The sequence below is a fragment of the Mesosutterella porci genome, assembly GCF_022134585.1.
In the GTDB taxonomy this organism is placed as follows: domain Bacteria; phylum Pseudomonadota; class Gammaproteobacteria; order Burkholderiales; family Burkholderiaceae_F; genus Mesosutterella; species Mesosutterella porci.
The window spans coordinates 171,138-217,254 of the sequence record NZ_JAKNCT010000004.1 but is presented as its reverse complement, the minus strand read 5'-3'; the positions used below and the strand labels follow the sequence as shown (position 1 = coordinate 217,254).

The following is a 46,117-nucleotide window of genomic DNA, read 5'->3' as shown; positions in this document are numbered from 1 at the left end:
ATCAATTCTATATAGTTATAATTATACTGTGTTTTCTCCGAAAAATAAACCCTCTTTCGAGGGATTAATTGACTGAAATCAAAAATATTTTTGCTCTTAACTAGTTATAAATTTTGCGGAATTTACGTTTAAGGAGAGGCTTTCTTAATTTTGTTTTATTATCAGTGAGTTTTAATTAACTATCAAACAAGTATCCTATCTGTCGGCTAGAATCTGTTGCCGCTATAGCTATATTCGCTTTTGGATCTTTTTCTGTTCTTTTTATTACTGAAATTCCGTAAGGCTTTGCCAAGACTTGGAGTGTTTTTGAAACAGACAAATTTGAAAATTGTTTTACATCAGAAACAGCCAAATAGCATTCGGCCAAATCAACAGTTTTGCTTGCGCCTTCAATACTAAGCGAAATACTCTTGTCAGAATAAGAAAAAGTGGTCTTTGTAATATAGCCTGTTAATACTAAATCATCATCTATTTTTAACTGAACAAAATCCCCGATCTTAATATCTATTCCGGGTTGCCCAGCAGCATTGTTTTCTCGCGTAAACCCAACAGTAAACGTCCGGGCGTAGCTCAAAAGCTTGGCGGATATGCTGACAGACTGCCATGCACGGTATTCCTTTCCACCGACGATAAGCTTTACTACAGTCTGTTCCATAATAAAAAAGCGCCCTGTTTCCAGAGCGCTCCGCATCAGAATTAAATATTAATTACCTGCAGCCATTTCGGTCGCAATCATAGGTTTTGTAATTTCTATTGTTCCGTAAAGTTACTTTATCGCCATCTCGAGAAATAACAGTGTAATCCGCCGGGGAACTCTCCTCCGACTCGGGGGCTGAATCGTTGGAAATTGTCCACCCTCTTTCCGTCGGACCAACTTTAAAAACCCACCCCTCAGGCGAAACATAAACCCCATTTTTATCGAATTTGATCTGGTCAGCCGCTGTCGCCGGCACCGCTACGGCAAAGCACATCAGCAAAACAAGCAGCTTTTTCATGGCCATCTCCTTTCCCCTCAGAAATATATTAGCCCCGAGGGGCGGAAAAGACTGAAAAATTATGCGCTCAAAAGTTTCAGCGCCCTGGCCGGTACAAAGGCCGGACGCCTGATGTTATTGCGCTCCACGATCTCAGAGTCCCGGGTGGCGTCTCCGTAGTAGTCATAGGCCAGAACGAGGGCTGGCATGACTTCCGACGGACTGTAGTCAATCAGCCTCGCCCGGCTCTCAGCCCGGATCGTGAGATCGCCCCAGACGGCCGCCCTGGCATTGACCAGCGCCCGGTAGACGTCATCGTCCTCGGTCTTCAGCATCTCGGAGTCGGGCAACAACAAGGTATATTGTTTGATAGATATTCTTAATTAGATGAATTTAAAGTAAATATTCAATACTACATCGCCAAAATGGCTATGGAAATAACTTCATTTCTGGCCTGTTTTATGTTCTGGCAACTTGAATTGAATGTATGCCGATTGCAAATCGTTAAACATCAATTAGTTGCGCAAGATAATCTTTTCATTTCATCTGTTTTCCTGTACAAATGAGGGAAACAGAGTGGGAAATGAATTCATTTCCGGGATGTTTTAAGGAGAGGTTTTCTTAATTTTGTTTTATTATCAGTGAATTAGAATTAGCTATCAAGCAAGTATCCTATCTGTCGGCTGTTGCTGTCCGGTTAGCGTGCGAGGCATTTCGGTGATTGCCCCGGCCTGGAGTGCAGCAAAGGAGTGGACGTCATCCCTCCCGCATCCCGGGCAGGGGGCGGTTCATTTCTTCCTCTTCCTCCCGCCGCACTTGCTCGAGGAACCCGCGGATGTCCTCGGTGCGCCGCAGCCCGATCTTGCGGAGTGCGTTCTGGCGGTGGCGCTGGATCGTGCGCGAGCTGCCGCCAAGGTGCTCGGCGATCTGCTTGCTCGAGAGGTTTGACTGGAGGTCGCGCAGGATCACTTTTTCGCGCTCGGTGAGCGTGCGGTAGCGCGCGAGCGCCGACGCCTTCTCCCTTTCCTTGAGTGCCGCCTCGTGCTTGGCGACCGCCTTGCCGATCGCGGCGAGCAACTCCCCGGGGTCGACGGGTTTGAGCAGGAAGTCGTAGGCGCCGTTGCGGAACGCCCCGATAGCTATCCGCATGTCGCCGTGCCCGGTGAGGAAGATCACCGGTAGCGGGCAGCCGTCCGCGGCAAGGATCTCCTGGAGCTCGGTGCCCGATCGTCCGGGCATCCGTACGTCGAGCACGAGGCAGCCCGGGGCGTCGAAGTCGTCGCCCTCGAGGAAGGCGTCCGCCGACCCGTAGGTCTTCACCGACCAGCCGTCGATGCGGATCGCGAAGCCGAGCGCGTCAAGGAGCTCCTCGTCGTCGTCGACCAGCCGCACGACGTAGTGGGATTTTCCGTAGTCAAGCATGGGTGTCCTCCGCAGGGGCGGAAAGCGGCAGCAGGATCTCGACACCGAGGCTTCCCGCCTCGGTGCGGCTCACCGAGACCGTGCCGCCGTGTCCCTCGGCGATCCCCCGGACGATCGACAGCCCGAGCCCCAGCCCCTCGGGCTTGCTGGAGCTGAGCGGCCGGTTGATCTGTTCAAACAGTCCGTCGGACACGGCGGGGCCGTTGTCGAGCACGCGGATCCGCGCCTTTGTCCCAGGCGTCTTCTCAAGCTGGATGGAGACTTTCGGCCGCGGGACCTTGGAGGTTGCCTCCAGGCTGTTTTTCACCAGGTTGGCAAGCATGAGCTCGAGCTCGATCGCGACCCCGTCGACCCAGAGCTCCTCCCTAGGGAGCTCGAGCGAGATTGTGTCCGGAGCCGCCTGTCCGAGCCGCGCGAAGCTCTCCGCGGTCTTGCTCACGAGGGCGCAGAGCCCGAGCTTCGTGACGGGGCGCGCCTGGGACTTCGCATAGCCGCGGACCGCCTTCACGACGTCGCTGGCCTTCCTTGCCCGGGCCTCGATCTTGTCGAGCGTCTCGGTGAGCAGCTCCGGTGAAAAGCCGTGCGCCTCAGCCTTGCGGGCGATGAGCTCCCGCATCCCCCGGCAGTAGAGCAGGATCCCGGCAAGCGGCTGGCTGATCTCGTGGGCGACGAGGCTGGACATCTGGGAGACGGTGGCGATGCGCCGCGCGGTCTCGTAGCGCCGGGTCGCCTCGCCTGCCGCCTCGGAGAGCTCCTTCTCGCGCTCGAGCGCGAGTCGCAGCTGCCGCGTGCGGATCTCGACGAGGCGCTGCGTGCGCACATAGTGGAGCACGAGCCCCGCAAGCGCGAGCAGCGCGAAGGCGACGAGCGTCCCGTACTCGGCGAGGATCCGCTCGAGCGTCCAGGAGCGCAGGTACGCGTAAGGCCCCATCCTGAGCGTGCGGTAGAGGTCGTCGGCGCGGCTGAAGTCGCTCGCGATCGTCCACTGGTGGCCGTCCGCGCCGGGCGGCATCGTGTGCACGGCCGAGGCGATGCGCACGATCGTGCCGGCGTCGAGGTTCGGCGACACGAGCAGGCTCCAGTTCGGGTAGAGGCTTGTACTCGCGCGGCAGCGCGCCTCGGGGTTCTTGCGCTCCGCGACCGTCTTGAGCCCCTCGAGCACGTTGGCCCCGGCGCGCTCCATCCGCTCGGCGTAGCAGACGTTGATCGTCGCCGCGTCGACCAGCCCGTTTCTGACCGCGTTGAGCCGGGGCCCGGGCTCGAGCCCGTAATACTCGATCCGGGAAAAGAACTGCTCCGGGTTGTAGCCCGCGTCGGCGAGGTCCTTCTTGAGGACAAGGATCCCCTGGAAGCCGACCGGGTGGTTGACGGCGAGCGACTTGCCCCTGAGGTCGGCGAGCGTGCTGATGTCGGAGCGGTCGGCGCGGGTGACAATGAGCCCGCCCACGGCGTGGTCGGGGTCGGGCTGAAGCTCGGTGACGAGGGTCGCGATGTCGCGCATGCCGTTCTGGACGTGGCGCCTGTAGATTGCGGCGCCCGCGATCACGATGTCGGCCTTCCTCTGCCGCACCGCCTCGTCGAGTTCCTCGATCCCGACGACGACGGTCTTCAGGGGCCGGGGGGCGACCGCCCGCGCGATCGCCTCGACCGTGCGGTCGGCAGACTCCATCTTGAGGCCGGGCAGCAGGAACTCGTTGGCGTAGAGGGTGACGGGGGCGGGCTCCTCCGCTGCCGGGGGAGCCGCGTGCGCGGCCAGCGCGAGGAGCGCGGCGAGGGCGCAGGCTACCGCTCGGAGCATGGATTGTCTGGCGCGATGCATGGGAATAGATCCTGTTTTTCCCAAATGTTGGCACAAGTCGCCCGCCGGATGCGCCTTTTCGTCGCGCCCCGTTGACATGCGGCAAGGTGCGCGCGCACCCCGGTCATTACAAATCACAGTGGGCGCAGACAGCTTTTGTCCCGCCGCCAACCACTGTGGAGAGAATACAAATGATCAACCGCAGAAACTTCCTGAAGGCCGGCCTTGCAGCCGCCGCGTCCATGGGCGCCTCCGAGGCGTTCGCCGTCCCGACAAACGCGCCTGCCAAGTTTGACGAAACCTATGACTTCATCGCGATCGGCGCGGGCAACGCGGGGCTGTCGGCCGCGAGCCACGGCGCTGAGGCGGGCCTGAAGGTGCTTGTGCTCGAGAAGCTCGCCTTCGTGGGCGGGTCCTCCGCGATCTGCGGCGGCAGCTGGGCCGCCTCCGGCACCGCGATGCAGAAGGAAGCCGGGATCAAGGACAGCGAGGAGCTCTTCTTCGACGACATGATCAAGACCGGCAAGGGCGAGAATGACCCTGACGTCGTCCGCGCCTACATCAAGGCCGCCAACCGCGAGTATGACTGGCTGCTCGCCCACGGCGTCAAGGCGCACGACGTCCACGCCGCCGGCGGCATGAGCGTCCCGCGCGTCCACGCCTTCACCCCCGACAAGGTCGTGGAGTTCTACAGGGACTACGCCGAGAAGAAGGGTGCGAAGATCCTCACGAACGCCCCGGTCGAGCGGCTGCTCTGGAACGCGCAGAAGGAACGGGTCGAGGGCGTGCGCGCCAGGGTGAACGGCAAGGTGAGGACCTTCCGCGCCCGCTACGGGGTGCTGCTTGCCTGCGGCGGCTTCGCGAACAACCAGAAGCTGCTCGGGAAGTACGTGCCCGCGATGAAGAAGGCGCGCTCGGTGTCGGGCGTGGGCAACACGGGCGACGGTCTCATCATGGCGCTCTCCCTCGGCGCCGACGTGCTTGACACTAACTACGTGAAGGCGACCTACGGCTTCGTGCCGGGCGGCAACGCGAGCGAGAAGAGCTACATCTACTACAACGGCGGCATCATCGTGAACAAGGCGGGCAAGCGCTTCGTGAACGAGTCGCTCTCCTACAAGCTGATCGGCGACGCCGCCCTCGTGCAGCCCGAGGCGAAGACCTTCACCGTCTTTGACAACGCGGTGAGGAAGGAAGGCATGGCGAAGGACCGCCGCGAGATCAAGATGTGGAAGGACGTCGAGAGCAAGGGCACGACCCCCTACGGCTTCGTCGGCAAAACGATCGAGGAAGCCGCCGAGAAGGCCGGGATCCCGCCCGCGGCGCTCGCCCAGACGATCAAGGAATACAACGAGCTCGCCCCCAAGGGCGAGGACCCGCTCGGCCGCAAGCACCTCTCGGGCAGGGTCGGCACCCCGGTGAAGCTCACCGAGGGTCCCTGGGTCGTCATGCCCTGCACGGCGGCGATGATCGCCACCTACTGCGGCGTGCGCATTGACCCGACGGCGCGCGTGATCGACGTCTACGGCCAGCCGATCAAGGGGCTCTATGCCGCGGGCGAAATGCTGGGCGGCGTCCACGGCGCGGCCTACATGACTGGCACCGCGTTCAGCAAGGCGGCTGCCTTCGGCCACGTGGCTGCCGACCAGGCGGTCGCGGCGAAGAAGGCCGGGAAGTAACGGCAGGCCGGCCTCCCCGCGGCGTTCCTTTCATCGGGGGAGGCCGCAGGCCTGTTTCCCACTGAGCCGGGAGCTCCCCGCCCGGCGAAACGGCTTCACCGCGGGCTGCCGCCCGGCCGGGTTCCGCTCCGCCGTGTCGCTTGCCCGGCACCTCAAGCCGTTCCGTTTAGAAAGCAGTCTGTCAAATTTTTTCTTGGCCGGCGGATTGAAGCGAACCACAAGATTGGCCAGTTCGGTAAAAGCCCAGCTGAGATAAGCGTTACCGTTTTTAGCGTTCCCTTCTCCTTTGACTTTTCCATTCGACAAACGCTCTGTAGGAGCGAGTCTGCAGCAGGACACAAAATTTTTGGCATTACGAAATCGCCGGATATCATGAATTTCTGAAGCCACCACAGTGGAGATGACTTCTCCGCAGCCTTTGATGCTCTGAAGAATTTTCAGATACTGATGGCAGTGCTGCGGAGCCTTTCGGGCTGTTTCCACGATGGCCGCCCCGATGCGTTTGATTTCTTCGGAGCAGGAGGTAAACATTCTCAAATTCACCTCTACCTTCCTGAGGATGCAATTATTGTGTAAAGCAGCGGTCAGCTTCTCGGGAAGCTGACCGCTGCGTTGAAGTTCTTCAGCCCAATGGACGATAGCCGTACGATTGATACGCTCGCAGCACTGATTGTTGATCATGTTGATCAATATGACGGCGTACCGCGATCGATCCTGGATCAACGAGTTGCGAAGACGAACCAAATCCTTGAAAGACCGGGCGTTTCGAGGAATGATTTCAGTTGTTTTCAAGTCATTCAGCCGCAGACGGTCTGCCAAAAATTCAGCATCAGATCTGTCATCCGAAAATTTAGCCTTGAATTTTTTGACTGTAGTGGGGTCAGCCAATTTCAATATCCATCCGCGGGATTCAAACAAATCGGCCAATCCATACCAGTTGTAGGTTGACTCAACTGTCGCAACGTGAGGAACCGAACAGTAAGGCTCCAGGGCCTCAGCAACATGCTGCGGCCCTGGCTCCAACGGGATTTTCCTCTCTCTTATAGATGGCACGGCAACCCAGCTGACCCGATTGGGGATCGATTGTGTTGACCAGGACGCAGACGAAGATATTGTTGGAATGAAGATCGATGCCATGAAATTGGTGCGGTCGATGGTGGGACAGGAATCTGTGGTAGTCTTAGTCATGACGAAACTCCCTTTTTAAGCTATTGAGAAAACTTAAAATTTAACGGAGCTTTTCGTCGCTGACAATGCTTCAGAACTTATCTTCTGAGGCGTTGTCTTTTTTGACTTTTCTCTCGTTAGCCCTGCAAAGGACTATATGAGTATCGGGGACTTTGGATTTTCTCCGGCAGGACCTGCCCTTATGCAGGGACGGCCCGTTCAATCGGATAATATGGTCAGAAGCCGGCTTGGGGGCATTCCGGAACAGGAGCGCAGAGTTTATGTTCAAGATCCATCTCACCTACGAGCTCAGCAGCGGCGAGCGGCCCGATGACGTGGTGTCTTCTGAGCTTCCCGACCTCCTGTCTGCGATCGAGCGCATCGGCTCGATTACCGCGACATCCAAGGCGCTGGGGGTGAGCTACCGCTTCCTCTGGGGGCGGGTGAGGCTCTGGGAGGAGCGGATCGGAAGCCGCCTCGGCAATCTTCCCGTGCAAGGATTTGTTCGGAAGGAGAATCCCATGAAAACCTCAGCCAAGCTTCTTTGGATCGCCGCGGCCTCGCTTGCGCTCGCCGCCCCGGGCGCCTACGCGCAGTTCACGGGCCCGGGCGCCCACCGCCCGGCTCCGCCGCCCGCCGTGCAGGGCGCACACCGCCACCATCACCACGGGGCCCTCACGACCGTTCGCGAAGTGATCGGCCACGGGCGTGAAGACCAGCGGGTGGAGCTCGAGGGGTATGTCGTCAGGCGGCTGCGCCACGAGCACTACGTTTTTCGTGACCGGACGGGCGAAGTGGTCGCAGAGATTGACGATGACCTCTTCCGCGGGCACCAGGTCGACGAGCGCACCCGGGTACGCGTCTGGGGCGAGGTGGACGCAAGGCACGGCAGGCAAAACGAGATCGAGGTGAAGGGGCTGCAGGTGCTGCACGGCTTCACGCCGCCCCCGCCTCCCCACAGTCTGTAGCGCGGGAAGCGCACGAAGGCCGCCCGGGCCGACAGATAGGATACTGGCTTGATAGTTAATTCTAATTCACTGATAATAAAACAAAATTAAGAAAACCTCTCCTTAAAACATCGCGGAAATGAATTCATTTCCCGCTCTGTTTCCCTCATTTGTACAGGAAAACAGATGAAATGAAAAGATTATCTTGCGCAACTAATTGATTTTTAACGATTTGAAATCGGCATACATTCAATTCAAGCTGCCAGATACATAAAACAGGCCGGAAATGAAGTTATTTCCATAGCCATTTTGGCGATGTAATATCGAATATTTACTTTAAATTCATCTAATTAATAATATCTATCAAACAATATACCTAGTTGTTGCCTAACTGTTACACCTCCGGAAGTGCAGCCGGCCCTCGTGATTGCCTATAATTTTTATGAGGATGCCGCCAGGGAGAAAGAGATTATCGACCGCAACGGCATCCGGCACGGCGGGTTTGTTCCCGCCAGAGAGCTGAAGCTTTTGAGCAGGTGACTGCCATGAAAAAGATTCTTGCTGTTGCTGCGGTGCTGGGGGTGTTCTTAAGCGCGACCGCGTTTGCCGACTATACAATCCCAACAGAATGGGTTGATATGGAAGGTATTAAGCATCAAGAACTTATTTATGTCCAGAATCCTCCAAGCAAAGAGGTAAAACACATCGTTATTAACTCTAAGTCACTGGAAAAAATAAAAGCAGATGAAGCAGCAAGGAAGGCAAAGGACGAACAGGATCGCCTGGCAAGAGAAAATCATTTTCACGATAACGGATGGTCCGGAAGATACAAGGAATATGTGAATCCCGTTACGAAGCAACGTATTCTTGTAGATCCGAAAACGCGAAATATCAAACTTCCCGAATAATCTTATTTCTGTGAATTCTTAAGGGCGCTCTGAGAAATCGGGGCGTTTTTTTATGGCCCCAGAAAATGAAGTAACCCTGTATGTCAACGGGAAAAAGTACCTTGGTTGGACATCGGTTCAGATAGAAGTGAGCGTTAATTCCTTGGTGCGAGTGTGTCAGTTAGGAGTTGCTAGAACATCTAATAGGGCCAGTCTTTGCGAAGGCATAGAAGAGGGGTTGGAGGCGGTTGTAAAAATAGGATCAGATACGTTATTGGCTGGCTTTATTGCCGACAGATAGGATACTTACTTGATAGTTAATTCTAATTCACTGATAATAAAACAAAATTAAGAAAACCTCTCCTTAAAACATCCCGGAAATGAATTCATTTCCCACTCTGTTTCCCTCATTTGTACAGGAAAACACATGAAACGAAAAGATTATCTTGTGCAACTAATTGATTTTTAATATTTTGCAATCGGCATACATTCAATTCAAGCTGCCAGATACATAAAACAGGCCGGAAATGAAGTTATTTCCATAGCCATTTTGGCGATGTAATATCTAATATTTACTTTAAATTCATCTAATTAAGAATATCTATCAAACAATATACCTAGTTGTTGCCAGGGCGGCCGTCTGGGGCGATCTCACGACCCGGGCCGAGAGCCGGGCAAGGCTGATTGACTATACTCCGTCGGAAGTCATACCGGCCCTCGTGCTGGCCTACGACTACTACGGGGACGCCACCCGGGACTCTGAGATCGTGGAGCGCAATAACATCCGGCGTCCGGCCTTTGTACCGGCCAGGACGCTGAAACTTTTGCGCACATAATTTTTCAGTCTTTTCCGCCCCTCGGGACTAATATATTTCTGAGGGGAAAGGAGATGGCCATGAAAAAGCTGCTTGTTTTGCTGATGTGCTTTGCCGCATCGGTGCCTGCGTTAGCGGCTGACCAGATCAAATTCGATAAAAACGGCATTTATGTTTCTCCGAGCGGTTGGGTTGTACGGGCCTTAAAGCCAGAAAAAATCAAATTAACTGAGCTCGATAAAGAAACGTCAGCGCCGCAGGAAAAAGAATCGAGTCCAACGGATTACACGGTTCTTAACCGGGATGGGGATCGGTACAGACTTTGGGATTCTCGCCGCGGCATAATATATGATTGCGACAAAAACGGCTGCAGGTGAAATAAAAATTTAGCTTACGGAGCGCTCTGGAAACAGGGCGCTTTTTTATTATGCCGACAGATAGGATACTTGCTTGATAGTTAATTCTAATTAACTGATAATAAAACAAAATTAAGAAAACCTCTCCTTAAAACATCCCGGAAATAAATTCTTTTCCCACTCTGCTTCCCTCATTTGTACAGGAAAACACATGAAACGAAAAGATTATCTTGCACAACTGATTGATTTTTAAAGATTTGCAATCGGCATACGTTCAATTCAAGCTGCCAGATACATAAAACAGGCCGGAAATGAAGTTATTTCCATAGCCATTTTGGCGATGTAATATCGAATATTTACTTTAAATTCATCTAATTAAGAATATCTATCAAACAATATACCTAGTTGTTGCCCTCATCTTGTAATCCCGGTCCCGCCCGAAAGTATAAAGACTGTGAATCGGAGGACGGACGACATCTTCGACGACCCCGTCGCACAACGCGCATTTGGACAGGAACGACTCCACTTCCCGCAGCCGTTCAAGCCGTATGGAAAGTTCCTTTATTTTCTTCTCGATGTCCTTTCCGCACTCCTTGAGTGCTTCAAGCTGTCCGCGGTACGAAACTCCCTTTAAGGCCTTGATGTGGGAAAGTGAAAAGCCGAGGCTGCGCATCACCCGGGCATCTGCCACCCTGAGGGCATCGTGCGGGCCATAGCAACATGAAGCGGGATAAATCAGTAGAAAAGCTAAGCTTCACATTTTCGGGCATTTCGCCACCGAGGGTCAAAGAAAGCTCCGAAACAAACTGCCTCGTCCAGCCGTCCAGTCACAAATGATGTTAACGAGGATGAGCCAGCCGGTTTTTTAAGGCCAGGCCTACGGCTTTTTACCTCCCGTCCGAAACTTCCCCCTGAGGATAAAAACTGCCGCTTTGCAAGCGGCGGTATGAAACCCCGGGCCTGAGTCTTCGGGAGGCTAGGGGTCGTCTTTTTTCCTTAAGCCCGAGCTACCCAGGCAGTCAGCGCTCTTTCAAAAATGACCGTTTGTAATATCAGTCAGAAATCACCGTTTTCTTCAGAAGCTGGGAAGCGCAGGAAAAGTGCCGGCCGAAGCGGAGAGAGTACTCCGACCGGCAGATCCCGACTCTCTCCTCTCCTGTTCCGGGATTTAGGCCTTAGTGGCGGCTGAGCGGCCGGCGATTCTCCCGAAGGTGAAAATGTCGGCGATAGCGTTGCCGCCCACGCGGTTCGTCCCGTGGATACCTCCGGTCGTCTCGCCTGCTGCATAAAGACCCGGAATCACCCGAAGACGGCGGTCAATCACGCGGGCCTTCACGTCTATCAAAATGCCGCCCATCGTATGATGAACCGCCATGCTCGCGCGTCCCGCATAAAAAGGAGCCTTTTCGAGCTTCGTCATCACGGTTGGGCTCCGCCCCAGAGCGTCCTTCTTTTCATCGACTCCACGGTTATACTCTGCCACCGTCTTCTTGAAGACGTCGACCGGCACGCCCATCTTCTGCGCGAGTTCATCGAGCGTCTGGCACTTCCAGGCCTCGCCCGCTTTGATCGAAGCCTCGCAGCGCAACTTCGGACCGCCGGGCATTTCATCCCAACCCTGCGAGTCAATCACAACAAAGGAGACGGGGTCAGGCTGTGCAAGGAAAGCGTCGCGAAGCACGTCCCGGCGGCGGTCCTCCGCCACAAAGCGCTTGCCGGCCTTGTTCACGAATATGAACCGTTTCACCACATTGAAGAAGGCCGAACGGGTCTTGTCGCCCAGCGGGGCGCCCGGGATGCACTGGATGTAGTCCATCCCCACGGTCTGAGCCCCGACATCCTCGGCATAGTCGATCATCTCGCCTGTGGCCCCAGGCTGATTGGTGGTCGTGAGGTTACGCATCCTGGGATCGTAGATGGAGCGCTTTGCGACATTTGCGCCAAAGCCTCCGGAGGCGATCACGACTCCGCAGCGGGCTTCAATGCGCTCTGGCCGCCCGTTGACCTTCGCCTCGACGCCAAGCACCCGGCCCGAAAGCTCCTTTTCACGCACGATCCCGGTCACCGGGGCGTTGGTGATAATTTTGACGCCCAGCTTCTCGGCGCGGGCCGAAAGAGCCTCGATATAGGCCATTCCGGCAGCTTTTTCCGGCACATGAGCCCGAGGATAAAGGCCACCATAGATCTGGTAGACATAGGGCTTGAACTTCACGCCGAGGCTCTCGAGCCAGTGCAGGCTCTCCAAAGCATGGCTCGTTAGCTCATTCACCAGTTGCGGATTGGCTCGACCGTCGCCTGCGGCCAGTGTTTGCTGCGCGTGTTTTGCGGGGCTGTCCTCGACGCCCAGTTTCTTCTGCAGAACCGGATCGGCTGCGTTGTAACCGCCGCCAGAAATAATAGTGTTTCCGCCAATAATGCCGAGTTTTTCAAGCACGAGAACCTTTTTGCCGGCTTCGGCAGCCGTGACAGCCGCCGCAAGGCCCGCTCCTCCTGCTCCAACCACCACGACATCACAGCTTTGCGTCCAGCGCGAGGACTTTCTCTGCGCGGCGTTTGCCGCACCGCTTCCCAAGGCCGCCATTGCAGCTGCTGCTGCACCAAGGAAATCTCTTCTTTGTATTCCACTCATTTCTTTTCCTTTAATCCTTTGAAGCCACAGGCCAAATCCCCTGCATGGATTGATTTTATCCGCCGAAAGTATTAAATTCAATTAACATTTTTCTATCTATTAATAAATAATATTTAACTATTTATTCCATGGCCTCCGATCTCCCTCATCTCAATCTCGAACAGCTTCGAATTTTCCAATGCCTCGCCACGGCGGGAAGCGTTTCCGGGGCCGCTCGGAATCTCTGCGTGACCGGGCCTGCCGTTTCCTACGGCATCCGGCGGCTCGAAGAGCGTCTTGGCGTACGGCTTTTCCGCAGGGAGGGACGCTGCAATGTCCTGACGGAGGAAGGAAAAATCCTTTTACAGACCACCCGTGCCATGTTCTCCGAACTTGCTGCAGGACAAGCCCGACTCGATGCGTATCGGTCCGTTCAAAGCGGCACCGTGCGATTCGGAGTACCTGAGATGCTTATGCACCGGCTGATGCAGCCGGTGCTGCAGGAATTCCATGCGGACCATCCCGATGTAGGAATAGAGGTAAAAGCGGAAAACCATTTCAACCGTCTGCTCGACGACCTCCGGAAGGGCTTAACGGAGTTCATGCTGGTCACGCTTCCCGACGGCTACAGCCCGGGCGAGGAATTCGAAGTCACCGAACTAGGTCGGTTTAGCTACAGCTTTGCCGCGAGCCGCAGTTTATTTCCTGAGCTTCAGCATCCGAATGTCCTTCTAGAGGAAATCGCAGCCTGCCCGCTCATCACGCTAAACCAAGGGCACATCGCTCGTGAAGCACTGCACCGGGCATTTGAGGGAAAAGGAATCGCTTTTCAGCCTCCGTTTGAATGCGAGTCCATGTCGTTGATTGAGGACTTTACCCGAGCCGGGCTGGGGTTGGGCTTTGTGATCACCGGTTGCGTGGAAAGTCTGCCGGAAGATGAGGACGTGTTCGTGCTTCGAATGGACCGGCCGCTAGTCGAGGGCTCACTCGTTCTCGTGCGCCTCAAAGGCCGCGGATTGTCCCTAGCGTCTAAAGTGTTCCTGAGCGTTCTGGAAGCGTTCAGGTCCAGCCGTTCAGATTCTGGCACCTAAAAATTAAATGTGCTTAAAATACCTTATTTTCTAATTAATTTCTCTCAACATCCCCCCTTTTTGAATCTATTGTTATTGGTTCAAATTAAATACAACTCAATCTGCAACCATTTTGCATAGGATTACCAGTTCGTTCACAACCTCTAACCCGGTTTTTTTATGAACGATAAGAAATTAATGAGATCTTTTAAAATAAATTCAATGAGGTATAAGCAAAAAAAGGTTCTTCATGGTATACCGGGAAAAGTTGGTACCCACAGCCCTGATTCCAACACAGCGGTATAGTCTGGAAGGCTTCTCCATGGAGACAGGTTCCTTCCGGGGAAAATTGACTTGATTTTCAGTACAAAATACTCAAAGTCTCTGAAGCCGTATGCCATTCGCTTGAGCACTTTGATCGCATTGTTCGCTCCTTCAAGGGAGCCGGTACCCCGTTTGAACTTCCCGGCATTGACAATGCCTTCTGCGCGGCGGCGCCCCGTCTGTTTTCGACCGGTCCGGTAACAATGCCCTGCGGCTCGCCGCTCGCGCCCAGCTTATCTCCACGGCGATAAGCCGCTTCTAAAAAGGCTCACAGAGCTTGGCTAAAGCATGTCTTCGAGTTGCTGGCTCAACTGCAGGAGACACGCAGCGAAGCCACCCTTTCAGAACTATTGATCAACCTCTGAGGAACATGGAAAAGGCGCCTTCCAGGTCAAAATGCAGAAGGCCCGGCGCGGCTTCCTTCCCCTGATGAAACGGAGTCCGACCGGAAGCAACCGCCCGGTCAACAGGAACCTTTTCTGCCCCTTTCAGAGCAGGCAGGGATCCTGTCGTCGGCCAGTTTTGAGAAGCTGTCAGAAAAAACGGTACACGATGTTCATATTACCGCCCGCACCGCGATGCTGCCCTGCGTACGCATGAGCGGCGAGATCCAGAACCCACGGGCCTTTCGTCCATTTTCCTCCCACCTCGAAGCGTGCACTGCTGCCTCGTATGTCAGCATTCCGGATGGGGACTTCGTCAGCCAGACCCGAAGCCTTTCCGTCGAATTCGTACTCATAGGCCAAACCGGCGAAATACAGACTGTCGCGGCCGGCATGATTCCATTGTCCGCCGAGGCGCAGCAGGCTGCTGTTTGCTCCATCCAGCCGATAAGTGCCTGCGGCACGGAAAACATCGCTGCCAAGATGAGTATAAAAATAGCGCCCGTATAGGTCGACGCTGTCGTCTCGGGCCACCTCCAGAGTTTTGCCCAAGCCGAAGTGAAAAGCCCAGTAACGGCTGTGCGTATTGTAGTCATAGCCGTTTCCTTCCCCATCCACAAGAGCATGACGGGACTTGTTCTTCAGCCGGCCTGTGCGCAGAGAACCCTCTGTGAAAATCTGGTTCTCCCACCGGTGCTGGCCGAAGAGACCCGCACCGCTGTAGTCGATTTTTCCGTGCCCGCTGCGACCCGCGTCGTAACTGTGATAGTTTCCATGGCCGTAATCAAAAAACAACGCGCAGATGCCCTCGCCGCCTCGGGCAGTCGCAAAACGAGCCCCCAGGCCGGCATGCCCGTTGTACAAGTCGGTTCTTAAATGGCTACCGGTGTCATAGCGGTTCGCGCCGCCCATGGAAGAAACAAAGCCATACAAAGCGTTCTTCTCGTCCCTGGCAGCTCTGAGGTCCCGGACCACCAGGTCGCTGCCCTCGATCAGTGCAGTCAGACCCGCCTCGTGCCCCATCACGGTCATGTGAGTCTGCTTCTGGGGCTGGGGCTTGGAGAATGTATCCTTCAGGTCGATCGAATACTGAATATTCCCATTCTGAAGATAGGCCCTGCCGCTGCCCTCAAGCGTCGTTCCGACAGTGTATTTTAGGGACTCTCCGCTCAGGCTTTTTTCCGTCAGGTTCTCAGCCCGGCCGTTGGCATCGAGCAACGTCATAGTGTTCGTACCTTCCTTCAGATCCGAGAGGGATTTAAACGTAAGGCCGGAGGTTTCAATTCTTGCCTCTGCGAAGTCGTAAGTCACATCCCGTTCCAGAGTGAGAGGAGTCTTTCCCCACTCGATGTTGCCAAACGAAACGGAGCTCACCTTCACGTCGCCAGTTTTAAGGACGATGTTGCCGTTTAAAGTGGTTCCCTTTCCGAGGAAGCTGCCGGACAAAACGGCTCCCTCCTTTCCCAGACTGTAGGCGAAAGCCACGCCCCGTCCGCCGTTTCCGTCCTCGAGAGTAACGTTTTTGTCAGGACCCGCGTCGCTGTACTGCGTTACGGCGTCATCGACCAGGATGGTTTCGCTGTCAGGTCTGGCCGGCGAGGCCTGATCAAACGACAGACGGCTGATATCCACCGTTGTCTGGGTCAGATCCATAGCCTGCTTTACCTGAAGCATGGTTTTGCCCCACTGTCCTTCATAGAGCTCCATGCGGTCAAAGAAAGCTACGCTGTTGACCATATTGCCTTCCGGATTGTCCCATACTGCCGCCGCGGAACCGTTGTACCCGATGCGCAGGGTATTACCGGACCCCCGGGGCTTTGTCCCTCCGGCAGACAAGGCGCCATAGATATCAGCGTCACTCAGATCGGCTGTGCCCGTGATGTTGATGGAGTTATCGTTTGCCGAGCCGCTCGAACTGTACGCGGCAATCACAACAGAACGATTCTTCAGTTCGGGCACCGGCACCAAATTCTCAGATTCCGTGATATTGCGAGCTTCAAGCGCTTCCCGGGCAGCGTCAAAGCGGACTGCGGACTGGCCTCCGATAGTGACCGTATTGCCGGAAGCGTCTCCCTCGGCCAGCCCGCCAACCACGATACCGGCCGTGCTGTCTGTGACGTCGACGGAATTGCCCCGGGCATTCCCCGTGCTGAGGGCTGCGCTGCCGAAGAGAGCGACGGAGCCTCCCAGCAGATGCAGAGAATTGGCAAAAGCCGAAGCCTCAGAGGAACTCCCGCTCATGGTCACTGTGAGAGCTGCCCCGGCAAAGCCTGATTCCAGGCTCACCTGATTTCCGGAAAGTTCGACTGCCGACAGCCCCTGATCGCTTAGCTCCACGCCCACGGCAAAAGCTGCCTGACTGCCTCCGGAAAGTGAAAGCTGGTTGTCCTCGGCACGGATGGCGGTCTTTTGTGCAGAGCGATTATTCTGAATTACGACCGCCGTGACGCCCGCTTCTGCGCGACTTGCGCCAGAAAGAAAGACCGCATTTTGTTTCGCGTTGAGCTCTGAGGCCGAGTCAGACCCGTAAAGGTATTCGCCGATCGCCGAGCCCTTGGCAACCGAACCTTGATCCAGGATCAGGGTATTTTTATTGAAATTTTCCTTTGCGCCGTATACATAGTCTTGAATCAGATAGCTCCCAACGGTGCTGCCGGCAAAGGACAGCCGGTTTCCTTCTGAAACGGCCGAATCCGCCTCATAGATGTTCGAGCCGAACACAGTGCTCTGGATTTCCGCGCTGGAAAATTCCGCCGTATTTTGCGACAGGACGAGGCTACTGGATTTCCCGTACCTCTGATAAGTTCCGGAATAGGAACCCACCGTACTTGAGCTGACGGCGGCCGTATTGGCAGAGATTACATTCTCGCTTTCTTCATGGGGCGAGTACAAATGAATATGAGTGAGCTCGCCGATCCTGCTGGAGTCCACAACCAAAGCGTTTTTCTTGGCAGTAAATGAAGAACGGTCACGTCCGTTGCTGTTGTCCGTAATGTCGTAAACCGACACGACCTCCCCTGCCTGGGTGTTGCGGATGGTCAGGACATTGTCCCCCGCAGTCACACGGCCCATGGAGCCTGCGTCCTCCGCTGCGCCAAAAGATGGCTCGACATAAACGCCAAAAACCGTCCCGACCCGACTCGTCTTCTCCTCCCTGGTCCCGATTTCCAGAGCATTGCGGAGCAGAGACACGCTGCCTGAAGGACTTTTGCTCTGGGTCTCCACCCGAACGCCCTCCACCAGCGATGTGCTGTCATGGTCATAAACGTAAAACCGGTTGTCAGCGGCCTGCACCCCCCAAGTCGGGTCCACCGGATCGCGGGAGGTCACCCCGATCAGCGTCTCGCCTTCCCGTTCGCCCTGAGATACCGTGCTTGTGTTGCCGCTGAGGCTACTGCCGGCCGTAGCGGTCCCGGACAAGGCTGCGAACACCATTAAGAGCCCAATGCGGATTTTCCGTTTTTCCCCGATTTTTTTCATAATCATTTCAGACCTTCAAAAAAGCATGCGTACGGCTCAGTAAAGACCGGATACATGCCCGCATGGCTCGAACGCGATCCTCGGCAACGAAGCGCTCAAGGAAATGCATGTTTAGATATCAGCTGTCTTGAAAAAAATTTTAGTAAGTTAAATAAAATTGACAAATGAACGTTGCTTTCCTTGAAAAGGGAGGCACATTTAGCCCCCTATGTCAATTTGTTTATTTTCGGCAACAAAAATCCATGGCTGTTTTAAACCAGCCATTGTGATTCTCAATAACCAGAAGCTCCCTAAGCCGCTTTTTGAATTCGAGGTTCGATCGGGAAGTGAAACAATTTACGTTGTGTATTCGGACAGGCACACATCCGGATTCGGGGACTTCTGTTGCCCTCCCCTACGCCGATTAAAAGGTCTGGGCCATTCACTTCAATCTGGTCCGATTCCAGTCCCAAGTATTTTTTCAGGAATCACAGCATAGCCTCCGCAGAAGCTGCCGCCCGTCGAAGGGTTTAAGGAATCGGCCGAATTCACGAATTCAGTCTTGCAACCTATGTTGGGCTTACCGAGTAAGCTCTTCCCAATCGGGGTCAAATGGGTTCATTCACAGAAAGTCTCATCCCCCGATACTCATATAGCCCTTTGCAGGGCTATATGAGTATCGGGGGAGTCTCGAGAGCGGGAGGCTCCTTCCGAGGCTTTTTGGGACAAAGGCCTCGGAACGGAGACGCCCGCTGGCGGCATGATCCGGCGCTTTCAGCGAAGGTTCAGATGCGCCTTGATCTTGTTAAGCTCGGCCTTGAGGGACTCGTAGCCGGCCCTAAGGGCCTTCACTTCTTTGTCGGCGGCCTCAAGTCTCATGTTGGAGCTCTGAAGCTTCGCCTGCAGATCGCGGTTCTCGTTGGTGAGGGTGCTCACGCGCTCGGCCACATTGAGTTTCGTCTTGTAGCGAGCGGTCGAGTTATCGCCGAACCGGTAGGAGACCCCGAGGTTCCCCATCACGTCGTTTCCCGAGGCGATGGAGCCGCCGAGCGAGAAGAGCAGGTTCGGAGTCGGCCTCACGAAAAACCCGAAGGCGGTTGCAGCCGCTCCATGATAACCGCCCACGCCCGCGGAGACCGTCACCAGGTGGTCCTCGTCATATTCCAGAGGATGAAGCGCTGCCAGCGCCGCGGCGTTCGCGCCTGCCTTCTTCACCTTGCGGTCGAGCTCCTGGGTCGCACGGTTGAGCTGCGTGATGGAGTTCGAGTTCGCCTCGACCGCCTGGTTCGTTGCATAGAGTTGCGATCCGTTCACCGCGTCGGTGCTTGTGGTGGAAACCTCGCCCGGAGCCACGTTCGTGATCCGAAGGCCCTGGGCGTTGATTCCGTTTTCGCTCAGGTAGGCGTTGGCGTTTACGACTGCCCGAGCGGCCGCTGCGTCAAGCGATACCGTGTAGTCCTTGGTGCCGATCTCATTGTCGGAGGAGGTTACGACAACGTTCTGACCCGCCGCCACGCGCGACTGGGTATCCTTGAGTCCCGTGACGCTCGCGGTTGTTCCATCGTTCATTGTGAGGGTCGCCGTACCGCTACCCTTGTCGTCATAAGATGCGGTTCCTGACGCGACATAGGTGTTCTTCAGACCAGTGACATCTGCCTTCGATCCGTCGTTCATCGTGAGAGTCGCCGTGCCGCTGCCCTTGTTGTCATAAGACGCAGTTCCGGACGTGACATATGTGTCTTTGAGGCCTGTGACCGTGGCTGTTGTCCCGTCCTGGTGCGTGAGCGTGAGGGTTCCCGCGCCGTTGCTGGTGTAGGAGGCGCTGCCCTCCTTGACATGCATGTCTTTGACATCGACGGTATAGACCGTGTGGTTGTCTGTTTTATCGGCGGACGGAGTGACCTTCACCAGATCGCTACCGGCCTTCACCTCGGTTTTCGCTGCCGCGACTGCAACGGTCGATGCGATGCCGGAAACCGAGTAGGTGCTTCCGTCGTTGCGTGTGAACACAAGCGAGCTGCTGCCGGAGTCATAGGAGGCGCTTTTCGTGTAGGTGTCCTTCAGGCCCTCAATGGTGACGGTGGAGCCGTCGTTCTGGGTGAGGGTGATCTTGCCCGTGCCGTTGCCCGAGGCATCGTACGAAACCGATCCGGAAGCAACGTAGGTGTTCTTCAGGCCCGTGACGCGTGCCGTCGACCCGTCGTTCAGCGCCAGGGTCGCCGTGCCGTTACCGTTGCCCGAGGCATCGTACGAAACCGTTCCGGAAGCAACTGCCCGGTCCTGGATCTCGTACTTCGTGCCGTTGATGGAAAGCGAGGTGAGCTTGTCAGGCGAAGTCGTGGTCGCGCTCGCGGGATTGGCAGCGACCAGGGAGCCCGCATTGACCGAGAAGGAAGAGGTTGTTCCGTCTGAGGTCGAACCGGAAATCACGATCTTCAGATCGTCTCCGCTGCCCCCGGTCCCGCCGCTGTTCGCAATCGAGATCGTTCCCGGGACATCGGCCCCGCCGTTCGTGGTAAGGCTGATCACGCCGCTCGAGACCCCGCTCGAAGAGTCCGTCGCCGTGGAAAAATTCAGGTGAGCGATATTGTCCTTGTGGACTTTTTCGATATTGTTTTCAAGAATCGAAACCGCTTCGTTGAAATCCGCCACCGTCATCGAGGACATGCTGACCGGCAGCGTCTCATCGTAAAGATCGCCGCCCCAGTATGAATAAATGGTCCCCGAGGAATCCGTGGAGGTGAGCAGGATTTCGTTGTTCTGGCCGTAGACGTTGCCTTGATAGATTTCCTTCCCGCCGTTGATGACGAAAATCCCGGTTTCCGCAGTTTGAGTCGATGCATTGAGTATGGAATAGAGCTTCCTCGGGTTCACAGAAGAAAGCTCCCCGTCCGTGCTGTAATACTTGTAGAGTCCGTCGCTCTGGTCGTAATACAGGGTCCCCGCCGTGGGAGAGGGCGGCATGGAGGAAACGGTCGTGGCGGTCTTGAAATAGGTACTGTAATTGGTTTTCCCCGCGTTAACGACGCTGTTCCCTTCATAAATAATCATGTCCCAGTCGGAGCGCGCGTGGATGCCCGCGTTCGTCGAGGCCGTGAAATTGGTTTCCGAAGCGCTGAACAGGTGGTCGCTGTTAAGCGTCGTGATTCCGTTGTCCGCGGAAGCGAGCTGCGTGCTGTAGAGAATGCCGGCCTTCTGGGCGTCGGTCGCGTCAGCGTTGGCGATGACGACGATTTTGGTGTTCGAAGAGGGCGTAACAGCCGCGCCGCTGCTGTTCGTTCCCTCCCAGCGGTAGCCTTCCTCAACTTTCATGGTGAAGCCGTCGCGAACCCAGTAAGTGCTCGAACCTACCGTCTGCTTGTGGTAGGAGTAAGTCGTCGTCGCTTTTGTCGTCGGATCCGTGGAAGCATAAGTCAGTGTTGTACCATCTTTTGAAAAAGTATAAGAAGCGTTTGAGAGTGTCTTACTGAGAGCTTCGATCTGTTTTTGCAAATCCGTGCTGTCCATAAGGACCGCGTACTGATAGTAGGTCGCCGCAGCAGCATTGGCCGCTGAGGCGCTGGGCATTTCACCGAAACAGACGCCGAGAATCAGAGCGGCGGCGAGGGCTTTATACGTCATTGCCGGTCGGATAAGTGAAGACGAAGAAAACCGATGCTGTTCAGAAGCATAACTTTTTTCTTTTGACATTAGAGCAGGGAAATTAATAACTGTTAAATTAAAAAGATAGAAGCAATTATATCGGCAAAGGCCCGATGTCGAGAGAGTCGTTCTGATTAAGGAAAAAACGTTAGAAAGCCCGGAGTACCTGCAAAAAATCCCGCATTTCCGACCCGAAGACCTGCCGGAACCCACCGATCCCGAGTCAGCCGGGCAAGATCAGGAAATGCAGTTATAAACAAAAAGATAAGAATTCCGCAGTATCCGGTGCAGGGCGCAGCGGGACAGGGAGAAAGAAGACCCCGGCAAGGCCTGAAAAGAAGCGGCGCCGGCCGCTCGGAGTTCGTCAAGAGAATTAACTGACTTTGCAGGAAAGCCTGCCTCGGGCAGGTCTCAGACTGCGGAAGCACGCCGCGGACTCAAACGGTCTTCCGGAAAAAAAGCGGCAGGCCAGGACGGCCTGCCACTTTAAAGCCGCTCCATTTTGGAAATTTTAAGGAATCAGAGCTTCTTTTCCTGAGAAAGGATGTTCTTCACTGCGATGCGGGCCGAGTTAATCGCGAAGGACGAGGCCGTGCCTTCCCCCACTCGCAGGTCGTAGCTGTCGCCGTAGACGCCGCCTGCGTCATGGCCCAGAGCATAGAGTCCCGGGATCACCTTCTCATTCTTGTCGACGACCTGGAGGTTCTCGGTTACCTTGACGCCGTTGAGAGACGTGAGCGTGTGCAGTTTCCCTTTAAGGATGTAATACGGACCCTGGGAAACCGCGCGGATATAGTAGCGGTCCTTGCCAAACTGCGTGTCTTTTCCGGATTTGGCGAACTTCGTCATATCGGCAGCGGCGCGCTTCACGTTGCTGGGATTGAGCCCCGCCTTCTTTGCCACTTCCTCGAGCGTCGCGCCCTCGAACACGTCGCCGCGCTTCACGCCGTTTTGGATCATCCGCGGCAGCTCCTTTGCCACCTGATGGCGCTGGATGAAGTTACCGCAGGGGTTGAGATAGCCCTTGCCCTTGGTGCCGAGCTCCTTCACGAAGGCGTTGTCAAAGAGGATGTAGGTCCACTCGCCCGCGCGCAGGATGGCGTTCGAGGCGACCGGCCAGTCGAGCGTGAGCTGCTCGTTGAAGAAGCGGTTGCCGGCGCCATCGAGATAGAGCTGGCTCTGGCGGAAGATCGCGCGCAGCTCCTTGTTCGGACCGTTGCAGATCGCCTCGCCAGGCAGCGGATTGAAGGCCCCGTTGATCATCATCGGGCCCATGTTGTCGCCCACGGCGCCCGCCGAGAACGCCATTTCAATGCCGTCGCCGGTCCGGCCCGGCGCTCCGGACGGCACCAGATCCTGGCCGGTGAATTCCTTGACCAGCTTCGGATTGAAGTTGTACCCGCCGGTCGCAAGCAGCACGTACTTCGCATTCACCGTCACCTTCTCGTGGGTTTTCAGGTCTTCGGCCTCGACTCCGGAGGCGCGGCCGTCCTTCATCAGGAGCTTTTTGCCGGGGGTCTGCAGCAGCAGCCTGCCGCCGTGCTTTTCAAAGGTCTGCACCATAGCGGCGGGCAGCGATCCCGCCTTCGGGTAAATGTGCCAGGTGAGGTTCTTGTTGCCGGCCCACACGGACTTCACTTCCTTCCAGTGCACGCCGTGATCCCACACCCACTGGATCGTTTCCGGGGATTCATCGATGAAGCGCTTCACAAGAGGCGCGTTGATGCGCCAGTGGTGGTATTCGCCCATGCGGTTGAACTCTTCGAGCTTGGTGAGCTTCACTCCGGCCTTCTTCTGCATGAAGGACTCGACGGCAAAGGAGCCCTCCATGAAGTTACCTGCGCCGCCGGCGAAAGCGTTCTTTTCAAGCAGCACGGTCTTCAGGCCGGCCTCCTGGGCGCTCGCCGCGGCCACGGTGCCGGAAGCGCCGGCACCGACCACGACGACGTCGGCGTTGATGACCCGGTCGGCGACCGCCGGGAAGGCAAAGGCCATGGCGACCGTCATGACTGAAAGCGTGCGAAGCAGTTTCATCTCTTCTCTCCTTTGAATGGAAGAGAGGGGCCCCCATCCTCTTGTTTTCAATGGGTAAGCTCATCTCTTCCTTTTATCCTAGGAGAAAAGATAGTTAAGATAAATAGCCATAAACAAAACACTTTGTTTCTTTAAACAGAATAATAGCCATGGATCTCCTGTCCCTTCTTCCGGTTTTCATCCGGGTCGCCCAGACCGGAAGCTTCACGCGCACGGCGGACAGCCTGGGGCTATCGAGGCCCGTTGTGACCCGCTCGATCCAGAGTTTGGAAAAGGAGCTGGGGGTGCGGCTTTTTTACCGCTCGACGCGCTCGGTCACCCTCACCGCCGAAGGCAGGGAGCTGCTCGATCAGGCCGAGGACCTGATGCTGCGGACGAGGCGCCTCGTCGAAAGCCTCCACCGCAGCCCCGGCGAGCCGCTCAAGGGCCGCATCCGCATTTCCTCTTCCGGCATCATCGCCTGGGCCTTCCTGCAGCAGATCGTGACGGATTTTCTCGCTGAAAATCCGGGCGTCTCGATCGAGCTCATCACGGCCGACCGCGACATGAACATCCCCGGGGAAGGGATCGACCTCGCCTTCAAGGTGGGAGACCGCCTGAAGGCGGACGTGATCGCCCGCAGGATCGGCGTCGTGAGAAACATCCTCTGCGCATCTCCCTCTTACTTCAGGGGCCGCCCCGTCCCCGGCGAACCGGACGATCTCCGGGACCACGTCGCGCTCGTGAACCTCTACCTCGGAGAGCGCTTTCGGCTCACAAACTCGAAGGGGGAGACGAGGATCATAGAAATGAAGGGGCGGTACCTCAGCAGCAACTCCCTTCTGATCTTCAACGCGTGCCTGCACGGCGCGGGCATCGCCATGCTGCCTTACGAATTCGCCCTGCCCTACATGGCGCGCGGTGAGCTGCTCCAGGTGCTGCCCGACTGGGAAGCGGACAAATACGGCTTTTACGCCCTTTACTACGATACGTCCCTTTCGCGGCCCGCCCGGCGTTTTCTGGAAAAGGTCACGGGCGTCCTCCAGACCGTGGGCGGCCGCGTCTACGACATCCGCGTGCGAGCGAAGGACAGGCTGGTCGGCTCCGGAAAAATCGAGTAGGAGGCGGGCGGTTCGCCCTACATCAGTCCGACCTCCGGCCGGATCACCTCCGCGCCCGTGTCTATGCCCGACTTAAGCATCCGGTGGATCAGCGATATGACCCGCCTGTCCTTGATCCGCGCTGACAGCTTCCTGATGAGTCGGCTGTGGTCCACGGTGTCGAAGAACTTGGCGAGGTCGATGTCCACCGCTCACTTGAACCCGGCATCGGCATGGCCGATGCACCGGAGGATCGCGTCAGACGCGCCCCAGTTCGGCCTGAAGCCGCAGCTCGAGTCCGAGCACCTGCGCCACAGCCTGCTGGGCAAGCCGGTCGAGGGCTGTAGGGATTCCAAGATCTCTCCCTTTTTTTGGTTTAGGAATGGTCACCCGCTTCACGGGGGAGGGGCGGTAACGCCCCTCGCGCACCGCGCTCGTGAGTTCGCCCGGGTGGCTGACGATGTAGTCCCGAAGCTCTTCGATCCTCATCCCGTTCACGCCGGAAGCCCCTTTGTTCGACTCGACCTGCTTCAGGGCGAGCAGAAGGTTGGAGGGGCTCAGTATCCTCTCGCGCGTGATGCCCGAAAAGTCGGGCTCAGCATGTGTCGTCTCTTCCTTCGCTATGACGGTCTTTGCGCCCTCCCGGCATTTTTCCCCGTTCCGCGGGTATCCGGTGCCGGGCAGATGCTGGTTTTCTGCACCATAAGACTTTGCATCTCCGGGATGACACTCCGTTGGATTCGGGCCTTCGCCGGCTGCTGCTCCGGCTACTATGCCCTCTGCTGACTTCTCGCGGCAGGCTTTACTCCATGAGCCGAAAGGCTTCACGTTCGCGAGATCTCCTCGGGTAAGAACACGTTCTTTCCCGCCATGCATCCGCCGCATTGACACCTCGGAATCCGGACAGCTGGGGACTTCGCCTTGTCTAGCAGGCTCATCCTTCCTCGTATGCCTTATGCGGTTCCTGTTCGTCGGATCGGCGGTTTGCCTCGGGCTTCCTTCAGATTCCGCCTCGCGGCGGACACCCTTGCCTCCGGCTATGTGCTTGGTGCTGTCTCCTGCACTCGGGACTTTCACCCGTTAGAACGCGCTCATGCCGAGCGCACCCCGAGAAAAAAGGACGGCTTCGCATGAAGCCGTCCTTTTCCGGCGGTTCCGGCCCCGCGGGACCGGTTCTTTATTTTTCAGCCCGCGGCCGCTCTTGACGGCCCGGCAGCCCTCTCCGTCTTTTCCCGTCCTGTGAGCCGCGACTCCAGCCCGGTGACAACGGTGTACCGGCCAAGAATTTCACGCAGGAACTGCAGGAAATTCATGTACAGCTCCGCGCCGCGCAGCGACAGCCCGAAATGCTCGCGGTCTCCAAGCACCGTTTCCTGAATCCGGTCGATGCGCTCATTGAGCGCATGCAGCTTCAATTGAAACTCGCTCTTGTCACCGTGCCGCACGGCCTTTTCGAGCGGCTGCTTCAGCGCCACGAGATCATGGGCAACAGCCTGAAGCTCCGTGGCGAGATCTCCGGAAAAAATCCTGTGCCGGTTCGCGACATGATCCCGGGCTAGCGAGACCGTGCGGATCAGCGACGAAGCCGCCTCCTTCATGCCGGTGCAGGACCTGTAATAAAAGTACTTGGAGTCCGCACTGTCATAGCCTTCCGTATCGGCCGGCATGGCATAGTAAAGAGCACGGTCATCGGAAATGCGGTCGCGCTGCTCGGAGGCGAGATTCACCGCTTTTTTCAGCCCGGGCAGATTGTCCGAAAGGAAGGAGTCCACAGTCAGTGCAAAAAGATCCGCAGACCGTCCGAAATTGGCCGGAATCGATTTTTCGAGCTTTGTGCGGATACCGTCCGGGCCGCTGAGCGCCACAACCTCGCGGTCCATTTCCTTTTCCCGAGAACTCTTTACGTTCGTCTTGAAGATGATGAACAGAACGAGCGCCATTAGGACCAGATACGCAGCAAAACCGCCCAGGTTCACGATAGAAACCATCACGGCAGCGGCGATGAAGGCGCTGAAGGCAGTCACGAACCAGCCGGAAATCACCGTGATGACACCCGAAACCCGGTAGACCGCAGTTTCCCGATCCCAGGCCCGGTCGGCAAAGGACGAGCCCATCGCCACCATAAAGGTGACGTAAGTGGTCGACAGAGGCAGCTTGAGCGAGGTCGCCGAAGCAATCAGAATCGCTGAGACAATCAGATTGAGCGAGGCGCGGATGTAATCAAAAGGCAGAGCCTCCTCGCCCTTCTCAAACACTTTCGGCTCAAACCTGCGGTTGATTCCGCGCTGAATACCCGCCGGCACGAACGCGTGGATCAAATCCCCCAGAGCCATGCTCCCGCGAACGACGGCCCGCCCCAGAGGAGTGGCTCCAAATTTTTCTCGAGTTCCGTTCGAACTCGCCGACAGGTTCACGGAAGTTTCGATCACCTTGCGGGCGCTCTTTGACAGAAAGAGCGTAGCCACCATGACAACGCCCGAGAGCAGCAGAAGCAGCCCCGGGGCCGGAATGGCTTCAGCCAGCCCTCCCATCATAAAGCCGGAAGGATCTGCTCCGCCCGCAGCCTCAAAAATATGCGCCGCGTCGAGCGCCGCAATCGGAACGCCTACGAAATTAACAAGGTCATTGCCTGCAAAGGCAAAGGCCAGGGCGAACGTTCCTGCGAGGATGACAAGGCGAAAAACGTTGAGATGGAACAGCATCATGCCGATCTGCAGCAAAATTGAGCAGACCACGAAGATGCCAAGCACGACCATTGATCCGTTGACGCGGAAAAATTCCAATACCTCCGGCGTCATGAAGGACGCGCCTTTTGCTCCCTTCATCACGAGGAAATAAAAAATCATCGCGAGCGAAAAGCCGCCGTATATGCCTCCCAGCTTTCGGAAGATGAGGTCATAACGGAAGGAAAATACGAGGCGCGTCACCCACTGAACGAGAGCTCCGGCTACAAAGGCGACGACGACAGACACCAGAATGGCGGAGATCATCCCGAACGCCTTGCCGCTGTTGAGATAGTCGCCCAGCGCGGAGAGCCCCTCGCCCATGCCGATCAGGCGATTTGCAGCCATGCCGGCTCCGGCTCCCAGCAGCTCAAAGACAATCGAGACAGTGGTCGAGGTCGGCAGTCCCATGCGGTTGAAAGCGTTGAGCAGGATAACGTCGGTCACCATGACGGCGAAGTAGATCGCGATCACGTCCGAGAAGGAGAACATCGCGGGATGGAAGACGCCGCTGCGGGCAATCCCCATCATGCCGCCGGAGAATGTGGCGCCCAGCAGGACGCCCACGCCCGCCACAGTGAGGATCACCTTGAATGGGGCGATCCGGGACCCCACCGCTGAATTCAGAAAGTTGACGGCGTCATTGCTGACGCCCACGAAAAGGTCTATCACGGCCAGCAGTGCCAAAAAGCCGAGAACGACCCAGAAGAAGATGTCCATTTGTCACCAGCTGCAGGATTGTTGAAATAGGGAAGAGGGCCTGAGAGTGTGAAGCCGCTCGTCCACGCTGTAAGTATGGAAAAAACCTGTGTCGGGATTGTTGCTGGAAGATGACAGAAAGATGACGAAAATATGTCAATTTGATGACAAGGGGAAAAAAGCCTTCGAAAGAGCAGCCATCCACTTCCCGGGACTCGCCGCAGCCGGGCGCTCCGGCCCACTGCTCTCCCGCACCCTCCCTTCCGGCCCTGTGAATTTCAGGGAGAACGACGGGAAAAACTACGTCATCTTAATGTTCGGAATGTGAGCCCCTTCAACATTCACTCTGCAGAGAGTCATATGCAAAAGAGAGCCCTTTCCTCCTAAAACACCTGCGGTCCCGAAGCAAAGAAAATTTTCAACTTGCAGCGGTTGTACGTTGTGCGTTGCTCCTCGCAACGGGAGTCGGACTCCTCGCGGGTCCGAGGCAGGCTTTTGCGGACGCGGACAAAGCCTACGCAGCTGGCGACGGCGCGGCGGCGAACAGCTCCAAATCGACCGCCCTCGGCTCCGATTCGAGCGCCACGGGAACTTCGTCGCTGGCAATCGGCGGCGCCACGGCCAATGGCAACTACACCATCGTGATCGGCGATTCCGCCCAGGCTTTGGAAACCGGCAGCCCCCTACGACAGCTCGGCTGCCATCGGCTACAAGGCGTACGCTGACGGCGAGTGCGCCATCGCACTCGGCAGCTCTTCTAAAGCCGCGGGAATGGATTCCATCGGCATCGGTTTTGGCAACCAAGGCCAGGGCGCCACGGGATCAAATTCCATCTCGATCGGCGTCCGGTCAACCGCAAGCGGCGAATACAGCGTCACCCTCGGCCAGGACAGCACGGCCTCAGGCACACTCAGCATTGCGATGGGAGACGCTGCAAATGCAACCGGCAGTTATGTCCACGCCGTGGGCTGCTTGTCAAAGACGAGCGCTAATTCAGCCATCGCCATGGATAATCAGGCGGAAGCCGCCAGCAACAATGCTGTATCGCTGGGCGAGCGGGCGAAAGCTGCCGGAGGAAACAGCACCGCTTTGGGCGCCGAGGAGAATGCTGGCGGATTTAGCAGCATCGCAGCCGGCTATCAGTCGGCTGCATCCGGAAACTACTCCATGGCACTGGGCCAGCAGTCCGTGGCAAGCGGCGCTTCCTCCCAGATGTTCGGCTACAACGCGACCGCAAGCAGCGAGGGAAGCCTCGCAAAACATACCGCTCGGCATGAAAGCGAACTCAATGCCGTCAAGGCATAGCTGAGCGAACTGAGAGCGATAGTTATGAAAAACACCAGTAGAACCTGAGGCTTCCCCAGATACCCGGTCAGCCACTTAGGGCGGAGAAGCGGCGCCGGCAGAAGCAGTGGGAACAATCCCGCTGCTTCTTTTTTTGCTGGAGCCCCTGCCGGCTTTTTAATAGAAAGGCAGTCCTGCTGGCGCGGCCTCTGCCCGCCGCGCCCCGGAAAGAGCCTGGCGGTACTCAGACAGTGCTCTGGAGTTTCTCTCCGGTCCCTTTTCTCTTGGGAAGCAGGGTCTGCGCTCGAAGCGGCTTTGACCGCGCTGTTTCAGGCCGATGCCCGCGCGCTACGCTTCGGTAAAATGGCCTTTAACGGTTTAAAAACTGAAGCTTGAGAAACGATTTCTACCTCTCGCTGTTTGCGGACCTCCTTCATCCTTTTTTCAGTCAGACCCATTATTCCTGAATAAAAACATCGAGATGGAACAGAACTTTACCCTGATCTCCACCCTTGCCGCAGGCTTTGTCTTCGCGCTCGTCTTCGGCGTGATCGCCCAGCGCTTCCGCGTTCCTCCGCTGGTCGGCTACCTGCTTGCCGGCATCATCATCTCACCTGCGACCCCGGGTTACGTCGCCGATGTCGAGCTCGCCCACCAGCTCTCTGAAATCGGCATCATGCTGCTGATGTTCGGCGTCGGGCTGCATTTTTCGCTCAAGGACCTGCTTCGCGTGAAGGCGATCGCGATCCCCGGAGCCGTAGCCCAGATGGCGCTCGCGACGCTGCTGGGCATGGTCGTCTCGCACCTCTGGGGCTGGAGCTGGGGGCAATGCTTCGTCTTCGGGCTGTCTCTGTCGTGCGCCTCCACCGTGGTGCTTCTCAAGGCGTTGGATTCAAAAGGGATCCTGAAGACCATGGACGGCCAGATTGCCGTGGGCTGGCTCGTGGTCGAGGACATTATGACGGTGGTGCTGCTCGTGCTGCTGCCGCCGCTTGCCGCAGTGCTGGGCGGCAGCATCGGGACGAGTACCGCAATGACCGCGGAAGGTTCACAGCCCTTGTGGCTCATCTTTCTCTCGACGCTCGGGCGCGTCGCAGCCTTCATCGCCTTCATGCTGGTTTTCGGCAAGCGAGTGCTGCCGTGGCTGCTCTGGCAGGTCGCAAAGACAGGGTCGCGAGAGCTTTTCACGCTGTGCGTTCTTGCTTCGGCAATCGGCATCGCCTACGGCGCTTCGCTTGTTTTTGACGTCTCCTTCGCCCTCGGCGCCTTCTTCGCCGGCATGGTGATGCAGGAGTCGAAATACGCGCACGCGGCCGCGATCGAGTCGCTGCCGCTGCAGGACGCTTTCTCCGTCATTTTCTTCGTGGGCGTGGGCATGATGTTCGAACCCTCGATCCTCGTCTCCCAGCCTCTGCAGCTGCTGCTCACGCTTGCGATCATCATGCTCGGGAAATCGGCCGGCGCCTTCTTTCTCGTGCTGCTGTTCCGCAGGCCGCTGCACACTGCGCTCACGGTCGCCGCGGCGCTCGCCCAGATCGGCGAGTTCTCCTTCATTCTCGCAGGGCTTGGCGTCTCGCTGGGGCTGCTGCCCCGCGAGGGGATGAGCCTCATCCTCGCCGCGGCCATTCTCTCGATCGCTCTCAACCCTGTCGCCTTTGCGCTCGTGCCGAGCATCAAGGAAGGCATGAAGAAGCGCTGGAGCTTCGCGCTGGCGGCCGACCGACGGGCTGCCCGGGACTTCCGGCAGGAGCATGTAAAGGACGAAGAAAAGCGCAAGGTCATCATCGTGGGAGGCGCCGCGGCCGGGGCGGAGGTCGCCCGGGCGCTCAAGGCCGAAGGCGTCCCTTTCACGATCGTGGAGGACGACCCGGCGCTGATCCGGGAGCTTGAGCGCGAGGGGCTCAGCGTCACTCCGGGCCCGGCCGAGAGCCTCGGTACGCTCGCTCAGGCGGGCGTGCAGGACGCCTCGCTGCTGCTGGTCGCGATGCCAAACAGCATCCGCGCCATCCGGGCAGTCGGGGCCGCGAGGGAGCTCAACCCGGACCTGAAGAGCGCCGTCTTCGCGAAAAACGCGGCCGAGGCCGAGCGGTTCAGGGAAAACATCGGCATCAGCGAGGCCTTCTACGCTGAAAAGGAACTCGCGCGCGCGGCCGCGCGGTTCGCGCTCGAGCAGGCCGGACGCGCGAACCCGGAGGGAGCCGCCGCCCCGGGCGGGAAGCTCGCCCTGAGCTGAGGGCGCCGCGGGCCGCGCCGGACGCATCCCCCGCGGGGCAAGGGCCCCGGGCTCCCATAAAAAAATATCCTCCCCACCGGGGCCGGAGTGACCGTAGCCCCGAGGGGAGGATGCTGATTTTTACTTCTGCCTGGGGAAAAGAGCGGGCGGAACCCGCGCCGCTCTTTCGCACTTTCCCGGAAAAAGGGGAATCAGGCGGCCTTCTTCATCGCGTTCAGGGCCGAGCCCGCGCGGAACCAGGACAGCTGTTTCTCGTTGTAGGAGTGCGCAGCCTGGAAGCGGTCCTCGGTGCCGTCCTCGTGCTTGCAGACCACGGTGACCGTCTTGCCCGGGGCGAGCTCTTTCAGGCCCAGCACGGAGATCCGGTCCTTTTCACGGATCTTGTCGTAGTCCTTCGGGTTTACGAAAGTCAGCGCGAGAATGCCCTGCTTCTTGAGGTTCGATTCATGGATTCGGGCCAGGCTCTTGGCCAGGACCACAGAGACGTTGAGATAGCGCGGCTCCATGGCGGCGTGTTCGCGGGAAGAGCCCTCGCCGTAATTGTCGTCGCCGACAATCACGGAGTGAATGCCCTTGTTCTTATAGAGCCGGGCCGTCTTCGCCGGGGTCTCGTAGTCCTTGTTCACGACGTTCCAGACGCTCTGGCTGCGGCCGTTGAAGGCGTTCACGGCGCGCTCGAGCAGGTTGTCGGAAATGCGGTCGATGTTGCCGCGGTAAGGCAGCCACTTTCCCCCCGGGGAGATGTGGTCGGTCGTGCACTTGCCCTTCGCCTTGATGAGCAGCGGCAGATCCACGAAGTCCTTGCCGTCCCAGGCCGCGAACGGGGTGAGCAGGCGAATGCGCTCGGCGTTCGGGCTCACTTTGATTTCAATCTTCTTGAAATCCGGGATGACGCAGCCCTTCACGTTGGTGGCGAAGCCCTTCTTCGGCAGCTCCTCCCCGGTCGGGGCGGCCAGCTTGAAGCTCGCTCCGTTTGCGCCGGTGACGGTGTTCTTCAGGGGGTTGAAGCCCATATCGCCTTCGATGGCCATCGCGACTACCATTTCAGGGGAGGCGAGGAACGCCTGCGTCTTCTTGTTGCCGTCGTTGCGGCCGGCGAAGTTGCGGTTGAACGACTCGATGATGGTGTTCTTCTGCGAAGGATCGCCGATGTGGCGCTTCCACTGCCCGATGCAGGGGCCGCAGGCGGTGGTCATCACGGTGGCGTTGAGCTTCTCGAAGGTCTGCAGGATGCCGTCGCGCTTGAGGGTCTCGCGGATGCGCACGGAGCCGGGCACGACGATGAGCGGGGTCTTGATCTTCACGCCCTTGTCGAGGCACTGGCGTGCGATCGAAGCCGCGCGGGTGAAGTCCTCGTAGGAGGAATTGGTGCAGGAGCCGACGAGCGCCACCTCGATGTTCTGAGGCAGGCCCTTCGACTTCACCGTCTCGCCCACCTTGTCGATCGGCATCGCGGCGTCGGGAGAGAGCGGCCCGTTGATGTAGGGGGTGAGTTCGGAGAGGTTGATCTCGACCACGCGGTCGAAGAACTTTTCGGGGTGCGCGAGCACCTCGGGATCGGCGTGCAGGTCCTTGGCGACGCCGTCGGCCAGCGAAGCCACGGCCGCGCGGCCGGTCGCCTGGAGATAGGACTTCATGTGGGAATCGTAGGGGAAGACCGAGGAAGTCGAGCCCACTTCAGCGCCCATGTTGCCGATCGTGGCCTTGCCGGTCGCGGAGAGCGTGTCGGCGCCGTCGCCGAAGTACTCGATCACGCAGTTCGTACCGCCTTTGGTGGAGAGGATGCCGGCCAGCTTCAGGATCACGTCCTTAGGCGAAGCCCATCCCTGGAGGTGCCCGGTGAGCTTCACGCCGATCAGTTTCGGCATCTTGAGTTCCCACTCGGTGCCCATCAGGGCATCGACTAGGTCGGCGCCGCCCACGCCGATCGCAAGCATCCCCAGGCCGCAGGCGGTCGGGGTGTGCGAGTCGGTAACGAGCATCATGCCGCCCGGAAAGTCGTAGTTCTCGAGGAAGACCTGATGGCAGATGCCCGAGCCCGCGGGCCAGAAGTCAAAGCCGTAGCGGCGCGAAACGTCGCGCAGGAAGTCGTAGGTCTCCTTGTTGAACTGATCGGCGAAGAGGATGTCCTTGCGGGCGCCGGCGTTCGCGGTGACAAGGTGGTCGCAGACCATCGCGGCGGGCAGCGCGATGCGGTCGCGCCCCGAGGTCATGAACTGCAGGATGGCCATGGGGCCGCCGATGTCGTGGGTCCCGGCGCGGTCAGGCCTGAACTCCGCGTAGGAGGCGCCGCGCTTGTATTCCTGAATGTTCTTCGGATCGTAAAGATGGGTGTAGAGAATCTTCTCGGAGAGCGTGAGGGGGCGGTTGAGCTTCGCGCGGACCGCGGCGAGACTGGACGGATAATTGCGGTAGAACGCCTTGATCATCGCGAAATCGCGGATGTTGGCCGTGGAGGCCTGCGCGGCCTTCTTGCCGGCGGCGGACGACGCCTTGGCCGAAGCGAGGCCCGGCAGCGACATCGCGCTTACACCGGCCGCACCGATCGCTGTATCCTTGAGCAGGGTGCGGCGCGACAACTGGAAATTCTTCTTGCCTTCCATCTGATGTTCTCCTGAAAGCGGGCGGATCGCCTTTTGTCCGGGCTCCTGGCCACGCTCTTTTTCTGTGAAAATCTGGATCATCTCCGGCGCTGTTCGGCCATAGGTCTTCCTATGGGGGCGGCTCCTGATGGCTTACATTGTTCTGCCGATCAACCACTACGTAGTCTGACGGACGTCAAATGCCGTTTGATCTACCACTTTTGAAATAGATGCCTATACGAGCCTTCTGTCTTGCCGCCATCGCCCTGCTGCCGTTCGCAGTCCGGGCCGCTGAAGCCGCCTGGCCGGCGCTGCCCGTGCGGCCCGACGTGACAGTGGGCATCGTCGACTACACGAGCCCCTCGCACAACGAGCTCATCATCCCCGACACGCTTGAGGCGCTTCGAAAGAACCTCGAGCCCGAGCACGTCCTCGTGAAGCGCTACAGCCTCTCGGAGCTCGCCTCCGCGATTCAGAAAAGTGAGGTGGACGTCTTCCTCGCGTCCTCGGGCTTCTGCCGCACGATGGTGCCCTTCGGGGCAAGCGCGCTTGCCACGGTCGCCTCGATCGAGAACCCCGACCCCAACCAGAACGACGGGTCGGCCTTCGTGGTGCGTTCGGACTCCTCGGTTCGCACCCTCATGGATGCCTCGGGAAAGAGGCTCGGCGCCTCCTCTCCCACCGCCTTTCTGGGCTACCTCGTGGGTTTGGGCGAAGTGGCGCGCCAGGGCGGCAACCCGGATCGCTTCTTCTCCGAAACCCGCTTCTACGGCGGAGGCCTCGGTGCAGGCTCCATCCTCGAGGCGCTGCGCCGTGGCGAAGTGGACATCGGCATCTTCAGGCAGTGCTGGCTTGAAGACCACGTGCGGGCGAACCCCGCGGACCGCGGTCTCTTCCGCGTGGTCGACCCGAGGCCGGACTCCGGGAGGTGCCTGCGCTCAAGCAACCTCTACCCCACCTGGACCATCTCGACCGCACCCGGGATCCGGCCCGACACCTCGAAGCTCGTCGCCTCGGCGGTGCTCGACATGCCGCCCACCCGAAGCGGCCTCTACTGGAGCATCGCGACCGATTTCCGGCAGGTCGACGAGCTCTACCGGACGCTGCGGCGCGGTCCCTACGCGTACCTCCGCGAATGGTCCGTAAAGCGGTTCCTCGCTGCCTTCTGGCCCGGGATCGTGATCGCGCTGATGCTCGTTGCGGGGCTGGCCGCCCATGCGCTTCGCACCGAGGTACTCGTGAAGCGGCGCACCGCACAGCTGCAAGAGGCGCTGCGAGTCCAGAAGAACTACCAGGCCCGCGCCCGCGCGGCGAACGAAAAGATCCGCACGATGGAAAAGATCGGGATCGTGGGCGAACTCTGCTCTATTTTCGCGCACGAGATACGTCAGCCCCTCGGGGCGATCGCCCTTTACGCGCAGGGTCTGCGCTCGCTCGTGCGGCGGGGCTCGGCCTCCCCCGAGCAGCTCTCGCTCGCGCTCGACCGTATCGAGACCCAGACCCAGCGGGCGAGCGACATCGTGGAGCGGGTACGCGCCTACGCGAGGTCGCGCAGCTCCCGGCGCGAGTCCTTCCTCCTCAACGACGCGGTGAGCCGCGCACAGGCCAATTTCGAGGCCTCGAGCACCCTGCACCCTAGGATCTCCCGCACGGACACCGGCCGCATCGCCTTCACGGGCGACCCCTTGGAGATGGAACTGGTCGCCTACAACCTCATCAAAAACGCGGCGGAGGCGGTTCGCAGCCAGTCCGACGCAGCTGTCGAGATTCTCCTCAGCCAGAACGCGACCCACGCGCTGCTCTCGGTCTCGGACAACGGGCCGGCGCTTTCCCGCGAAGAGCTCGAGCTACTCGCGGACCCCGGGGCGAGCTTCAGGAGCAGCAAGGCCGAAGGCCTGGGGCTGGGACTCCTCATCGTGAAAGCGATCATCGAAAAAAACGGTGGGCGGCTCTCCTATGAATCCTCCGGGAGCCGGGGCGTCACCGCCTGGGTGTTCCTGCCGCTTGAAAAGGCGGAGCGAGGACTAGGAAATGCCAGTCAGGACAAGGAGCTCACATGACAAACGTCCCTGAAGAACTGAAGAAAGGCAGCCTCATCCGGGCCGTGGATGACGACCCAGCGATCCGCGAGGCGCTCCAGTTCATGCTGGAGGCCGAGGGCTGGAGGATAAGGACTTACGCGGGAGGGCAGGAATTCCTCACCGAAGACGCACCCTCGGTGCCGGGCTGCGCCATCATCGACGTGCGCATGCCCGGAATGTCGGGGCTCGAGCTGCAGCGCGAGATGAACGTGCGCGGCTACCGCCTCCCGGTCATCTTCCTCACGGGCCACGGCGACATTGACATGGCGGTGAGCGCGATGCGCGAAGGCGCGGTCGATTTCGTCCAGAAGCCGGTCGAGCAGGAGCGCATCCTCGAGGCGATCGCGAGGGCCGTTGACCGGGGCCGGCTCGGAGAGGGCGGCAGCCTGCTGCTGGGCGACATCCGCGCGCGGGTCTCGACGCTCACCGACCGTGAGCGCGAGGTGGCGGCCCTGATCGGAGCGGGACTCACCAACCGGCAGGTGGGCGAGAGGATCGGCATCACGGTGCGCACGGCCGAGGGGCACCGCGCCGCGATCATACGCAAGCTAGGCGTGCGCGAGCCGCAGGCGATCGCCCGGTTCCTGAAAAACCTCGAGGAACGGGAAGGCTGAGCGCTGCGCTCCTGCGCCGCTGCCGACCTGGCCGAAGCGCTCGTCCTTAAGCGGCCTGGGCTCGTCCTCGCACCAGCGGTAGGCGGTGAGCGCGCCGCCGCTGCCCGCTCCGTAGTCCACGCAGGCGGCGAATTCAGACACGGGCCGGGGCTCGAGTCCGCAAAGGTTGTAGTGACCGAAGAAGGTGGGCTTTTCGGGCTTGAAGACGCACACGCTCTTTTCAAGCGGCAGGGGCGGTACGCGCTCGGGCGCCTCCATGAAAGCCGCGGCGCGATAGCTCGCGGCCCGGTCGTCCCACCAGCGGATGCGCACGCGCCGCAGGAGCTTGCCGCGGCGGCTTCGGTAGGTGACCCCGGGCGGCAGCGCGAGCATGATGCCTGAAAGCACCCGCTCGAGCGCGTCATGCACCCTCCGGGCCCCGCGCTGCGTCTCGCCCCCGCGCGGGGGATTGAAGCGCCGGAACAGCGCTTCGCTCATGCGGCAGCCGCCCAGGGCCTGAGAGACCGTGCGCATCGCCTCCGGATCCCAGCAGGCGTGCACGGCCCGCAGGGGCCCAAGGTCGAGCCAGAGCGGCAGCGACATCATCCAGTCCAGAACCTCCTCGAAGTCCGGAGCGTTCTGGATGCGCCGCAGAAACGAGACGTGGCGCTCGCCGCGGTGGAAATTCTCGAGCCCCAGCCAGTCGCAGAGGTCGTTGTACTCGTGATTGCCCATGAGGGCGAGGGCCGAACCCGAGCGCGTCATCGCCATCACGGTGCGCACCGTGGTGAGCTCGAAGTCGCCCCGATCGATCATGTCGCCCAGAAAGAGCGGTCTGCGGCCCGAAGGATGGCGCCAGACGTAGGGAGAGGACCGCTCGTAGCCCATCGAGTCGAAAAGCCGCTCGAGCAGCTCAAAGTGTCCGTGCACGTCCCCGATGATGTCCCAGCCCGGGCCCAGCGTCATTGTCTTATTTCCCCCTGCCTTTTCAAGGCTTACCGACTGCGGCCGAATTTTAGCAACATTCCGTGATGCTCTGATGACAGCCTGGGCGGACCGCGGGCCCTGCGATTAGAATAGGAAGCCGCCTTGTCGTATATAATCAATTATCATTCTCATTTAATTCAAGCCGAACCATGCCGCGCAGGCTTCTCTATCTCGTGCTTCCGGCGCTGCTTTTCGCCCTCTGGGAGGGGGCTTCGCACAGCGGCCGCATCCCCGCGATCCTGCTACCCACGCCCGAATCGGTCTTCGCGGCCTTCTGCGCGCTCGCCTCTGACGGGACGCTTGCCGCGCACATCGCCTCCTCGGCCCGGCGCGCCTTCACCGGATTCGTACTTTCGGCGCTGCTCGGCGTCGGGCTCGGGGTCTTCCTCGCGGGCCACGAGAACGCGCGCCACGCGGGCAGCCTCCTGCTCGAGGCACTGCGGGTGACCCCGCCGCTCTCGCTTGTGCCGCTGCTCATCCTGTGGCTCGGGATCGACGAGGCCCCGAAGATTGCGATTGTTTTCCTCGCAAGCTTCTTTCCCGTCTATATGAACGCGCTCTCCGCTGTGCGGAGCGTGGATCCAGGACTTAAGGAAGTGGCGCAGCTGCTGCATTTCTCACCCTTCGAGCGCTTCCGCTGCCTCACGCTGCCCGCGTCGCTGCCGGGAATCCTCACGGGCCTGCGGCTCGGCTTCGGCTACAGCTGGAGGGCTCTGGTGGGCGCGGAGCTCATCGCCTCGTCCTCGGGGCTGGGCTTTCTCATCAGCGAATCAGCGGAGCTCTCGAAGACTGATGCGGTCTTCGTGGGCATCATTACGATCGCGGTCCTCGGCGTGGCGGCCGACGCAGCGCTTCAGGCGCTTCTGAGCCTCGCTTCGGCCAGAATCAGGAGCGGCGGACGATGAAGGCGGCCCTCATCTGCGAAAGCCTGTGCAAAACCTTCGAGACCCCGCGGGGCGCCGTGCGGCCGCTTCAGAACCTCTCGCTCCGGGCCGAGCCCGGGGAAATCGCTGCCGTGGTGGGCGAAAGCGGCTGCGGAAAGACCACGCTTCTGCGGATCATCGCCGGACTCGAGAGGGCCGAGACCGGCCGGGTGCGGTTCGAGGGGGCGTCGGGCGAGCCCGCCTCGCCCCGGATCGGGGTCGTCTTCCAGGAGCACCGGCTCTTTCCCTGGATGACGGTGCGGGAGAACATCGAGCTCGCGGTGCGCCGGCTGCCGGCCCCGGAGCGGCGCCGCCGGTGCGGCGAAATCCTGGAGCTTGTGCGGCTTTCCGGATTTGAAGAGGCCTATCCCAGAGAGCTCTCCGGAGGGATGGCGCAGCGCGTGGGGCTCGCCCGGGCCTTGGTCGGCTCGCCCGATGTGCTTCTCATGGACGAGCCCTTCGGGGCGCTTGACGCGCTCACGCGCCACAGCCTCTATCGGGAGTTCGTCCGGGTGCACGCCGAGCGGCCCGCGACGACGCTGCTCATCACCCACGACGTCACCGAGGCGGTGCTGCTCGCGCGGCACGTCCACGAAATCGGCGGGGGGAGGCTGCTGCGGACCTTCGACGTCCCCTTCCCCTACCCGAGGACCCTGTCCACGCCGGGACTGGGCGGACTGAGCGACCGGATCCTCGCAACTTTTCTTCAACCAAGCCTCAGCGGCATTCAACCCAAGGAGTGAATTTTTATGAACCTCAAGCACTGGGCCGCGGCCTTTGCCGCCGCGGCAATCTTCACCGCCTCCGGCGCCGCGCTCGCCGCTATGCCCAAGGAACTCAACATCGTCTATGTGAAGGCTCCCTTCAATCTTCAGAACATGGTGATGAAGCAGCAGGGGCTGCTCGAGAAGGCCTTCGCGAAGGACGGAGTCAAAGTGAACTGGAAGACCATCACCTCCGGCTCCCAGCAGAGCCAGGCGATGGCAGCCGGCGCCGTGGACATCTCGGCCGTCATGAACACCGCCTCCCTTCTCATGGCCAACGGCGCGGGCAACCCGGTACTTATCGCCAGCGGCGTCGCGCACCCGTCGGAGAATTTCGCGATCGTCGCGAAAAAGGGCGGTCCGGACTCGATCCGCGCACTCAAGGGCAAAAAGGTAGTGGGGCCCCGCGGCACGGTGCTGCACCAGACGCTCGTGGCCGCGCTCGTTAAAAACGGCATGAAGGCCTCCGACGTCGAATTCATCTCGATGAGCATCCCCGCCGCGCTCTCGGCGGTCTCAAGCGGCCGGGCGGACGCGGCTCTGCTTGCGGCCTCCGCCATTGTGAAGGCCGAGGAGTCGGGCTGCCGGGTGATCACCCGCGCCACGGGCCTGGTGAACGTGAATCTGGTGATGACGGTGAGGAAGGGCTTTGCCGACCAGAGCCCGGAGGCCGTCGAGAAGGTCGTGCAGGTGCAGCGGGAAACCCTGAAGTGGATCCGCACGCACTGGAAGGAGGCGGTTGAAATCGGCGCGAAGGAGCACGGCATCAGCTTTGCCCAGGCCGAGGCCCTCGCGAAGCGCTCGAATTACTACGACAACCTCACGGAAAAGGATCTGAAGGGGCTCGAAGAGGACCAGAAGTTCCTCGTCGACAACGGCATGATGGCCAGAAAGGTGAACGTGCGCTCGCTCGTGCTGCCGTCGGCGCTACATTAAGATAAGCCGCAGGGGCGGGGCCGGGAAGAGCCGCCCTCCTTCTACCCCCGGCTCCGCCGGAAACGCTTCCTTTTTCCCCGCGAGGAGAACCGCCGCCATGGAGCTCACGGCACCAGCCACCCTTCGGATCCGAGACCACGGGATCGAGCTCGCCATCCCCTTTGAAGCCTGCCGCCTCTACCACGGCGAGGACAGCATCGGGGGGCTCGCCTTCGGGTACCGGCGCGTGTGCTTTGCACTCTCGAAGCTCTCGCCCGGGCGGACCGCGGACCGCAGGGATTTCCGCTTCAAAACCGCCTTCCCCGGCCCGGGCGTGATCGACGCGCTCGAGATGACGACCCGCGCGGTCTCGCGGGGCGCGCTCGAGGTGATCCCGCCGGAGAGCGCCCCCCGCTGCGCCCCGGAGGCCGTCTACGGGCGGCTTTACTTTGAGGCTTCGCTCGGGGGCCCGGGGCTTTGCCTCTGCGCGCGAGAGGGAATCATGAGCGAAGACTTCATCCGCACGGGCCGCTCCGTGAAGGCCGGAGGCCGCGATCCGGCGCTTCTTGCACACTGGACGGAGTTGAAGCGAGCTCTCGCGCGGGCCGCGATGGCCGCGCGCGACGAGGAGCTCTTTGCCATCGTTCCCGAGGGCGGGGAGACGCGCAATGCCTGAGAGCGTCATCACGCGCTGCAGCCAGAAAGGCGTCCGGGTTCTGGTCTACGGGCGCAGCAAAAGCCGCCCCGGCGAACCCGAGCGGCTCCTCTTTGAAGTGAAGGGCGCGCTTGAGAGCTGGAGCCCGGAGCGGGTGACCGTGACGGACTTTTCGGGGCTCGAGGCCGACTACGGCCCTGACGGGCGAGAGGACGACGACACCGATCTGATCGAACGGCTGCGCGCGGGAGACTCGAAGGCGATCTGGAGCGTCTTTTTCCTCGCGGCGGTGCTTCTTGTGGCCTGGGCGACGGGCAGCCTTTAGGCGGCAGCCCGGCCCCTGCCTTCAAGCGGCCTTACTGGATGTGCCCCCACATGAAGTAAATGGCGCTGTCGCCCCCAAAGGTGCGTCCCCCCACCAGGTAGATCGGCCCCACCCAGGTGTCGGCACCGAGGAAGACTCCCGCCGCGCTCTTCCAGCCCGGGTGCTCGCCGTCCAACTTGTTGTAGGCCCGGCCGCCTTCCACCGTCACCCCGGCCCAGACTGGAGCGCCGATCTGCGCGAGCCGCGAGCTCAGGTTCCTGTAGGCCATGAGGCGCGCGAATTCCATGTGGTCGCCCGAATAACGCCCGTAGCTCGAGCCCGACAGGTTGAAGGCGCCGCCCAGCTTGAATGTGCCCTCAAGCGGCGAGCGGCCCGCCTTCACGGTCCCGGCGAAGGTCCAGGGGCCGGCCGTCGTCGCCCCGGTCGCGCTTAGCTCGTAGCCGGTCTTCATGCCGCTTCTTCCCATCTCGTCCCAGAAACGCACCCCGAGCGCGTCGATCTTGTAACCTGCGGTGGGGAAGCTCGTGCTATTCAGGCGGTCGAGCTTGAAGCGCACGAAGTTTCCGAAGCCGCGGGTGTCCCTCACGTCGCGCTCGCCCGTGCCCACGACGCGGTTGGGCTTGAGAAGCGTGTAGCCCAGCCCTGCGGTGGCCACGCCATAGCGGCCGAGCTCGTAGCCGAGCTCCACCGAGCCGATGAGCTGCTTGTTCTGCCAGGTGCCGGCCCGGATGTCGCCCTCGTAGACGTCATAGTCCTCGCGCCCAATGGAAAAGCGCGGATTGAGGAACACGGGGCTTGCAACGCCCAAGGGCTGGTAGTAGCTCAGCTGCAGGCCCTCGTCCTCGCCGATCTGCACGGCGGTCTTCAGCTCCCCGCCCCAGGCGTTGATCCAGCCGAGCGTGTGCTCGAGCATGAAGCTGAAGGTGTGGTCATCGCGGAAATTGGTCTGCAAGCGACCGCCCACGCGGAAGGCCGAATACCCCCAGGTCTTCTCCTGCGGCTCGAAGACGAGCATCTCGGTGCCATCGGGGCCGGGCTCGAAATGGTAGGGCACGGACAGGAAATCGTCGTCCTGCCAGATGCGCTGCGCCGCCCGCTCAACCTGCGCCGTGGTGACGACGTCGCCCCTCTTCAGCTTGATCTCGCGCTCGACGTTGGCAGGGTTGACCACCTTGAGTCCCTCGACCCGCACGCCCGCGAGCACGTGCCGCCCGGTGATCTCGATCGCGCTGCGGCGCTGCTCGCTCCAGGCGAGAAACTCGCTGCGGGGAACGGCGAGGCTGCGCAGCCTCGGCAGCACCTTTCTCGCCGCCTCCTCGCCCGCGCGGATGATCTCGTCGGCCTTGTCGAAGTCGCCCGAAGAGTACTGCTCGAGGTCGGGCACGATGAAGATGTCGCGCGGCGTGAGCTCGCTGATGCTCTTCTGCACGTTCTGCTCGGTGAGGATGTTGATCATCTGCCCCATGACGCCCGCGAGCGTGTTGAGCTTCGAGCGCGGGGAAAGCGGCGTGCCCACGTTCACCGCGATCACGATGTCGGCGCCCTGCTTCCTCGCCTCCTCGACCGGGAGGTTCTGCACGAGACCGCCGTCGGAGATGAGATGTCCCTTCCACTCGGCCGGCGCGAAGGCCCCCGGAATCGACATCGAGGCGCGCATCGCCTGTGAGAGCAGGATGTCCTTCTGCAGCACGAGGGCACGGCCCGTCTCAAGGTCGGTGCCGAAGGCCGCAAACGGGATCGGCAGCCGCGAGAGATCCGTGATGCGGCTTGCCGGCTCGTTCACGCGCGACAGGAACAGATCGAGCTCCTGGGTCGTAATGATGCCGTAGGGCAGCGCGAAGCCCTGCGGCCCGATGCCGAGCTCCGTGTCGGAAAGCCCGTGCTCCTTGTCTTCTTTGCGCCGCCAGTTCATCTCGGCGCGGTCAGGCTTCGGCGCGAACATCTTCTGCCAGTTGACGCCTTTGATGATTTTCTCAATCTCCTCGGGGCTGTATCCCTCGGCGTAGCCCCCGCCCACCATGGAGCCCATGGAGGTGGCGGTGATGAGGTCGACCTTCACGCCCGCTTCCTCGAGCACCTTGAGCACCCCCACGTGCGCGAACCCGCGGGCGCCGCCGCCCGAGAGCACGAGCCCGATCCTCGGACGCCGGGCGGCCTCGGGTCGCCTCTGGCCTGGCGAGGAGGCCGGAGCGGACTGAACCGCGGCGGGCTGCGTCTGCGGGGCAGGCGCGGGGGAGGAGAATCCGTCGGCCCAGACGCCGGAGGCGGCAAAGGAAAAAAGGACGAGAAAGGCGGCGAATTTCATGGAACGCGGAAAACAAAATCTAAAACAAAAGAAAAACACCTTTAGGATAGCGTATCTGGGTTCGTCTTCCTATTAGCCTCCGGGGCAATCTCAGACGGCTTTCCTTATAAAAAGAAGAAGATCGGGGCAAAGCCCGCGCTGGAAAAGAGCATGCGCGGGCGACCGAGGCTTTCCATCAGCTCGCAGCCGCAGCGCAGCACCCACTCGTCGCAACCCGCGGGCCCGAGGAGAGTGAGGCCGACCGGCGCGCCCTGCAGAGTGCCCAGCGGCAGCGACAGCGAGGGCAGCCCCGCGAGTCCCGCCGGAGAAAGCAGCGCAAAGGCGCTCGAACGGAAATGCTCCATGTCCGCGTCGCTGCCCGAGCGAAGCGGCCCGGGGCCGGGCAGCGTCGGAAACACGAGGAGGCCGCCCCCGGCGAGCTCTTCGTCAAGAAAGGCTTTGATCCGGGAGCGCTCTTCGCGCCAGGGCCGCAGGTCCTCCGAAGCCGCCTCGCGCGCGAAGGCGAAGCGCTCGCGCACGCCGGGTCCAAGCGCGGGGTGCACCTGCTCGATGAAGGAGCCCCAGCTGCGCCAGGCTTCGGCCGCCTGAAGGTGGCGGAAGGCTTCTGCGAAGCGCCCGAGGGTACAGGGCGCAAGACGCGCCTCCTCCTCTCCGCCCCAGAGCGCGCGGGCCTCGGAAAGCGGCCTCGAGAAGGCCTCGTGCAGCTCCTTCGGGACCGCCGCCCAGGCGTCCGCGGGCAGCAGCAGCCGAGGCCTTGCGGGGAAGGCCTTTTCGTCGGGCCCGCAGAGCACGGCAAAAGCGCGCTTCCTCCTTCAGACACGGGCTCTGTACTCACCGTCACGGCCGCAGCCGCTGGCTTTCTCCGGATGCAGAAAGCCCGCACCGAGGCCTGGGTCTTAAGGCGGGCACCGCCTTTGAAAGGAGGGAGGGCCTCCGGCGCCGTCTGTCCCTTTTAGTCCTGGCGGTAGTCCGCGAAGAAGTTTTTCAGCCTCGTGAGCGCCTCGGTGAGCTGCGGCACCTCCGAGAGGTAGACGATGCGGAAATGATCCGGGTGAATCCAGTGGAAGCCCGCCCCGTGCGTGATGAGAATCTTCTCACGCTTCAGGAGGTCTAGCGCGAAGCGCTCGTCGTCCGTGATCCCGAAGCGCTTCGTGTCCATCTTCGGGAAGATGTAGAAGGCGGCGTCAGGCCGCTCGAAGGTGATGCCGGGAATTTCGGAGAGGAGCCTGCAGACGCAGTCGCGCTGCTCGTAGACGCGGCCTCCGGGCACGAGCATCTTCTCGGTTTCCTCGGGCATTGCGAGCGCCGGCGCGATGAGCGACTGCGCGGGCACGTTCGAGCAGAGCCGCATCGCGGAGAGCAGGTTCAGGCCCTCGATGTAGCCCTTCTTGCGCTCCTTGTTGCCCGCGAGGCACATCCAGCCGCAGCGGTAGCCCGCCATGAGGTGGGACTTCGAGAGTCCGTTCAGGCTCACGGTGAGAAGGTCCGGCGCGAGCGAGGCAAGCGCCGTGTGCTTCTTGCCGTCCATCACGAGCCGGTCGTAGATCTCGTCGGCAAAAAGGATCAGATCGTGCTCGCGGGCGATCTTCACGATGCCCTCAAGGATTTCCTTCGGATAGAGCACGCCGGTCGGATTGTTCGGGTTGATGACCACGATGCCCTTGGTGCGGTCCGTCACCTTCGAGGCCATGTCCTTCAGGTCCGGGTACCAGTGCGACTTCTCGTCGCAGATGTAGTGCACGGCCTTACCGCCCGCGAGAGTCACCGAGGCGGTCCACAGCGGATAGTCCGGTGCGGGCACGAGCACCTCGTCGCCGTTGTCGAGCAGCCCCTGCATCGACATCGTGATCAGCTCGCTTACGCCGTTGCCGGTGTAGATGTCGCCCACCCCCACGTTCGGGATGTCCTTCTTCCTGCAGTACTCGGCGATCGCCTCGCGGGCCGACAGCAGTCCGTGGGAATCCGAGTACCCCTCGGTGTCGGGCAGGTTCTCGCGCAGCTTCTCGACCAGAGACTCGGGCGTCTTGAAGTTGAAGTAGGCGGGGTTACCGATGTTGAGCTTCAGGACGTCTTCTCCCGCCCGGCACATGCGGTTCGCCTCATCCATGATGGGGCCGCGGATGTCGTAGCAGACATGATCGAGTTTATGCGACTTGAGGTAGGTCTTCTGCATGATCAGAACCTTTGGCGCCGGATTTCGGGCGCAGGAATTTTTAGAAATTACTGAGGGATATTAGCGCAGGGAAGGCGCCCGGGCGGCCGGCCACCCCAAAACAGCGGGACGCCAAAAACAAAGTCCTGCCTTTCGGGGTGACGAGGATCCCCGCGAAAGGCAGGACTGGAGGAAAACGACAGGAAACTGCCCCGGGCCGCGTGCGGCCCGGGAGCTCAGGCCCTTTTACCA

Annotated in this window: 37 protein-coding genes and 1 pseudogene (1 of these 38 running past the window's edge); 17 read left to right on the top strand and 21 right to left on the bottom strand. The window is 59.7% G+C overall.

All coding sequences use genetic code 11. The annotated features are described in order from the left end of the window. Window positions 1-175 precede the first annotated feature (175 nt). From MAF45_RS04715 to MAF45_RS04695, 5 genes are all read right to left on the bottom strand, one after another. Window positions 176-655 (bottom strand): phage baseplate assembly protein, encoded by a 480-nt coding sequence (locus MAF45_RS04715; protein WP_237978400.1) that lies wholly within the window; start codon window positions 653-655, stop codon window positions 176-178. 52 nt (window positions 656-707) lie between these two features. After that, on the bottom strand, window positions 708-995 hold the full coding sequence (locus MAF45_RS04710) for a hypothetical protein (RefSeq protein ID WP_237978399.1): 288 nt from the start codon (window positions 993-995) through the stop codon (window positions 708-710). Window positions 996-1,054: 59 nt separating this feature from the next. Then, window positions 1,055-1,330, bottom strand: coding sequence for a hypothetical protein (locus MAF45_RS04705; RefSeq protein ID WP_237978398.1), 276 nt, complete (start codon window positions 1,328-1,330; stop codon window positions 1,055-1,057). A gap of 400 nt (window positions 1,331-1,730) precedes the next feature. Then, complete coding sequence (locus MAF45_RS04700; RefSeq protein ID WP_237978397.1) at window positions 1,731-2,396, bottom strand: response regulator transcription factor; 666 nt, start codon at window positions 2,394-2,396, stop codon at window positions 1,731-1,733. Continuing rightward, window positions 2,389-4,194 (bottom strand): sensor histidine kinase, encoded by a 1,806-nt coding sequence (locus MAF45_RS04695; RefSeq protein WP_237978396.1) that lies wholly within the window; start codon window positions 4,192-4,194, stop codon window positions 2,389-2,391. The genes MAF45_RS04700 and MAF45_RS04695 overlap by 8 nt, the downstream gene beginning before the upstream one ends. A gap of 191 nt (window positions 4,195-4,385) precedes the next feature. Between MAF45_RS04695 and MAF45_RS04690 the strand changes: the two genes are divergently transcribed. Beyond that, window positions 4,386-5,873 (top strand): FAD-dependent oxidoreductase, encoded by a 1,488-nt coding sequence (locus MAF45_RS04690; RefSeq protein WP_237978395.1) that lies wholly within the window; start codon window positions 4,386-4,388, stop codon window positions 5,871-5,873. Between the two features lie 30 nt (window positions 5,874-5,903). On the opposite strand, the gene MAF45_RS04685 is transcribed toward MAF45_RS04690, so the two are convergent. After that, complete coding sequence (locus MAF45_RS04685) at window positions 5,904-7,061, bottom strand: transposase (protein WP_237978394.1); 1,158 nt, start codon at window positions 7,059-7,061, stop codon at window positions 5,904-5,906. 260 nt (window positions 7,062-7,321) lie between these two features. Between MAF45_RS04685 and MAF45_RS04680 the strand changes: the two genes are divergently transcribed. From MAF45_RS04680 to MAF45_RS04670, 4 genes are all read left to right on the top strand, one after another. Beyond that, window positions 7,322-8,008: a NirD/YgiW/YdeI family stress tolerance protein gene (locus MAF45_RS04680; RefSeq protein WP_237978393.1), complete on the top strand. Its 687-nt coding sequence runs from the start codon at window positions 7,322-7,324 to the stop codon at window positions 8,006-8,008. Between the two features lie 524 nt (window positions 8,009-8,532). Further along, entirely contained in the window at window positions 8,533-8,895 is a 363-nt protein-coding gene (locus MAF45_RS04675) for a hypothetical protein (RefSeq protein WP_237978392.1), read from the top strand. A 52-nt stretch (window positions 8,896-8,947) separates the two neighbouring features. Next, window positions 8,948-9,175, top strand: a complete 228-nt coding sequence (locus MAF45_RS11450) for a phage baseplate assembly protein (protein WP_370659308.1) — start codon at window positions 8,948-8,950, stop codon at window positions 9,173-9,175. 594 nt (window positions 9,176-9,769) lie between these two features. Continuing rightward, window positions 9,770-10,066, top strand: a complete 297-nt coding sequence (locus MAF45_RS04670; RefSeq protein ID WP_237978391.1) for a hypothetical protein — start codon at window positions 9,770-9,772, stop codon at window positions 10,064-10,066. Window positions 10,067-10,433: 367 nt separating this feature from the next. Here the strand turns inward: MAF45_RS04670 and MAF45_RS04665 are convergent, their stop codons facing one another. Together MAF45_RS04665 and MAF45_RS04660 are read right to left on the bottom strand one after the other, a co-directional pair. After that, window positions 10,434-10,736: a hypothetical protein gene (locus MAF45_RS04665; protein WP_237978390.1), complete on the bottom strand. Its 303-nt coding sequence runs from the start codon at window positions 10,734-10,736 to the stop codon at window positions 10,434-10,436. Between the two features lie 477 nt (window positions 10,737-11,213). Further along, window positions 11,214-12,626 carry an FAD-dependent oxidoreductase gene (locus MAF45_RS04660; RefSeq protein WP_237978389.1) on the bottom strand — a complete coding sequence of 471 codons (1,413 nt, stop codon included), beginning with the start codon at window positions 12,624-12,626 and terminating at the stop codon, window positions 11,214-11,216. A gap of 176 nt (window positions 12,627-12,802) precedes the next feature. On the opposite strand from MAF45_RS04660, the gene MAF45_RS04655 reads away from it, so the two are divergent. Beyond that, window positions 12,803-13,744, top strand: a complete 942-nt coding sequence (locus MAF45_RS04655) for a LysR family transcriptional regulator (RefSeq protein WP_237978388.1) — start codon at window positions 12,803-12,805, stop codon at window positions 13,742-13,744. 317 nt (window positions 13,745-14,061) lie between these two features. Here MAF45_RS04655 and MAF45_RS04650 read toward each other — a convergent pair. The 4 genes and pseudogenes from MAF45_RS04650 to MAF45_RS04635 form a co-directional block, all read right to left on the bottom strand. Continuing rightward, window positions 14,062-14,214 (bottom strand): annotated as a pseudogene (locus tag MAF45_RS04650) (transposase); the annotation flags it as partial. Between the two features lie 366 nt (window positions 14,215-14,580). After that, window positions 14,581-17,910: an autotransporter outer membrane beta-barrel domain-containing protein gene (locus tag MAF45_RS04645; RefSeq protein ID WP_237978387.1), complete on the bottom strand. Its 3,330-nt coding sequence runs from the start codon at window positions 17,908-17,910 to the stop codon at window positions 14,581-14,583. Between the two features lie 753 nt (window positions 17,911-18,663). Further along, window positions 18,664-21,510: a YadA-like family protein gene (locus tag MAF45_RS04640; protein WP_237978386.1), complete on the bottom strand. Its 2,847-nt coding sequence runs from the start codon at window positions 21,508-21,510 to the stop codon at window positions 18,664-18,666. A 540-nt stretch (window positions 21,511-22,050) separates the two neighbouring features. Beyond that, entirely contained in the window at window positions 22,051-23,565 is a 1,515-nt protein-coding gene (locus MAF45_RS04635; protein WP_237978385.1) for an FAD-dependent oxidoreductase, read from the bottom strand. A gap of 149 nt (window positions 23,566-23,714) precedes the next feature. Here MAF45_RS04635 and MAF45_RS04630 point away from each other — a divergent pair, with 149 nt between their 5' ends. Next, the gene (locus tag MAF45_RS04630; RefSeq protein ID WP_237978384.1) at window positions 23,715-24,665 is read left to right on the top strand and encodes a LysR family transcriptional regulator; all 951 of its coding nucleotides are present in this window, start codon (window positions 23,715-23,717) and stop codon (window positions 24,663-24,665) included. A 17-nt stretch (window positions 24,666-24,682) separates the two neighbouring features. Here MAF45_RS04630 and MAF45_RS04625 read toward each other — a convergent pair whose 3' ends face one another. The 3 genes from MAF45_RS04625 to MAF45_RS04615 form a co-directional block, all read right to left on the bottom strand. After that, entirely contained in the window at window positions 24,683-24,853 is a 171-nt protein-coding gene (locus tag MAF45_RS04625; protein ID WP_237978383.1) for a hypothetical protein, read from the bottom strand. Window positions 24,854-24,902: 49 nt separating this feature from the next. Beyond that, window positions 24,903-25,472, bottom strand: a complete 570-nt coding sequence (locus tag MAF45_RS04620) for a reverse transcriptase family protein (protein WP_237978382.1) — start codon at window positions 25,470-25,472, stop codon at window positions 24,903-24,905. Between the two features lie 356 nt (window positions 25,473-25,828). Beyond that, window positions 25,829-28,087, bottom strand: coding sequence for an inorganic phosphate transporter (locus MAF45_RS04615; protein ID WP_237978381.1), 2,259 nt, complete (start codon window positions 28,085-28,087; stop codon window positions 25,829-25,831). A 425-nt stretch (window positions 28,088-28,512) separates the two neighbouring features. On the opposite strand from MAF45_RS04615, the gene MAF45_RS04610 reads away from it, so the two are divergent. From MAF45_RS04610 to MAF45_RS04600, 3 genes are all read left to right on the top strand, one after another. Further along, entirely contained in the window at window positions 28,513-28,791 is a 279-nt protein-coding gene (locus MAF45_RS04610) for a hypothetical protein (RefSeq protein WP_237978380.1), read from the top strand. Next, window positions 28,718-29,371, top strand: a complete 654-nt coding sequence (locus MAF45_RS04605; RefSeq protein ID WP_370659309.1) for a hypothetical protein — start codon at window positions 28,718-28,720, stop codon at window positions 29,369-29,371. Before MAF45_RS04610 ends, MAF45_RS04605 begins: the two co-directional genes overlap by 74 nt. A 460-nt stretch (window positions 29,372-29,831) precedes the next feature. Continuing rightward, window positions 29,832-31,583 carry a cation:proton antiporter gene (locus MAF45_RS04600; RefSeq protein WP_237978378.1) on the top strand — a complete coding sequence of 584 codons (1,752 nt, stop codon included), beginning with the start codon at window positions 29,832-29,834 and terminating at the stop codon, window positions 31,581-31,583. A 191-nt stretch (window positions 31,584-31,774) separates the two neighbouring features. Here the strand turns inward: MAF45_RS04600 and MAF45_RS04595 are convergent, their stop codons facing one another. Beyond that, complete coding sequence (locus tag MAF45_RS04595; protein WP_237978377.1) at window positions 31,775-34,186, bottom strand: aconitate hydratase; 2,412 nt, start codon at window positions 34,184-34,186, stop codon at window positions 31,775-31,777. Between the two features lie 209 nt (window positions 34,187-34,395). Here MAF45_RS04595 and MAF45_RS04590 point away from each other — a divergent pair, with 209 nt between their 5' ends. Both MAF45_RS04590 and MAF45_RS04585 read left to right on the top strand, forming a co-directional pair. Then, complete coding sequence (locus tag MAF45_RS04590; protein WP_237978376.1) at window positions 34,396-36,225, top strand: sensor histidine kinase; 1,830 nt, start codon at window positions 34,396-34,398, stop codon at window positions 36,223-36,225. Next, on the top strand, window positions 36,222-36,860 hold the full coding sequence (locus MAF45_RS04585; RefSeq protein ID WP_237978375.1) for a response regulator transcription factor: 639 nt from the start codon (window positions 36,222-36,224) through the stop codon (window positions 36,858-36,860). Before MAF45_RS04590 ends, MAF45_RS04585 begins: the two co-directional genes overlap by 4 nt. Here the strand turns inward: MAF45_RS04585 and MAF45_RS04580 are convergent. Beyond that, complete coding sequence (locus tag MAF45_RS04580) at window positions 36,795-37,805, bottom strand: metallophosphoesterase (RefSeq protein WP_237978374.1); 1,011 nt, start codon at window positions 37,803-37,805, stop codon at window positions 36,795-36,797. The genes MAF45_RS04585 and MAF45_RS04580 overlap by 66 nt on opposite strands. Before the next feature lie 170 nt (window positions 37,806-37,975). Between MAF45_RS04580 and MAF45_RS04575 the strand changes: the two genes are divergently transcribed. From MAF45_RS04575 to MAF45_RS04555, 5 genes are all read left to right on the top strand, one after another. Next, window positions 37,976-38,731, top strand: coding sequence for an ABC transporter permease (locus MAF45_RS04575; protein WP_237978373.1), 756 nt, complete (start codon window positions 37,976-37,978; stop codon window positions 38,729-38,731). Next, window positions 38,728-39,492, top strand: a complete 765-nt coding sequence (locus MAF45_RS04570) for an ABC transporter ATP-binding protein (protein WP_237978372.1) — start codon at window positions 38,728-38,730, stop codon at window positions 39,490-39,492. The genes MAF45_RS04575 and MAF45_RS04570 overlap by 4 nt, the downstream gene beginning before the upstream one ends. A gap of 6 nt (window positions 39,493-39,498) precedes the next feature. Continuing rightward, window positions 39,499-40,449, top strand: a complete 951-nt coding sequence (locus tag MAF45_RS04565) for an ABC transporter substrate-binding protein (protein WP_237978371.1) — start codon at window positions 39,499-39,501, stop codon at window positions 40,447-40,449. Between the two features lie 97 nt (window positions 40,450-40,546). After that, window positions 40,547-41,104, top strand: coding sequence for a hypothetical protein (locus tag MAF45_RS04560; protein WP_237978370.1), 558 nt, complete (start codon window positions 40,547-40,549; stop codon window positions 41,102-41,104). Then, window positions 41,097-41,408 (top strand): hypothetical protein, encoded by a 312-nt coding sequence (locus tag MAF45_RS04555; protein WP_237978369.1) that lies wholly within the window; start codon window positions 41,097-41,099, stop codon window positions 41,406-41,408. The genes MAF45_RS04560 and MAF45_RS04555 overlap by 8 nt, the downstream gene beginning before the upstream one ends. 31 nt (window positions 41,409-41,439) lie before the next feature. Here MAF45_RS04555 and MAF45_RS04550 read toward each other — a convergent pair whose 3' ends face one another. The 4 genes from MAF45_RS04550 to MAF45_RS04535 all read right to left on the bottom strand — a co-directional run. Next, the gene (locus tag MAF45_RS04550) at window positions 41,440-43,713 is read right to left on the bottom strand and encodes a patatin-like phospholipase family protein (RefSeq protein WP_237978368.1); all 2,274 of its coding nucleotides are present in this window, start codon (window positions 43,711-43,713) and stop codon (window positions 41,440-41,442) included. A 104-nt stretch (window positions 43,714-43,817) separates the two neighbouring features. Continuing rightward, window positions 43,818-44,504 (bottom strand): amidase, encoded by a 687-nt coding sequence (locus MAF45_RS11390; RefSeq protein ID WP_237978367.1) that lies wholly within the window; start codon window positions 44,502-44,504, stop codon window positions 43,818-43,820. Between the two features lie 161 nt (window positions 44,505-44,665). Further along, window positions 44,666-45,886, bottom strand: a complete 1,221-nt coding sequence (locus tag MAF45_RS04540) for an aminotransferase class I/II-fold pyridoxal phosphate-dependent enzyme (protein ID WP_237978366.1) — start codon at window positions 45,884-45,886, stop codon at window positions 44,666-44,668. 225 nt (window positions 45,887-46,111) lie between these two features. Next, window positions 46,112-46,117, bottom strand: the final stretch of a protein-coding gene (locus tag MAF45_RS04535) for an autotransporter outer membrane beta-barrel domain-containing protein (RefSeq protein ID WP_237978365.1). 2,160 nt of this gene lie beyond the right edge of the window; 6 of the gene's 2,166 nt are visible here — the last part of the coding sequence; its start codon lies beyond the right edge, outside the window; the stop codon is at window positions 46,112-46,114.

Excerpts from the sequence above, each read along its gene's own strand:
- MAF45_RS04575 (WP_237978373.1), top strand. The coding sequence starts at position 37,976 with ATGCCGCGCAGGCTTCTCTATCTCGTGCTTCCGGCGCTGCTTTTCGCC.
- MAF45_RS04565 (WP_237978371.1), top strand. The coding sequence starts at position 39,499 with ATGAACCTCAAGCACTGGGCCGCGGCCTTTGCCGCCGCGGCAATCTTC.
- MAF45_RS04595 (WP_237978377.1), bottom strand. The coding sequence starts at position 34,186 with ATGGAAGGCAAGAAGAATTTCCAGTTGTCGCGCCGCACCCTGCTCAAG.
- MAF45_RS04685 (WP_237978394.1), bottom strand. The coding sequence starts at position 7,061 with ATGACTAAGACTACCACAGATTCCTGTCCCACCATCGACCGCACCAAT.
- MAF45_RS04555 (WP_237978369.1), top strand. The coding sequence starts at position 41,097 with ATGCCTGAGAGCGTCATCACGCGCTGCAGCCAGAAAGGCGTCCGGGTT.
- MAF45_RS04585 (WP_237978375.1), top strand. The coding sequence starts at position 36,222 with ATGACAAACGTCCCTGAAGAACTGAAGAAAGGCAGCCTCATCCGGGCC.
- MAF45_RS04540 (WP_237978366.1), bottom strand. The coding sequence starts at position 45,886 with ATGCAGAAGACCTACCTCAAGTCGCATAAACTCGATCATGTCTGCTAC.
- MAF45_RS04695 (WP_237978396.1), bottom strand. The coding sequence starts at position 4,194 with ATGCTCCGAGCGGTAGCCTGCGCCCTCGCCGCGCTCCTCGCGCTGGCC.
- MAF45_RS04615 (WP_237978381.1), bottom strand. The coding sequence starts at position 28,087 with ATGGACATCTTCTTCTGGGTCGTTCTCGGCTTTTTGGCACTGCTGGCC.
- MAF45_RS04715 (WP_237978400.1), bottom strand. The coding sequence starts at position 655 with ATGGAACAGACTGTAGTAAAGCTTATCGTCGGTGGAAAGGAATACCGT.
- MAF45_RS04700 (WP_237978397.1), bottom strand. The coding sequence starts at position 2,396 with ATGCTTGACTACGGAAAATCCCACTACGTCGTGCGGCTGGTCGACGAC.
- MAF45_RS04655 (WP_237978388.1), top strand. The coding sequence starts at position 12,803 with ATGGCCTCCGATCTCCCTCATCTCAATCTCGAACAGCTTCGAATTTTC.
- MAF45_RS04710 (WP_237978399.1), bottom strand. The coding sequence starts at position 995 with ATGAAAAAGCTGCTTGTTTTGCTGATGTGCTTTGCCGTAGCGGTGCCG.
- MAF45_RS11450 (WP_370659308.1), top strand. The coding sequence starts at position 8,948 with ATGGCCCCAGAAAATGAAGTAACCCTGTATGTCAACGGGAAAAAGTAC.
- MAF45_RS04680 (WP_237978393.1), top strand. The coding sequence starts at position 7,322 with ATGTTCAAGATCCATCTCACCTACGAGCTCAGCAGCGGCGAGCGGCCC.
- MAF45_RS04635 (WP_237978385.1), bottom strand. The coding sequence starts at position 23,565 with ATGAAACTGCTTCGCACGCTTTCAGTCATGACGGTCGCCATGGCCTTT.
- MAF45_RS04550 (WP_237978368.1), bottom strand. The coding sequence starts at position 43,713 with ATGAAATTCGCCGCCTTTCTCGTCCTTTTTTCCTTTGCCGCCTCCGGC.
- MAF45_RS04590 (WP_237978376.1), top strand. The coding sequence starts at position 34,396 with ATGCCTATACGAGCCTTCTGTCTTGCCGCCATCGCCCTGCTGCCGTTC.
- MAF45_RS04645 (WP_237978387.1), bottom strand. The coding sequence starts at position 17,910 with ATGAAAAAAATCGGGGAAAAACGGAAAATCCGCATTGGGCTCTTAATG.
- MAF45_RS04580 (WP_237978374.1), bottom strand. The coding sequence starts at position 37,805 with ATGACGCTGGGCCCGGGCTGGGACATCATCGGGGACGTGCACGGACAC.
- MAF45_RS04670 (WP_237978391.1), top strand. The coding sequence starts at position 9,770 with ATGAAAAAGCTGCTTGTTTTGCTGATGTGCTTTGCCGCATCGGTGCCT.
- MAF45_RS04675 (WP_237978392.1), top strand. The coding sequence starts at position 8,533 with ATGAAAAAGATTCTTGCTGTTGCTGCGGTGCTGGGGGTGTTCTTAAGC.
- MAF45_RS04570 (WP_237978372.1), top strand. The coding sequence starts at position 38,728 with ATGAAGGCGGCCCTCATCTGCGAAAGCCTGTGCAAAACCTTCGAGACC.
- MAF45_RS04600 (WP_237978378.1), top strand. The coding sequence starts at position 29,832 with ATGGAACAGAACTTTACCCTGATCTCCACCCTTGCCGCAGGCTTTGTC.
- MAF45_RS04630 (WP_237978384.1), top strand. The coding sequence starts at position 23,715 with ATGGATCTCCTGTCCCTTCTTCCGGTTTTCATCCGGGTCGCCCAGACC.
- MAF45_RS04560 (WP_237978370.1), top strand. The coding sequence starts at position 40,547 with ATGGAGCTCACGGCACCAGCCACCCTTCGGATCCGAGACCACGGGATC.
- MAF45_RS04690 (WP_237978395.1), top strand. The coding sequence starts at position 4,386 with ATGATCAACCGCAGAAACTTCCTGAAGGCCGGCCTTGCAGCCGCCGCG.
- MAF45_RS04640 (WP_237978386.1), bottom strand. The coding sequence starts at position 21,510 with ATGACGTATAAAGCCCTCGCCGCCGCTCTGATTCTCGGCGTCTGTTTC.
- MAF45_RS04660 (WP_237978389.1), bottom strand. The coding sequence starts at position 12,626 with ATGGCGGCCTTGGGAAGCGGTGCGGCAAACGCCGCGCAGAGAAAGTCC.